A 57,671-nucleotide genomic window follows, 5' to 3' on the forward strand; every position below is an offset into this window, starting at 1 on the left:
CTACCTCTTCCCATTCCGAACAGAGCAGTCAAGCCCGCCAGAGCCGATGGTACTGCCGTAACAGGTGGGAGAGTAGGTCGGTGCCGATCTTTATACAGAGCCCCTGCAGCATATGCAGGGGCTTTTTGTTTTTTATAATAAGATTTTTACAAGTGAGTCCGGTAAAATAGAAGTACCTTGCGATAATATATCTCCTTTAATATGAAGTTTTAAGATAATTATGAGTAAGAAATCTGTGACCGTTTTTATTATTCTCCTATTAGTAATTGCAGGGTTGGTGGCCTATCGCTTGATGGCTAATAAAGAAAAGGCTGCTGAAAATGTGACTGGACGGCAGCGAGCAGAGTCAAAAGTATATGGTATCGTAGTTTCTGGGAAACCTTTTTCCGATTTTTTATCACTTTCTGGTTCTATCGAGCCCAACGAAGTTATTAACCTGCGTTCAGAGATTTCGGGAATTGCGGAGCAATTGAACTTTTCTGAGGGTGGAAGAGTGTCTAATGGACAGGTATTGATTAAAATAAACGACGCTGAGTTGAAAGCACAGCTTGCACAAGCTAAAACGAGAAATAGTTTAGCAGCAGAAAATGAACGCAGAGCCATGCTGCTTCTGGAAAAAGAGGCAATAAGTCAGGAGGAGTACGATATTGCCAGTGCAGACCATAGAACCGCCGAAGCACAAATACAACTTATAGAAGCACAATTAATCAAAACAGCTATTCGTGCACCATTTTCTGGAACAATAGGTCTGCGGCATATTTCTAAGGGAAGTTATATTACACCCACTACCGATATCGCACAGCTCGTGGACGTGAGTAAAGTGAAACTAGAGTTTTCTATTCCCGAGCGTTATGCAACGAAAGTTGAGATAGGGGCTACGGTGCGTTTTAGAGTACAGGGTACGAGTGAAGAATTTACAGCAAAGGTATATGCAATGGAACCTCTTGTAGAAACAGCAACGCGGACTTTGCGTGTTCGCGCCGTGGCAGATAATAAAGATAGTCGGCTTATTCCGGGAACTTTCGCGAATGTAATTTTTCCATTAGAAACATTGGAAAAAGGACTGTTGGTGCCGGCTGAGGCATTAATCCCCATTCAAAATGGAAAAAAAATATTCATTAAGAAAGATGGTCTTGCGAAGGAAATTTTAGTTGAAACCGGTGCGCGTACAGAGGTAGATGTGTTGATCGTAGAAGGTATTAATGAAGGAGATACTGTACTGACTTCCGGTGTGATGTCGTTGCGAGATGGCAACAGGGTTAATGTGACATTACGTTAAATAGAGTATAGTAATGAGTTTATCTACATTAAGTATCAAGCGCCCCGTCCTCGCTATTGTTATGAATTTGCTACTAGTCCTTTTTGGGATTATCGGCTATACATTTTTGGGGGTGAGGGAGTATCCTTCTATCGATCCTGCTCAGATTTCAGTCCGGACAAATTACGCGGGTGCAAACGCGGATATTATTGAGTCTCAAATTACGGAACCACTAGAAAAATCGATTAATTCGATTGACGGTATTCGTAATATCTCGTCATCTAGTAGTCAAGGAGCTAGTAATATTACCATCGAGTTCAATTTGGATAAGGATCTGGAGGCAGCCGCAAATGACGTACGTGATAAGGTGTCACAAGCTATGCGAAGTTTGCCACAAGATATTGATGCTCCGCCTGTCGTTTCCAAAGCAGATGCTGATTCGGAACCGATTATTACCATGACGGTTCAAAGTACTACGAGAAATGTGCTGGAGTTGTCAGACTTTGCAGATAATGTGATTGCACAAAGACTACAGACGATCCCGGGCGTCAGTTCGGTACGTATCTGGGGACAGCGTAAATACGCGATGCGATTATGGATAGATCCCATCCGTTTGGCATCGTATGGGCTAACGGTACTAGATGTTCGGACGGCTTTAAACAATCAAAATGTAGAATTACCGTCAGGTGTATTGACTGGCGCAAATACAGAACTAGCCGTCAAGACATTGGGGAATTTAGCTACCGAGGAGGAATTTAATAACATTATTATTCGAGCTGAAAATAACCGGGTAGTACGGATGGCGGATGTTGGGACCGCCGCATTGGAGGCTGAAAATTTCGAAACCAAGATGTCCGATTCCGGATATCCTATGGTTGCCCTTGCGATTATTCCCCAGCCAGGTACTAATTATATTGAGATTGCAGAGCAGTTTTACGAAGAATATGATAGACTGGAAGGTGACTTGCCACCGGGGTTTGAATTGAATATTGCTATGGACAATACCCAGTTTGTCCGAAAGTCCGTTTTTGAAGTGGCTGAGACTTTAATGATTGCGATCGTACTGGTTGTATTGATTATTTATATTTTCTTTCGCGATTGGTCGATAGCTTTTCGACCATTGATCGATATTCCGGTCTCCTTGATTGCGACTTTTTTCATTATGTACCTTTGTGGTTTTTCGATCAATGTATTAACGTTGTTAGCGATTGTGCTTGCTACCGGGCTGGTGGTAGATGACGGTATTGTGGTGACCGAGAATATATTTAAGAAAGTAGAAGAAGGTATGTCGCCTATCGAAGCGGCTATAAAAGGTTCCAATGAAATTTTCTTTGCGGTTATTTCGATCTCGATTACATTGGCCGCCGTATTTTTGCCTGTAATTTTTCTAGAAGGGTTTGTCGGACGTTTATTTCGAGAATTTGGTGTCGTTATTGGAGCAGCGGTCTTAATTTCCGCATTTGTGTCCCTATCATTGACGCCTATGCTTAATGCTTACTTAATGAAGGGTGGGGAGCAACGTAAATCGAAATTATACAACAGAACGGAGCATTACTTTCAGACGATGAACAGGGAGTACGAAAGTTCCTTGAGAGGATTCCTAAAAATGAAATGGTTGGGTTTTGTCGTTATTGCGGGATGCTTTGGACTTATTTACTTTTTTTACTCCGTACTTCCTAAAGAAACCGCACCGTATGATGATAGAAGTTATATTAGATTAAGCGCTACTGCACCCGAAGGGGTGTCATATGATTACATGGACCGCTTTATGACCGAGCTTACAGCGCTCATAAACGATTCTATTTCCGAGAAAAAAGTAAGTCTCGTAGTTACCTCTCCTGGATTTGGTACCGCATCTGCTAATAGTGGTTTTGTTAGGTTGGGATTGGTACAGCCCGAAGAGCGGACAAGGACACAACAGGAAATAGCGGCTGACCTTGCCCGAATGACTCGATCATATTCGGAAGCAAGAGTCGCTGTATCTCAAGAACCTACTATATCTGTTAATAGGCGCGGTGGCTTACCTGTTCAATATATCATTCAAGCACCTAATTTTGAAAAATTGGAAGAGAAGATTCCAGTATTTATGGAGGAATTGTCGAGAGATAGAACATTTTCTGTCGTTGACGTCAATTTGAAGTTTAATAAGCCGGAAGTGTATGTAACGATTGATCGGGATCGAGCACAATCGATGGGCGTTTCCGTCTTGGATGTAGCTCAGACCTTGCAAATGTCTTTGTCGGGACAACGTTTTGGCTATTTTATGATGAATGGGAAACAATATCAAGTGATGGGACAATTCGATAGAAAGGATAGAGCGACTCCGATGGATTTGGCAGCTATTTACGTGAAAAATAACGATGGCTTCCTTATTCAATTGGATAACATCGTGGAGATAGAGGAACGAAGCAGCCCACCTCAGTTATATCATAATAACCGATATATGTCGGCAACTGTATCGGCGGGTTTGGCTCCAGGGTATAGTATGGGAGACGGTATCGCTGCCATGGATGTTATAAAGGAGCGTGTGTTAGATGCCACTTTTACGACAGATTTGGGAGGAGAAGCTCGAGACTTTGTAGAAAGTAGTTCGAATACCATGTTCGCATTTGGACTAGCCGTTGTGCTTATCTTCCTTATTCTTGCTGCACAATTTGAGAGTTTTATCGACCCTATTATAATCTTACTTACGGTGCCTATGGCTGTTGGAGGTGCTTTATTTTCATTATGGTTATTTGGGCAAAGTTGGAATATCTTTAGTCAGATTGGAACGATTATGTTGATTGGTTTGGTAACTAAAAATGGAATATTGATCGTAGAGTTTGCCAATCAGCTTCGAGATCAAGGCTACGAAAAATATCAAGCTGTAGTTAAGGCGTCTGAAGCACGTTTACGGCCTATATTGATGACCTCTCTGGCAATCGCTTTAGGTGCTTTGCCAATCGCGCTTTCGCTCGGTGCAGCCTCAACAAGTCGTATAGGTATGGGAGTTGTGATTGTGGGGGGGACGATGTTTTCTTTGATTTTGACGCTATATGTTATTCCTGCTTTTTATTTAATGATGTCGAAATCTAGAAAAAAGCGAACAGATTTTGACAATATCGACGGATAGGCTTATGAAGAGAATATTGATTTCTTTGTATTTTGGGGTAAGCATCTTTGCCATAGCGGTTGGACAAGAATTATTGACTGTTCAACATGCTGTAGAAATTGCATTAGAAAATAATTATGATATACGATTATCTCAAAATTTGTTACTCGCGGCCAAGGAAAATAAAACCTATGGTAGTGCGGGAATGCTCCCTAACGCAACGGCAGATCTGACGCAGAATAATAGTATACAAAATGCAACTCAACTTCAGAATAGCGGTGTAGAACGTTCGTTGGATAATGCTAGAAATAATAATTTAACTTACGGCATAAATATAGGATGGACGATTTTTGATGGCTTAGGGATGTTTGCGCGTTTTGAAAAGCTACAAGAACTAGAGAAACAAGGTGAATTAGAATTAAAAAGAACTATTCTTGCCACGGTGGGAGATGTTATTACTGTATATTATACGATTGTAGAGCAACAAAATTTGCTCTCGGCGTTAGATTCTAGTATTCTTATCTCCAGAGAGCGGCTTCGGACGGCGGAAAATAGATTTTCTATCGGTAAAGCGGCAAAATTGGAAGTTTTGAACGTGCAGGTCAATTTAAACGAGGATATTTCCGCGCGACTTCGACAGATAGAAACGGTTAAGAATTTGAAGACTATGTTAAACGGAATATTGGTCAGGGATCTGGATATAGACTTCACTATCGATACGAAAGTAAGTATCGACAGGAGTTTGGTATATGGAGATCTGTTTGAAAGAGCAGATCGTTTTAATCCCGATTTGCAGATCATTATCCTTAATAGAAAACTTGCAGAATTGGATATGCAGGAAATCAAATCAGCACGTTATCCGACCGTTCGCTTAAATGGAGGATATAACTTCTCTCGGACGGAATCAAGCCTAGGATTTGTTGCGCAGTCCAATTCTAAAGGACTAACCTATGGCCTTACCGCTTCTGTTAATATCTTTGATGGCTTGAATCAACGCCGAAACGAGCGTGTCGCAAAACTTCAGATTGACAATGCTTCGTTACAAATTGAACAACAGCGATTAGCTGTGAAGACAGGTTTGAAAACAGCTTATGAGACTTATTTAACTAATATTGAGTTAGTTAAATTAGAGAGGAAGAATGAAGATATTGCGCGTCAAAATCTGGATATTACACTGGCTAAATATACGATTGGCTCCATAAGTGCCGTGGAATTTCGAGATGCACAAGAAAATTTTATCAATGCGATTTCCCGGTTTAACGCGGCCCAATTACAAGCTAAACTATCCGAAATACAATTAAAAGAACTTGTTGGACAGATTGACTTTTAACTTATATTGAGGAATGAATTATATAGGCACGAAAAATTGAGCAAACGTTTGCTTTCCGTTTTTGCTTTTTTTTAGTTGAGAATACTATTATACTTGTGTTAGGAAAGGTTATAGAAAACCTTTTTGGATAACCATTTGTATACTGTCTCATCACGATATAATGGTTATGGCAAGTAGACTGTTAGTTTGTTTTAAAATAGGTGATTTTAGAGGGGACGCATTGTTGTCCCCTTTAATATAAAACAGAAATTTATTAAATTTATGGATACTAATCGAAGAGATTTTATAAAGAAGGCATCGCTGTTGTCTGGTGCAGCAATTACATTGCCAGCATTAAGTACTGAAGCGTTTGCCGTTGCTCCAGCTTTCAATATGTGGGGATATGCTGCCCCCAAGATAGATACTGTGCGTATTGCAGTCATCGGTTTAGGTATGCGTGGTCCAGGTGCTGTGGACAGGCTGTCTTATATAGAAGGAACAGAAATTGTAGCATTGTGCGACCGTCATGCAGACAGAGTGGAAAAAGCACAGAAGATATTGACCAATAAAGGAATAAAAGAAGCTAAATCTTATTCCGGTGATGAGGGTTGGGAACAGTTGCTGAAAGAACAGGAGGTAGACTTGGTGTACATCTGTACCCCTTGGGAGTTTCACGCACCGATGTGTATTGCTGCAATGAAAGCAGGAGCACATGCCGCGTGCGAAGTGCCTATTGGTTTAACGGTGAAAGAATGTTGGGATGTTGTTAAAACTTCGGAAGAGACAAAAAAACATTGTATGATGTTGGAGAATTGCTGCTATGATTTTTTCGAAATGCTAACGTTAAACATGGTTCGTCAAGGAATGTTTGGCGAACTTGTACATGCAGAAGGCGCTTATATTCATGATTTGTTAGATTTAAACTTTAGTAAAAAAGGTTATGATAAAATGTGGCGTTTGCGAGAGAATATTAAAATGAATGGCAATCTTTATCCAACACATGGAATCGGTCCAATCGCACAGTGTATGAATATCAATAGTGGAGATCGGATGACCCATTTGGTCGCTATGCAGACTGCTGATTTTCAAATGGGAGAAAAAGCGAGCGAATTAGCAACTGAAGATTCTTTTTTCCAAGAATTTGTAGGTAAGAAATATCGTGGAAATATGGATACTACATTAATTAAAACGGAGAAAGGGAAGACATTAATGGTGCAACACGATGTTACCTCACCTCGGCCTTATTCTCGTCTTCATTTATTGAGCGGAACCAAAGGTTTTGCGCAGAAATATCCCAAAGAAGGAATTGCATTCGGGCATAGCTTTGTAAAGGAAGATGAATTAAAGAACCTTAAAGAAAAATATACACCGGAATTGGTGAAATTTATCGGTGAGCAAGCAAAGCAAGTCGGAGGACACGGCGGTATGGATTTTATGATGGATTGGCGATTAATCGATTGTTTGCGCAATGGATTGCCGATCGAACAGCCTGTATATGAGGGGGCGTCGTGGAGTGCCATCGTACCATTGAGTTGTGAATCGGTCGCTAAAAATAGTAAGACTGTGAATATCCCTGATTTTACAAAGGGGGCTTGGAAAACTAATAAACCACATGATCTAAGTTTGAAAGACGGGGGAAATACAGGGATTCGTCCGAAAGTAACTAGAAACTCGAATAATCAGTTGAATGTAGAATAAATGATGATACTTGCCACGTTATTAAGCATTTAGTTCCATAAAAGAGAGAAGATGCCCCGAAATCAAAAGTGGGCATCTTCTATTTTTAAGCTGATTATCTGTATATTAGAGTCTATGTTTTCAAGATCTTTTTTATTAGCTGTTTCTGCTTGCGTTATGGTAGCTTGTCAGTCAGGGACAAAAACCATGCAAAATGCGGTTATCGAAGATTCGGTAGCATTATGCCACGTGGGTGCAATTCCATCACGTTTTGTTCAAAGGACAGATTCTTTATCTCATGCACAGGGTAAGGACAATATTCGTATGGTATTGATTGAAGGAGGGGTATTTCAGATGGGATCTTCTAATTTTCCTGATGCGCAGCCGATACATGCGGTCGAAGTTTCTTCTTTCTATATGGATGAACATGAGGTTACCAATGCTCAGTTTAAGACCTTTGTAGATGCGACCGGATATCTAACGGTTGCCGAACGACCGTTAGACCCAAATGAGTTTCCGGGTGTGGATCCCAATATGCTTGTTCCTGGATCAGCAGTTTTTGCTGCACCAGAGGAGGTGAAAGGTTTAGATAATTATATGCAGTGGTGGCAATATGTGCCTGGCGCGAGTTGGAAACATCCGGAAGGTCCGAATAGTTCGATCGAAGGAAAAGAAAAATATCCTGTTACGCAATTGGCATATCAAGATGCAGAGGCCTATGCTAAATGGGTAGGTAAACGACTTCCTACCGAAGCAGAATGGGAGTATGCAGCTAAAGCAGGAAAACACACGGATGAAACTTATTACTGGGGAAGTGAGAAGAGGGAAAATGGAAAATGGTTGGCGAATATATATCAAGGTGATTTTCCATCCAACAATACCAAAGAAGATGGTTTCGAAACGACTGCTCCTGTAAAATCTTTTCCACCGAATACATATGGTTTATACGATATGGAAGGGAACGTTTGGGAATGGTGTGCGGATTTTTATCGACCAGATTATTATGCGCATAGCCCAAAATTGAATCCGACGGGGCCAGCAGACTCGCATGATCCACAAGAACCTGGCTTAATAAAACGCGTGCAACGTGGAGGATCATTTTTATGTAATGATCAATATTGCGAACGTTATAAAGCGGGTAGTCGCGGAAAAGGGGAGATAAACAGTCCGACGAATAATGTTGGTTTTCGTTGTGTGAAGGATATATAAAAAATAATCCCGTCCATTGGACGGGATTATTTTTTACTGTGCGTTCAAGAACATCGATTTTTTATTATTGAGCTCTCTAAAATATGGATCTTGCAGATCTTTAATAAACCGTATAGCCTCTCCAGTAGATTTCATTTCTGGCCCTAATTGCTTATCAACTTCAGGGAACTTGCTAAATGAAAATACAGGCTCCTTAATAGCATATCCTTTTAGTTTACGTTCGATTTGAAAGTCTTTCAGTTTATTAACACCTAACATAACTTTTGTGGCGATATTGATATAAGGAACATCATAAGCTTTAGCGATGAAAGGAACAGTGCGGGATGCGCGTGGATTTGCCTCGATTACGTATACGTCTTCGCCTTTTACTGCAAATTGAATATTTAACAAGCCCCGTACATTTAAGGCTTTCGCTAAACGAATGGAGTATTCTTCCATTTTTTTCTGCACACTTGCAGATAAACTAAATGGAGGGAGTACCGCTGAAGAGTCTCCCGAATGAATACCAGCAGGTTCAATATGCTCCATCATACCGATTATATGAACATCCTCACCATCACAGATTGAATCCGACTCTGATTCTTCAGCGCGGTCAAGGAAATGGTCAATTAAGATTTGATTGCCGGGTAAGTTTTTCAATAAATTCACCACCGCTTTTTCCAGATCCTCGTCATTGATGACAATGCTCATCCCTTGTCCTCCCAATACATAAGAAGGGCGTACTAATACGGGATATCCTACTTCACTTGCCACCTTTAATGCTTCCTCTGCGGACGTAGCAACGCCATATTTTGGATAAGGAATATCTAATTCTTTCAAAAGATCTGAAAAACGACCGCGATCTTCTGCCAAGTCCATGTCGGCAAATGAAGTGCCGATAATTTTCACTCCAAGTGCCTCTAAGCGCTCGGCCATCTTTAGTGCCGTTTGCCCGCCTAATTGTACAATGACACCTTCTGGTTTCTCCAACTCGATAATTTCCCGGACATGCTCCCAAAATACGGGTTCGAAATATAGTTTATCTGCCATGTTAAAGTCCGTCGATACCGTTTCCGGGTTGCAGTTTATCATGATTGATTCATATCCCGCTTCTTTAGCGGCAATTAAACCATGTACGCAAGAGTAATCGAATTCGATTCCCTGTCCGATACGGTTCGGACCAGAACCTAACACAATGATTTTCTTTTTATTGGATGAAATTGATTCATTTTCGTCCTCAAAAGTAGAATAATAATAAGGCGTGTGCGCTGGAAACTCCGCCGCACAAGTATCTACCATTTTGTACACACGATTAATTCCTAATTCTTTTCGGCGGGTATAAACATCATCTTCATTAACATTCCCCAATAACCAGGAAATTTGTAGGTCAGAATAACCTTTTTGTTTTAATGTAAGGAAGAAATCACGAGGAATATTGTTCAGCTGATATCTGCGTAGTTCTGTTTCGAGCTGTACCAGTTCTTGAATTTGTATTAAAAACCATTTGTCAATGCGCGTTGCTTTCCGAATGGATTCTAGAGGAACCCCAAGTTCAAAAGCGTCTTTGATATGGAATACTCGATCGGAGCTCGGATGTTCTAAGCTATCCATGATTTCTTCTAAATTGCGTAACTGACGGCCGTCGGCTCCCAGCCCCCCGCGATTTGTTTCCAAGGATTGACATGCTTTTTGTAACGCTTCTATAAAAGTGCGTCCAATCGCCATGACTTCACCTACGGCTTTCATTTGCAAGCCCAACTCTTTATTAGCCCCTTTAAACTTATCAAAGTTAAAACGCGGAATTTTAACAATAACATAATCTAATGTAGGTTCAAAGTAAGCGGATGTTGTTTTTGTGATTTGGTTTTGTAGTTCATCCAAATTATATCCAATTGCAAGCTTGGCTGCAATTTTTGCGATCGGATAACCAGTCGCTTTCGATGCTAATGCAGAAGATCGTGATACACGAGGATTAATTTCGATGGCGATAATATCTTCATTTTCTGGGTTTACGGAGAATTGTACATTACATCCGCCAGCAAAATTTCCAATGGAACGCATCATACGGATGGCTTGATTACGCATGTCTTGGTAACACTTATCGCTTAATGTCATACCTGGAGCTACGGTAATAGAGTCGCCTGTATGAATACCCATTGGGTCAAAGTTTTCAATCGTACAAATAATGATCACATTATCATTACTGTCACGCAATAACTCTAACTCAAATTCTTTCCAGCCTAGTACAGCCTGTTCTACCAGTACCTCGTGTGTAGGAGAGGCATGCAATCCTCTATTTAATGCAGCATCAAATTCTTCTTTTTTGTGGACAAACCCTCCTCCAGTACCTGCTAATGTATAGGATGGACGGATAACAAGTGGATAACCTATTTCCTGGGCGGCTTCTTTTCCTTCCAGAAAAGAATTCGCAATTTTAGATTTTGCAACGCCTACACCGATATCTACCATCAGTTGACGAAATTCTTCACGGTTTTCTGTTTTTTCGATAGCAGCTACGTCAACTCCGATGACTTCAACGTTATACTTGTCCCATAGACCGATATTGGAAGCTTCTATGCACAGGTTGAGCGCTGTTTGTCCGCCCATAGTAGGGAGGACCGCATCGATCTGTTGTTCCTGAAGAATCTTTTCGATGCTTTCACAGGTAAGCGGTAATAAGTAAACGTGATCTGCAATAACCTTGTCGGTCATGATTGTAGCAGGATTGGAATTGATAATGGACACTTCGATACCTTCTTCCTTCAAAGAAAGAGCAGCTTGTGATCCAGAGTAATCAAATTCACAGGCTTGACCGATAACGATAGGACCCGAACCAATAATTAAAACGGAGTTAATGGAGGTGTTTCTAGGCATTATTTCTCTTGTTCAAAAAATTAATTATCAATTTGTTGTGTTGACAAAGGGGTTCGAAAATGCCTTTCAGAGGGGAGTATTCCGACTGCTTTGTCGGAGTGCAAAGTTACATTTTTTTTGATAAAAAAATGTTTTTTTACTAATGTTTTTCTTTTTAATGTGTTACGATATTCTTTGCCACTGTAAAATTACCTGTTTACCGGTATTTTTTTTTACTTCATCGTTTTCTAGCTTTGGCGATCATTAATATTGATCTAAAAATTATTAATGGAACGGTTTTTGATATTGGGAATCGATAAAAGAATTAGTATTTAAATTAAAAAAAAGATTATGAAGAAAATTACGTTAGCTTTTTTAGCGGTACTATTTGCTGCCAGTGCTTTTGCACAAGATTACAAAAATTCAATTGGTATCCGTTTAGGGAGCGGGTATTATGACGTGGCTGCTGTGGCATTCAAAACGTTTTTAAACGGTGGGCCAGGAGCATTGGAATTTGATTTAGGTTTTGATACCGACAAATTTGGTGGTGATAATTTTACAAACCTTTCTTTTTCTGGAGCATACCAACACCATTTTCCAATTGGGGATATTCAAGGTTTCAAATGGTTTGTAGGTGGTGGCGCAGTGTTGTCCAATACTTTTGCTGACTATGACGAAGTAAAGGGGTTTAATGTGGGTATTTTCCCGACAGGCGGCGTTGATTACAAATTAAAAAATGCACCTTTTGCTTTTTCGGCAGATATTCGACCAACGATTCATATCGTAAATGGAGCTGGATATTATAACGGTTTTTACGCTAACGGAGGCTTAACAGCGCGTTATACGTTCTAAAAAAATAGAACTCGAACATAAAAAAAGAGACCGAATAAGGTCTCTTTTTTTATGTTTACTTTTTTAAAAAGAATATTTATTTTAAAGGTTGTTGTTACATTTTATCCCACCGCAATCGTTTGTGTCTTTTATGCAATCGTTTTCGTTGTGTTTGTTGTTGTCTTTTATTTTGTTTAGTTTAAATTGCAACCGTTGTATTGTCTTAATCTGACGTTACATACTGAACACATAAACAAAACATTGAAGAATATTTTATGGTAAAGAGATTTAGACATCCCCTTTTTTGGGGTAAAATCTTACGTTTAGCATCAGTCCTGATAATAGGCGTGTTTGTGCCAACGGAGATCGTTTTAGCAAATGAATCTGCCCTCCGTGTGCACACTTCGTATCAACAGACAGTGACAGGGAGTGTTACTTCGGCAAGTGGTCCAGTTGTGGCTGTTACGGTATCCTTATCGGGGAAACCAGCAGTTTCGACACAGACAGACGAAAATGGTAATTTTTCTCTGCCTGCAAAAAATGGTGATGTACTGGTGTTTACCGCAGTAGGGTTTGAACCCTACACGGCAGTCGTTGAGGGGAGTACGTTGCACGCGGTATTACAGGAAAGTGACCAAGCGCTCGAAGAAGTCGTTGTGACAGGATATTCTGTACAAAAAAGAGAAAGTCTTACGGGATCCCTGCAAGTAGTAACTGGTGACGAGTTGCGCGACATTACTACGCCTTCAGTCGAAAATATGTTGAGTGCGAAAGCACCAGGTGTGCAGGTAACTCCAGGTTCAGCACAACCCGGACAAAGAGGAGCTGTCGTTATTCGTGGACAAGCCACCTTAAGTGGAACTACAGAGCCCTTGTGGGTTATCGATGGTGTAATTGTTGGATCGGAACCTGGGGATATAAACCCCGATGATATTGAATCGATGACCGTATTGAAAGATGCTGCCTCTACAGCGATCTATGGTTCGCAGGGAGCAAATGGTGTTATCGTGATAACCACCAAAAGCCCGAAAGTTGGAAAAACGACGGTAAACTATGCTACACGTATGGGATTCAATAAGCTGAATAACGGCAACTTGAGAATGATGAACGGAGCGGAACTATATGATTATTACAGTTCTTTTGAGAATGCAAGCGACATATCTTTTCCTCGCTGGAATAACGAATTGCGCAATAGTAATTTTGATTGGTGGAATTTGGCAACAAAAACCGGATTTACCCAAAATCATAATCTAACCTTGCAAGGCGGAACCGAAACATTGCAATCTTTTTTATCCTTGGGATATTATGATGAACAAGGTTCTGTGAAAGGATATGATTTCGATCGGTATAATGTTCGTTTCAGGCAGGTATACAAGCCAGTCGAATGGCTCACCATTAAACCTTCGATTGTCGGTGCTCGTCGTGGTGTAGAAAACCGTCAATATTCGGTGGGTGCTATGTATAGCCGTTTCCCTTGGGATAGTCCCTTTGACGAGAACGGCAATTTAGTTCCTCATCGTTACAGCGGTTGGGTCAACAACTCGGAGACCAACTATTTGTATGATCTGCAATGGAACCACTCCGCAAACACAAACTATGAATTCATGGGAAACTTTGATTTTGACATCAAACTAACCGATTGGTTGACGTTCTCCTCTGTAAATAACTATCGTTATAATACATACGCTAATGCAGGTTATGAGGATCCACGTTCAAATGCCGGTATGGGGGTAGTCGGGCGTTTAACTGATTTTAGATTCGAGTATGCGCGACGTTATACAAACCAAATCCTCCGTGTCAATAAAACCTGGAACAAACATACCATAAATGGTTTAATAGCTTATGAGTTTAATGATTATAGTTCTAAAACATTAGATGTTTACGGAATCGGTATTATTCCCGGTTTTGAAGTGATGGATGCTGTTACTTCCCCAGAACGGACACGTGGTGTGCGCAATGAATGGGCGGTTCAATCGTTTTTGTCAGACGTACATTATTCTTATGATAACAAATATATGGCCCAGCTTTCTTTCCGCCGGGATGGTGCTTCCAATTTTGGTGATAATGCGAAGTATGGAAACTTTTTCTCGATTAGTGGAGCTTGGAATATACACTACGAAGACTGGTTCGAAGCAGATTGGGTAAATGCTTTGAAAGTTAGAGCCGCTTATGGTTCTGTAGGAAATCGTCCTAGTGACCTATATCCACAATATGATCTTTACTCTGTAGAACAAGGCTCGGGATATAACGGCAAACCTGGAGCGTTGATTAGTCAAAAAGGAAATAGAGACCTAACTTGGGAGAAAACCTATACGACAGGTGGAGGGGTAGATGCAACTTTTTTGAATAACCGGTTACGGACATCTCTTGATTTTTATATCAAAGACACCGATAATGTACTGTATGAGGTTCCGGTTACCGGTACAGTGGGGATTACCAGCATGTGGCGGAATATTGGAGCAATGCGTAACACTGGTTTTGAGCTAGCTATTGGCGGCGATATTATTCAGCGCGATGATTGGAACTGGGGGATAGATTTGAACGTAGGGTATAATAAGAATAAACTAACGCAGCTTTTTGAAACTAGAGGGTCTGACGGGATTTTTGCGGTAAGACCGGTTTTTGTTGGTGACGGATCAAATATAGCCGGATCTGCTCAACGCGTTTTGGATCCCGGTCTTCCTGTTGATACTTACTACATGCGGGAGTGGGCTGGTGTGAATCCAGAAAACGGAGCTCCGATGTGGTATAAAACTGAGACGGATAATGAAGGTAATGAGGTGCGCACGACAACCTCTGATTATGCCCAGGCGACACCGACAGCATTGGAAAAAGCCGCACCGGATTTATATGGAGGGCTCTCTACCGCGTTAAAGTACAAACAGTTTGATTTAGGTGCAGTTTTCGGTTATTCTATCGGTGGTAAAATCTATAATTACTCTCGTCAGGAATATGATTCTGACGGAGCATATACGGACCGTAATCAAATGAAACTGATGCCGGGATGGAGCCGCTGGGAAAAACCGGGAGACAATGCAACCCATCCCGTTGTGAAATATGGTAATCGAGACAATGGAAATAAAGTTTCATCACGTTATCTAGAGGACAGCGATTTCCTTCGCTTACGGTCTCTGACATTAGGATACAATATTAATCTAGCGCAATATAACATGCGCAACTTACGGATATTCTTTACTGGAGAAAACTTGTTCACGATAACGAGCTATTCAGGTGTAGACCCGGAGGTGCCGTTAACACCTGTAGATGGCAGACGTGAAGGAGGAAGGGTAACACAATCGGCAGGGCCGTCCGTTTATCCCGCAGTTCGTAGATTTATGTTCGGTCTCAATGTCTCATTTTAAAAACTCACAATTAACATGAAAAAGAAGATATTTATAGCCTTGCTGACAGTAGCTAGCTTTGCATCTTGTGATATTGATCGCGCACCCTATGGCTCCATGGATGCGGACGATATTATGAATGATCCAGATACCTATTTGGAATCCATGATGAACGGCGCTTACGCGCAATTAAAAGCCTGGTCTGACCCGATGCATCGTGCGGGCGAATATGCTGGTGATAACATCGCAATCCGAGGTACGTCTACCGATGCATTTTTTGAATTTATCAGCTACAATCGTACGCCAAATAACGGACGCTTGAACCAGTTTTGGAATGCAGGTTATAAGGCAATCGCACAAACATCTAACGTGATTAATATGTTTGCTGAGGGGGAGAACGAAGAACGTAATAGCCGTTTGGGCGAATGTTATTATATACGTGGACTAATGTATTTTTACTTTGTAAGAGCTTATGGACGTCCTTATTACGATAATCCGACAATCAATTTGGGGATGCCTATCGTAAATGGTACCCCGGAAGATATCCCCGGTCTAGAACTGAACGACCGTGTAAGTGTCGCGGATACCTACGAACATATTATCGCTGACTTAGAGAAAGCAGAAGAATTGCTGGCTGTCAATAATGGCCCTGTCTATGCGTCCAGAGGAGCTGTGCATGCCTTGTTATCTCGTGTTTATTTGTACATGAGCGGAACTTATGATGCACCGAATGCGCAATACGCGCAGTTGGCCGTAGATTACGCGGATAAGGTTATCAATTCGGGCGAATATTCGTTGTTGCCTCGAGAGCGATTTATGCAATACAATACCTATACGCCAGAAAATAACCCGGAAACTATTTTTGCAATCAAACGGGTGGCATCAGAGTTTTCCGGTGATGATTACGCTTACGGAGTAGGTGGTATGTATGCCAATATCGGTGGTCTAGGGTGGGGAGAAATGTATGTAAGCGCTAAATATATAGATCTGCTGAATGAAACCGGGCGAAACGACTGGCGGGAAGAAAAGTATAATATAGTGGATGCGCGCGCGGCATTCATCGAACCAACCTACTCGCAAGACGCCAGTACAGACGCCTATACAGAGGTATTCCGTTTTATCCGGAAAGGAAATACCTTGACTTATGCGCAGGCAACAGTAACGCGAAGTGGAGCGGCAATTACATGTAGAGACGGTGATAATACATATACGTTAACACCTGTGAATACTGAGCAAGAAATTTATAGTATCAAGCATGCGGATGGGAACACCTATACTGGAATGATAGACAACTTTATTACCGTAAACAACGGACTGCCACAGTTCTATATTACAAAAGCATCTCGAGAAGGAGAAGAATCGCACCTGCACTCTCCGGTAATCAGTAGATTGGGAGAAGTCTATCTGAACCGTGCGGAAGCATACGCTAAATTAGGTAATTATAGCGCAGCTTTGGCTGATCTGAACGAAATCCGTACGAGATCTATCCTGGATGGGGCATACCACTCATTGAGTGCTGCTAATGCGGGTACTTTGATAGATAAGGAGCGTCAGCTGGAACTAGCCTTTCAAGCGGAGCGTAGTTACGATGTATATCGTAATGGAGGTACGCTAACGCGTCATTATCCTGGTGCTCACGATCAACGCTTGGAAGTGGAACCAACAGATTATCGTGTAGTTTATTATATTCCTGAAGATGCAGTCAATGCATATCCAGGTAAATTAACACAGAACCCGAGTTCAAACTAGCGAAGGAAGGTGTGAGGTGATATCGATAGATATGATGAAATAGGCTTTGCAAAATTGTAAAGCCTGTTTTAATTTTCGGAAAATCTGACTTTAAAAGCAAAAACATGGGAAAAGACTGACAATCCACTCCTCCCTTTTTTAGGAGAATAATGTGTAACTTTGTGACATGATTGAACTACCTGTAATTTCGGCGGCTGAAACACAACGTAAACCAGATTGGTTGCGTGTGAAGTTACCTGTGGGTAAAGAATACCGTCATGTACGAAGCCTTGTAGATGAACACCGATTGCACACCATATGTGAGAGTGGTAATTGCCCAAATATGGGAGAATGTTGGGGTGCGGGTACAGCTACCTTCATGATATTAGGTAATATTTGTACACGTTCTTGTTCGTTCTGTGCGGTGGCAACCGGCCGTCCTCTGGTGGTAGATACAGACGAGCCGAATCGCGTTGCAAACTCCGTAAAGCTGATGCAGGTAAAACATTGTGTAATTACATCGGTGGATCGTGATGATTTAAAAGATGGAGGTTCGACAATATGGGCAGAAACGGTTAATGCCATTCGTAGGGAAAGTCCTGAAACTACCTTGGAGACGTTGATTCCGGATTTTAAGGGACAATGGGATAATCTTGATCGTGTTTTAGCCGTACGTCCGGAGGTTGTTTCCCATAATTTGGAAACCGTACGGAGATTAACACGTGAAGTACGTATCCAGGCAAAATATGATCGTTCGTTGGAATGTCTACGCCGTATATCCGAAGCAGGTTTGCGTACAAAGTCTGGGATCATGTTAGGTTTTGGAGAAACAGAGGAAGATGTTATCGAAGCGATGCAAGATTTGTACAACGTAGGGGTACATATTCTTACATTGGGTCAATATCTACAACCCACAAAAGCGCATCATCCAGTAGTAGAATGGATTACACCCGCCCAATTTGAAAAATATAAACAGGTAGGCTTGGATATGGGCTTTAAATATGTCGAGTCAGGGCCTTTAGTGCGTTCTTCCTATCATGCTGAAAAGCATTTATTTGACATGCAGTAGTCTTCGTGGTGATTATTGTCTTAAAAAAACGGTTTCTCCCGCAATGACTGTACGAAGCGTTTTTATATCACGTAACTGATTGTCGGGAGCCGTCATGATGTCTTCGTCTAATATAACAAAATCCGCATCTTTTCCACGTTCAATACTACCGCGTTTTTTTTCTTGAAAACAGGAAAAGGCTGCCCATATAGTCATCCCCCGAAGCGCTTGTTCTCTTGTTATGGCGTTTTCCATTTGAAAGCCACCTGCTGGAAGTCCGTTTTTGTCGACCCGGGCTACAGCGGCGTGAAAGCCAAATAGTGGGTTGAAATGCTCTACAGGAAAATCACTACCTAACGCCAGTTTACCATATTGTTCCAGCAATGAATTATAGGCATAAGCGCTTTTTACGCGGTCAGTTCCTAGACGGCTTTCTGCCCAATACATGTCGGAAGTCGCGTGTGTGGGTTGAATAGATGGGATAATATGAAATTGGGCAAATTTCGAAAAATCTGCAGGAGAGACGACTTGGGCATGCTCTATTCTCCATCGTCTTTTTTTTCCATCCTTTATGTATTTACCATACGTGTTAAGTACGAGTCTATTTGCAGAATCTCCGATAGCGTGTATGCTGATTTGGAAAGACGTTCTAGCGATTTTTCTAACAATGTCATCCAACTCTTTCTGACTTTGCAAAAGAAATCCTTGTGAAAGAGAATCATCGCTATATGGTTCTAGCAGACACGCACCACGTGAACCCAATGCACCATCAGCCATTAGCTTCACAGAACGAATGGTTAAACGTTCGGACTCATAAATACCCTCGCGGGTATACCGTTCAATATCGCGGGCGCTTCCTGCGATCATCGCGTAGTTTCTTATTTTCAAAGAATCTTGTTGGTAGAATTTTTTAAGGTGTTCTAACTCTTCCATGGAAAGTCCCGCTTCCACGATAGAAGTAAGCCCGACAGAAAACAACGAGTCTTGTGCTTTGCGTAGCCCCCATAATAAATGGTGTTCATCCAATACTGGGATGTGACGGGAAACTAGCTCCATGGCATTATCTATTAATATGCCTGTAAAATTGCCCAAGCTGTCCACAGCCATGAGTCCTCCAGGAACGGGTCGGGTAGTATCCAATTGCGCGATATGCAATGCTTGGCTATTCACCAGTGCAGTATGATAGTCGACACGTGAAAGAAAAACAGGTGTTTCTGGAAAATACCGATCTAGACTGTCTTTTGTAGGAAAGCTTTTGTCTTCCCATAGATTCTGATCCCATCCACTTCCAATAATCCATCTTTTATCTGGGTTTTGTTGCTGGTAGGCGATGAGTTTTTTGATGACTTCGTCATAAGATTTTGTGCCGTTAAGATTGACCTGTTCCAACATATCTGCCAACATTAAAAAATGTGCGTGGGCATCGTAAAAGCCAGGATATATCGCTTTGCCTTCCGCATCAATAACTTTCTTGGCCAGATATTTACTTTGAATTTCTTCCGAAGTACCCATATCTACAAATATTCCTCCTTTTACCGCAAATGCTTCTTTTTTAGAAAATAGAGAATCTACTGTATACACTTTTGCGTTATAAACAATAAGATCAACTTCTTTATTAGTCGTACATTGAACTGTAAAGAAAGCTAACGAAAGCAATATGATGACATGAAACAGTTTCATTGGGGCGATTTTCGGGTTTATTTATGTTGGGAAAGAAAAAGCCCTCCGATAGAATATAGGAGAGCCTTTTCATTCAAAAATCAAAATGTAATGACTAGCAATACTCGTCGAAAGCTGCTATTAGATTGTCTGCAATCATCTGGGCAGGTCGACCTTCGATCATGTGCCTTTCGATCATGTGTACCAATTTACCGTCTTTGAACAATGCCATAGCAGGCGAAGAAGGGGGGTATGGAAGCATATACTCCCGTGCTTTATCTACAGCATCTTTTTCCATTCCAGCAAAAACAGTGACTAATTTGCTCGGTTTCTTACCGTTTTCTACAGCGTAGCGAGCGGCAGGACGTGCATTTGCTGCGGCGCACCCACAGACGGAGTTAACGACTACAAATACGGTTCCTTCTGCCGGAATGGCCGTATCTACTTCTTCCCTTGTTTTTAATTCTTGAAATCCCGCGTCTACCAACTCTTGGCGCATCGGAGCTACTAAATATTCCGGATACATTCTCTCTTATGTAAAAGTTATCAAAGATGAGCTCATTAAGAGCTCGGTTAAAAAATACAGAGCAAAAGATAAAAATATAATCTTTTGCGGTTTAACAAAGATAGTGGATTCTCCATCGCCAATCAAGATCTTATCCTCAAGATAATGTCAGATTTAAGATAATAATATGCCGATGTTTTTGATTTGAGTTGGGTATCAGTTATTTTTGTATTTCCTTAAAAATTAGAATAATATGTCAACAACTGAAACAGTGTATGTTCCTTACAAAGTAAAAGATATTTCTTTGGCGGAGTGGGGAAGAAAAGAAATAGAATTGGCGGAAGCAGAAATGCCGGGATTAATGAGCTTGCGTCGAGAGTACGGGGCTTCTAAGCCATTAAAAGGTGCTCGAATTGCCGGTTGTTTGCACATGACGATACAGACAGCTGTGTTAATAGAGACTTTAGTAGAATTAGGTGCGGACGTGAGTTGGTCGTCATGCAATATCTTTTCTACGCAGGATCATGCTGCCGCTGCTATTGCTGCTGCGGGCATCCCAGTATATGCATGGAAAGGATTGACAGAAGACGAATTTAATTGGTGTATAGAACAAACGTTATTCTTCGGAGAAGAGCGTAGACCATTGAATATGATCTTAGACGATGGTGGAGATTTGACGAATATGGTATTCGATAAATTCCCCGAACTTATCGACGAAATCAAAGGGCTATCTGAAGAGACAACTACTGGCGTTCACCGACTTTATGAGCGATATAAAAAAGGTACGTTACATTTACCTGCTATTAATGTAAACGACTCTGTGACAAAATCTAAGTTTGATAATAAATACGGCTGTCGTGAATCATTGGTGGATGCTATCCGTCGCGCGACTGACCTTATGTTGGCCGGGAAAGTTGCGGTTGTAGCGGGCTATGGAGACGTGGGGAAAGGATCAGCGGAATCGTTGCGTTCAGCAGGAGTGCGTGTTATCGTGACGGAAATTGATCCGATTTGTGCATTACAAGCAGCAATGGAAGGTTATGAAGTGAAGAAAATGGCGGATGCGGTGAAAGAAGCTAATATTGTTGTGACAACAACTGGTAATAAAGACATCATCCGTTCCGAACATTTCAAAGCGATGAAAGACAAAATAGTTGTTTGTAATATCGGACACTTTGATAATGAAATTGATGTCGCTTGGTTAAATGATAACTATGGCAATACAAAAGTAGAGATAAAGCCACAAGTGGACAAGTATACAGTGGATGGAAAAGATATTATCTTGCTGGCGGAAGGTCGTTTGGTGAATTTGGGATGTGCAACCGGCCATCCGTCTTTCGTGATGTCAAATTCATTTACCAACCAGACATTAGCACAAATTGAGCTGTGGACGAATACCGGTCAGTACGAAAATAAAGTATATACGCTTCCGAAACATTTGGATGAAAAAGTAGCGCGCTTGCACTTGGCACATATCGGCGTGGAGCTTGATACATTAACAGAAGAACAAGCCGATTATATAGGCGTGACGGTGGAAGGGCCGTATAAACCTGAAGCATACCGCTATTAATAAAGGGGCTGAAATAAAAACCTGTCGAACATCCGACAGGTTTTTTTATTTCTCGACAGCATCTATACCGTTTTTTAACCGTTCATCACCGATTCCCGAAATAATTCTATACGAAGCATCCAATGCTTCCAATTCTTTTTTCCAAACATGCATAAAATGTTTCCGTTGACTTGGGAAATCCCGTAACGGGTCATCTTCCCATGGCAGATCGATATCCATGAGTAAATAAAAATCGTATTTTCTAGATTTGATTTCGTCGGTTACCTCTTTGGGGGTATCTCCAAAAAGGTGGTCACACCAAATTTTTACGGTCAGTATCGTGGTGTCGCAGACCAACACATTATTTTGGGCTAACGGAATCAATGTTTCTTCCAACGCGACCTGCCCATAGAATATATTTACTTCGTCCTGTAGCGTATATTGTCTATTGAGGTTCTTGCAATAATACCGAGCGTACTCTGGCACACATATGGTATTAAGTGTTTGTGCAAGATGCTGCGCCATTGTTGATTTTCCGGTAGATTCTGGACCGACAATTGCAATTTTCTTAATATCAACCAAAGTATAATCGTTTTTACAATTATACTAAAACCTACCGAAACAATACCATTCGATTATAAAAATCGATTATTGTACCATTTTATTGGCACAATTTGTACTGGCGAATGACTCTGGTTTGGCACGGAATTGAAACCCCATGCCCATGATATATCCCATTGCTTCTTTTAACGCGATATTGGACTCGAAACTGGGGTTGGTATTAATGTCTGCGTGCACTTCAAGATCGATATGATATTGGTCAAGAAGAGGGCATAATTGGTAAGCGATATCGATAGATTTCTGGACTTCGGTAAGCATCCGCTCTTTAATGCTTAATCGACGGACGATTTTGTCGCGGTTAATGAACATAAACCCACCTTTGTGTTCTCGCAGGAAAACGATGACTGTGGCAAATTCAACTATTCCTCGCTTCACTTGCGAATCTGTACCTATGTATACCTTTAGTTTATTTCCGAGGTAGGTTTCTCTTTGGATGATGTCTTCAACAGCATCGTTGATGCACGTGCGGATTTTCTCCCCGTTGTATTTTTGCCAAACCATAGTTGATGATATTTTTGAATAAATCTAATGTTATGTTGTTCATTGTGCGTTAATTGCGTTTTACTTTTTTGTTATCAATTTTATTCTTTATTTCCATAGGCTAAATCGCCTGCGTCACCTAGTCCCGGAACAATGTAGGATTTGGACGTTAGTTCGTTATCCACATCACCTATCCAAAGACGTGCTTCCGGAAGAAAAGCACGTACATGTTGAATTCCCTCTTCTGAGGCGATGGCAACCGCAATATGGAGTTCTTTGATGCTGTACTCAGCGAGTAAGTCTTTACAACAAAGCACCAAACTTTGCCCCGTAGCAAGCATAGGATCTGCCATAATTAGGATCCTATCATCGAGATTGGGCGTGTTAACATATTTTTTGTGTACCTCCATTTCGCCACTTTTTTTAGTATGTCGATAGGCAGCAAAAAATGCACTATCAGCATGATCAAACACATTTAGCATGCCTTGATGAAGAGGTAAGCCGGCCCTTATAATGGTAGCCAATACGGGTTGTTCTTGCAAAACTTGGTGGGATGCCGTTCCCAACGGTGTTTGTACAGCTATCGGTTCAAAATCCAACGTCTTGCTTATTTCATAGGCAATGATTTCTCCTAAACGCTCTAGGTTTCTTCTAAAGCGCATTCTGTCTTGCTGTATACTGATATCCCGCAATTCCGCTAGATAGTGGTTAGCAATGCTATTTTCTTTGGTTAAGATTGTTACCATAGCGCTATATTTGATAGCAGCAATTTAGTAAATTAAGTCCCTTTTTCCTAACTTTATACTCCATAAATGGAAGATCTTTAATGAAATTCAAATTAACATCGGAATATAGTCCTACAGGAGACCAGCCAGAAGCCATCAAGGAATTAGTCTTAGGGCTAATGCAACACGATCAATATCAGACCTTACTGGGAGTGACGGGCTCAGGGAAGACCTTTACGGTTGCTAACGTTATACAGGAGACACAGCGCCCTACACTTATTTTAAGTCATAATAAAACGTTGGCGGCGCAACTTTATGGAGAGTTTAAGCAGTTTTTTCCGGAAAATTCGGTTAACTATTTTGTGTCGTATTATGATTACTATCAACCGGAAGCTTTTATTGCCTCTTCGAATACTTATATTGAGAAAGACTTAGCGATTAATGAGGAAATCGAAAAATTACGGCTAGCAACGACTTCCGCACTGATGTCTGGGCGTCGAGATATCATTGTCGTATCTTCAGTGTCATGTATATATGGTATGGGAAACCCGGATGATTTTTCGCGTTCTATATTTCGTTTTTCGGTAGGAGTTACCATTAGTAGAAACGCATTTCTACATCGATTGGTGGAAATACTTTATGCTCGGACGACAAGCGATTTTAAACGTGGAACTTTTCGAGTGAAGGGAGATATCGTTGATGTTTATCCAGCTTACCTAGATCATGCTTTCCGAATATCGTTTTTTGGTGACGAAATTGACGAGCTAAGTGAAATTGATCCCGTTTCGGGGCAAACTATTTCTCGAATGGAAGATATCGCCTTGTTTCCGGCAAACCTATTTGTAACTCCGAAAGAGAAATTTACGCAGTCTATCTGGGCTATACAAGAAGAGCTCGAACAACGTAAGACACAATTAGAGGAAGATGGAAAATTACTGGAGGCCAAGCGATTGGAAGAGCGCGTGAATTATGATCTTGAGATGATGCGGGAATTAGGATACTGTTCGGGGATTGAAAACTATTCCCGTTTTTTTGACGGACGTCAAGCCGGCATGCGACCATTCTGTTTGTTAGATTATTTTCCCGACGATTATCTTTTGGTTATCGATGAAAGCCATGTTACCTTGCCTCAATTACGGGCGATGTATGGGGGAGACCGTTCGCGTAAAATTTCGTTGGTCGAGCATGGGTTTCGATTACCTGCGGCGCTTGATAATCGTCCGCTTAACTTTCCAGAGTTTGAGTCAATGACGAATCAAACGATTTATGTTTCAGCAACTCCAGGTGATTACGAATTACAACAGACGGAGGGTGTGGTCGTAGAACAAGTCATTCGCCCTACCGGTTTGTTAGATCCAATTATTGAAGTGCATCCCGCCATTAATCAGGTCGACGATTTTTTGGAAGAGGTGGATAAGGCTATCAAGGAGGGGGGACGTGTGTTAGCGACCACGTTGACAAAGCGCATGGCAGAGGAATTGACGAAGTATATGAGCCGGCTAAATATTAAAGTACGTTATATCCACTCGGAAATAAAAACGCTAGAACGTGTAGAAATATTGCGTGGCTTACGACTAGGGGAATTTGACGTATTGGTGGGAGTGAATCTTCTGCGTGAAGGACTGGATTTGCCAGAGGTCACCTTAGTAGCGATTTTAGATGCGGATAAGGAAGGATTTCTACGGTCGGAACGGTCATTGATCCAAACGATCGGCCGTGCAGCCCGTAACGATAAGGGGCGCGTTATCATGTACGCCGATCAAATGACAGAGAGCATGCGCGTAACTATTGAAGAAACGAATAGACGAAGGGAAAAGCAAATTGCTTATAACGAGGAACACGGGATAGTGCCGCGGACAGTGGGTAAGACTAGAGAGGAAATTTTGGAACAAACGTCGGTAGCGGACTTTAAACCAGGTGAGGCTAAAGCGTATGTAGAGCCAGACCCAGCAACACTCCTAGCGGCAGACCCCGTAATGGAATATTTAGGGGTTAAAGAGATGAAAAAAGCGATTGACAACGTACGGAAAAAAATGGAAAAAGCGGCAAAAGATCTCGATTTTCTGGAAGCAGCAAAGCTACGGGACGAAATGTTCGCTATGGAGAAACTTTATGAAAAACGTTTTGGAAAAGAATAATGTAAAAAGCCTGTTTTATTTCTTTTCTTCATATAGAATGTCTTCTTCATGAATTAGCGACCAACAATGATCTTTTTCAATTAATTGATAATCTTTGTTAGCGTATAAATGGGGAGCGAGGCTGTCCAATAATACGCTTTCATCTTCTTCTTTTATGAAAAGTTCGGCCTTTTGCTTAATGGAATCTATCAAAACAAAAGCAGCGGTTTCAAAATTGGTAGACGTGTCTGTGATGTTCATCGTAATGGTACCTTCCCAAGGACGGACACATTCCTCTTTCAATTTTGACCAAGTGTAACCAGCCGAGACTAAACAGCCGTGTTTATCTTTCGATCCACCGATCGGGGGGAGGGAGGAGGAATTGTCTTTAGACGTGTCTTTCTGCCCCGCAGGCTGGCAAGAAAAAAGCAAAAATGAAATTAATGTTATCGCGACGTACTTCATTATATCTGTTTTAAAAATAGATGTTCATAAACCATACCAAAGTCTGTTTTAAATAAATGGATATTTACTACATTTACATTTCATTAAACAAGTTATTTTGTTTTTCAAATTGCTAAAATAGATGAAGAAGCCTGTATTGGTTATAAAATTTGGATCCGCTGCGATTACAACTAAAGAGGGAGATGTAGATGAGCGCATTGTATTGGAGATTGCGAGGCAAACCGCCCAGTTGCAGTCGAAATATAACATCGTTTTGGTGTCATCTGGAGCTGTCGCAGCAGGGAAAAAATACCTAAAAAATTACGATGGCAGTTTATCCGCCAGAAAGGCCGCGGCTGCTATAGGAAATCCGTTACTCGTTCGCACATATAGTACCTACTTTAAACCGTTTAATATTGCGTTAGCACAAAGTTTATGTGAACGGCAACATTTTGCAAATAGGGCACAGTTTCTTCAGTTAAAAGATACATATCGGGAACTTTGGAAGAATAACATTATTCCTATCGCCAACGAAAACGATGTGGTGAGTAATAAAGAACTCAAATTCTCAGATAATGATGAATTGGCAACCTTAATAGCTGTGGGGTTTGGTGCAGAACAATTGTTGTTTAGCACATCTGTCCCCGGAGTGTTAGATAGCAAAGGAAAGGTTATATCACAAATATCGATGATTGATAAAGACGTGTTTTCCGTGGTGAAGAAAGAGAAATCAGCAGTTGGTTTAGGAGGGATGACATCTAAACTCAATTTCGCTCGGCTAGCGAATCAAATGGGGATACAGACCGTTATTTTTAGTATGCAAACCACCGATGGAATCTTAAAAGCGATAACAGGAGAGACAGGAACCGTTTGTTTACCCCAGAAAAAAAAAGTATCTTCGAGAAACAAATGGCTCGCGACTGGCAGTCTTATCAAAGCCTTGGTGTATGTGGATGAAGGTGCAGCGAACGCCATTCAAAGACGTAAAAGCCTGTTGGCTGTCGGTGTAGTAACCATAAATCAAGCCCTGGAAACGGGCGAGGTTTTCCAAATAGCCAATGAAAGCGGAGAAGTATTCGCCGTGGCAAAATCAAAAATTGATGTCACGGACGTAGAATCGATCCGTAAAAAAAAGAACGTTGCAATAGCACACGCTGATGATATTGTGTTATTGTGACTCGTATTTGTTTATAATATAAAAAAGGAAAGGGATTTTTAGATGATGAAGGAAAGTATACAGGAAGAATTAAAGGCAGCTCATGAAGCTACCTCGGCAGTCAAACGGTTGACCGATAACGCCAAACAAGAATTGTTAAGAGATATTGCCAGTGCACTTGAACAACGGGTAGATGACATTATTCGGGAAAACAAGAAGGATTTAGAGCGTATGGATAGTGAAGACCCTCGGTATGATAGATTGCTGTTGGATGAAGATAGGATACTAGCGTTGTCAACTAGTCTAATCGATGTTGCAGGCCTACCTGATCCAACTGGGACGTTGATTTCGCGTAAAGAATTAGAAAATGGCTTACTAGTCGAGAAGAAAACTGTTCCTCTCGGCGTGGTTGGTGTTATTTACGAATCTAGGCCTAACGTTACGGTAGATGTGGCGGCATTATGTATACGGTCTGGGAATGTTTGTGTATTACGTGGAGGGTCGGATGCTTGGTATACAAATAGCATCTTGGTAGAGATTATTCAGGAAGTGTTGCAACATCATCAATTAAACGTACATATCGTACAGCTATTGCCAACGGATAGGGCGTTTGTGAGCGAACTTCTTTCAGCCACACAATATGTGGATATCATTATCCCAAGAGGCTCACAGGCGCTTATCGATTTAGTGCGTGAACAGGCAAAAGTTCCCATTATTGAAACGGGAGCAGGGGTATGTCATACCTATGTAGAACAGACAGGCGACTTGGATAAGGCTGCAAAAATTATAGCGAATGCTAAAATACAGCGACCATCAGTATGTAATGCGTTGGATACAGTTTTGGTTGACCGGAAAGTGGCGAAAGATCTCCTAGCTAAGGTTGTACCTTATTTTCAAGAAAGTAGTGTGAAAATTTATGCAGATGAAGCCGCTTTTTCTATTTTAAAAGCACTCGGTTATCCGTTGTTGGAATTAGCACAGGAAGAAGACTTTGGACGAGAGTTCCTGTCGTTGCAGTGTTCGATTAAGGTTGTTGAGGGTTTTGAGGAAGCCTTAACGCACATCGCGGAACATTCTTCTAAACACTCGGAATGCATTGTTTCAACAAATGCTGATCGCATCGATACCTATATGGATATGGTGGATGCCGCTGCCGTTTACACAAATGCCTCTACGCGCTTTACGGATGGTGGCGCTTTCGGGCTGGGAGCTGAGATAGGTATTTCTACCCAAAAACTTCATGCCAGAGGGCCTTTCGCCTTAGAGAAATTGGTGACAGAGAAATGGTATATTACCGGTGATGGACAAACAAGGTAATGGCAATTAGATACGAGAAGGATACGATTCTGAATTGGATCAATGAGATGGGTAAGTTTTTACGATTGCTTGTCAACAAATATGAGGCTTTTGATGAACCTGCTGAGCCGGCGGTTGTAGAGGAAGGCTATCGTAACTTTTTTGGAAAAGATAGAGACTGGTTATTAGGGCTTCCCCAGAATGAACTTTTGACTTATGTGGAGCAGGAGTTGCAGACGGAGCAAATTCGTCCATTAGCGCTACTTTTCTTGCGCGATGCTTTGTTGTCTCCTGCGGATGAAACACAACAGCAACTCCTACGAAATTCGAAATTTCTCTTGGAGCATGTGTCGCAGAAGTTGGGGAGTTTCTCCTTTGAAGATTACGGAAATCTGACACTTATTGAGCAAAGATTGCAGAAATGAGATGGCATCGGTTTTGAAAACTTAAATAATCTACTAAATTTGTAGAGAATAAAAATGTTTATTAAAATTTTAAAGATATGAGTTTACGATTAGGCGATGTTGCTCCAAACTTCCAGGCGGAGACATCCATAGGAAAAATTGACTTTTACGAATATATAGATGGCCAATGGGCAGTTTTGTATTCGCATCCTTCAGATTACACACCAGTATGTACAACAGAGCTTGGACGTACCGCGCAGTTGAAATCAGAGTTTGAAAAAAGAAATACAAAAGTGTTAGCACTAAGTGTGGATTCCGTAGAAGATCATTTAGGTTGGATTAAGGATATTAATGAGACGCAGAACTGCGATGTCGATTTCCCGATTATTGCAGATAAGGATCGGAAGGTTTCCGAATTGTATGATATGATTCATCCCAATGCTTCGGCTACAGCAACAGTACGTTCCGTATTTGTTATTGGTCCGGATAAGAAGGTTAAATTGACGTTAACTTATCCAGCTTCTACTGGCCGAAATTTCTTTGAGATTTTGCGGGTGATCGACTCGCTTCAATTGACAGATGAATATTCCGTTGCGACACCTGCCGACTGGAAAGATGGTGAAGACGTAATTGTCGTTCCGGCGATAAAGACAGAAGATATTCCAGCTAAATTTCCAAAAGGCTATACAGAAGTAAAATCGTACTTGCGTACCACCCCCCAACCAAATAAGTAAAAAAAGAAACGGGTAAATAATTATTTACCCGTTTCTTTTTTTAGTAAACTTTCACGATGTAAATATAATCCTGTAGTTTTTTTATCTGATCTGTGCGGGATAGATTATGTAATAAGTTCTTGTTGTTTAGGACTACATTTTTACCATTTAACGAGTCAGCCGGGATGCTGTTCAATGTTTCCATTAACGCTTTGGTCTTGATTGCAAATGCTGCACCATCTAATCCCTTTTGCTTTCCGCTGATAATCCCTATAACATTTCCTTCTTTGTCCAATAACGGTCCTCCGCTGTTACCGGGATTTACTGGAATTGATATTTGATAGGCAAGTGTATCGCCGGCATAGCCGGTGGAGGAACTCAGGTAACCTTGTCCATAAACTGCTTCATCTCTAGGGAAACCAATAGTATAAACATCTTCACCCATGTCAGAATCTTGTTTTTTAAAGGTATACGGTATACTCTTTATAGATTTAAAAGTAGAGTCATTGATATGTAAGATAGCCAGATCTTTTTCTGGATTCGTAAAGACGATATTTGCTTTAAAGGACTCACCTTTATGGTTCTGTAAATGTACTGAATCAGCCCCAGTAATCACATGATAGTTCGTGACGACATAGCCGTTTTTTGTAATCATAAACCCTGTTGCACCGTAATGCATAGTCTCCTTGGCGTTATCTTTCGTATTGTGGATATTTTGGATAGCCGCATTTTGTGCATTGACATTACGTTTTACCGTATTCATATCTCGGCGCAGCGCACTGTAATCCGATGTAGTTTTTTTGAGGTTTTTATAATATCCAGTCAACCATAAAGTGGAGAACACAGACACAATAGCAATAGCAGCAGCTACTGCTGCATTCAATTTCAATCTATCCCATAAGCTGATGACTTTTGTCGTCGATTTTGGTTGGTAACTTTTACCGTAACCTTGTGCGATACGTATTAAGTCACGTTGGAAGTTTACCCGTGCGTCTGCCTTTTTTAAGTCCCCGACAAAAGTTTGATGCCATTCCAATAATTCTTTTTGCACGGGGTTTGCCTCACAATATGCCTCAAACTGTCGTTTCTCCTCTTCGGAAAGTTCTTCGCGAAGATAAGCATCTGCCCACTCTAAAAAATCCTGCTCGTTTAAGTCTTTCATCACTATTTAATAACTATTGACTACTTTAAAAAATACCTTTTTAAGGCGCTGAAGACATTTGTATTTTTGGGTTTTCGCGTTATCGGCATTTGTATAACCAAACTTCTCGCAAATATCGGTCATGGATTTTCCTTGTATATAGAAATCATATAAAATGGTTCTACAGGGCTCTCCCAGTCCGTTTAATGAACTTTCCATTAACAAAAGCCGTTCTTCGATAACCTCATGCTCTACTATAGCTTCCTCAGCAGCTAGCGACTCACCGTAATCATCTATTGAATCCTTATGATATCTCGCTTCGCCACGAGTAAGATGCTTAAGCCACAAACGTTTGGAAACCGCGTACAAAAATGTTTGTAACTTGCTGCTCAGAACAAAATCGCCTTCATTGATTTTAGTATAAAGCACCATCACAGTTTCTTGGAAAATATCCTGCGCTTCCTCTCTGCTGCCACGATTGTTGACAATCATTTGGGCAATAGGAGGAAAATGTATTTGATATAATTGCTCAATAGCAAGGTTGTTTCCCTCTCTGATGCCGTCAATGATTTTGGAATCAATCTGTATGTCGCTTTTTCCCTTACTCACTTATTAATACCTTTTTAGTCAAATAGTAACCTATTTATATCGCATTAATTTTTATTTTTTTCATCAAGTAGATGACAAACCAAAAGTAGCAAATAAATTTTTGTATGTTCGCGTTGTTATGAAGATAAAAGTAGGTTTTGGTTTCGATGTCCATCAAATAACAGAAGGACATCCATTTGTAATAGGGGGGGTGCAACTAGAACATCATGCAGGTGCATTTGGACATTCGGATGCGGATGTTCTCGTTCATGCCATTTGTGATGCTATTTTAGGAGCAGCAAATTTAGAAGATATTGGGTATCACTTCCCAAATACAGATCCTAAATGGAAGGGAATAAGCAGTCTTCTTTTGCTAGAAGAATGTGTGAAACTGTTAAAGGCGAGCGGATTTTCTTTAGGGAATATCGACGGTATGCTGTGTTTAGAAGCTCCGAAGATTAAACCATATATTCCCAGCATGAAAGAGAATATTGCGAAAGCCGCGGGGATTGATATTGCCGATATTTCTATTAAAGCGACGACTAATGAAACCATGGGGTTTATAGGTAGGGAAGAAGGTGTGGTCGCCTATGCGGTATGCCTTATAGAGAAGTTCTAGGTTTTCGTTGAAAATAAATATAAGCGGTAAAGAATGCCCCGAGCGTCAATAAACCTCCCATAATAAAAGGCGCTCCGGGAAAATAAACAGATGTGTTTTCTTGCGTGAAAAAAGAGAATAAGTTAGTCATCATTAAAGGTCCAAATATAGCGGTCAAGCTGATAACGGATGCGATTCCGCCTTGAATCTGCCCTTGCTCGTTATGAGGCGTCAGGTTCGAAATAAGACTTTGAAGGGCGGGGCCACCAATCCCTCCACACACATAGAGCACACTTGCTGCAAAAAGCATTCCGCTCGAAGATACTAAACCGATTAATGGCAGTGCCAATGTTAAAAATAATAATCCGGTCAAAATGGATCTAGATAAGCCAAGTTTAGGAATAACGATACGCAATAACCCTGCCTGTACGACGGTGAGTAAGATTCCTATGAAGCCAAGCGATATACCGACCATTTTTTCATCCCAAGAGAATTTTTCCATGGTGTAGTAAGACCAAGTACTTTGAACGGCGTGAGCGGCGAGGTTAATTAAGAAGATACAGATAATAAGTGCATATACCTGGGGATATTTTTTCATGTGCTCGAATGCACCGATCGGATTCGCCTTTCGCCAAGAGAAAGGACGTCTGTTCTCTCTTGTCAATGACTCCGGCACAATAAAGTAACCGTATACAAAATTAAAGAAGCTTAGTGCTCCTGCAGCAAAAAAAGGAATGCGTGGGCCGTAATGACCTAAAAGCCCGCCGATAACAGGGCCGATAATAAAACCCAGTCCAAACGCCGCTCCTAACAATCCAAAATTTTGCGCTTTCTTTTCGGGAGAGCTGATATCAGCAATATAAGCTGCTGCAACAGTGTGACTAGCTCCCGTAACGCCGGCGATGAGACGCCCCATAAATAACCACAGAATACTCGGAGCAAAGCCCATTAATATATAATTGATGCAAAACCCCAATAAGGAGGACAACAATATAGGCCGTCTTCCATAGCAGTCACTTAAATTCCCCAGTATAGATGCAAATATAAACTGTGTGAACGCATAACAGAACATGAGCCATCCTCCATAATGGGAAGCTTCGCTGAGATTGCCATGTATTAATTCCTTGATGAGAGAGGGTATTACAGGTATGATGATACCTAGGCCGATGGTATCGATAACGACGGTAAGAAAGATAAAAAATAACCCTGCATTGTTTTTTTTAGGCATCAAATGTCATTCTAACGGATCAAATAATTTGTCTAAAGTAGAATTTTAATACGGGATCGTTCTAAACTTTTTAAAACTTATTACAGCGAGAATGTTAACTTTGTACTAAAATCGTATCATAGATGCTATGAAGAGAGAATCAAAGCAGAAATTGACAGACATCGATATCAAGCGATATACCCGAAATTTTTGGACTATATTGTGTAGTATCATTATTCTTGGTGTACTTTTCCTTGCCAGTGTCCGTTTGGGGGTATTTGGTAAATTGCCATCTTTCGAAGAGCTGGAGAACCCGAAGAGTAATTTAGCTTCCGAGATATTAACAGATGACCTTCAGGTGTTGGGGAGGTATTACAAACATAATCGTTCCAATGTGAAATACAGCGAATTATCGCCGCATTTGGTGCATGCCTTAGTTTCAACAGAAGATAAGCGCTTCTATGATCATGCAGGCATCGATTATTCTCGGACGATAACTTCCGCTATCTACACCACGTTACTGAATAGAAAACAAGGGGGAAGTACGATCACGCAGCAATTGGCATTAAACCTCTTCTCCGAGCGTAGGGAGCGTAATACATTTAAGCGTATGATGCAGAAATTCCAGGAATGGATTACAGCGGTTCGTTTGGAAAGAAGTTATACCAAGGAAGAAATCATCATGATGTATTTCAATACAGTTGATTTTGGAGCCTATAATACTTTCGGCATTAAATCGGCTGCCCGAACTTATTTTGATACAACCCCTGATCAGCTGACTCCTGCGCAAGCAGCTATGCTTGTAGGTATGTTGAAAGGTACCTATATCTATTCGCCGGTGAGATTTCCCGAAAATTCAATGAAACGTCGAAACACGGTATTAAATAACATGATCGATCAGAATTTTCTGACGAAGGAAGAAGGACAGAAAGCTAAAGAACAGGAACTGGGTCTGAAGTTACGAATAGCGAATTATGGAGAAGGTATGGCGCCTTATTTTCGAGCGGTATTGAAAGAGGAATTAAAAAAGGAGTTTAAACGCTTATCCATTACAAAGTCCGACGGTACGCCTTATGATTTGGATCGTGATGGGCTGAAAGTATATACGCCTATCAACTTTTCCATGCAGCAATATGCGGAAGAGGCGCAGCGAGAATGGATGGAAAAACTACAACGAGATTTTGATAGGCAGTACCGGAATGCAGACCCATTTAAAGGTGCCAATGCTAATTTGTTGGTAACGGGGATGCGTCGCTCTGACCGTTATCGGGTATTGAAAGACGCTGGTATGTCAGAAGAGGAAATAAAGCAAGCGTTTAATAAGAAAGCACCGATGACACTATTTACATATAAAGGGAATGTAGATACCGTCATGACACCAATGGACTCTATTCGTTATAATAAGCTTTTTCTTCAAAATGCGGTAATGTCCATGGAACCCAAAACAGGCCATATCAAGGCTTGGGTCGGGGGGATTAGTTTTGAGCATTTTAAATTCGATCACGTCAAGTTGGCTGAAAGACAGGTAGGCTCGACAGCGAAGCCCTTTACATATGCTGCAGCAATTGATAATGGGTATTCGCCCTGTTTTCCTGTACCCAACCATTCTCGTACGTATGGCAACTGGACGCCTCGTGGAACAATTCAAGGGGGGGATCCTATTACATTGAAAAATGCGGTAAAATATTCCCAAAACTTTGCTTCTGCCTATGTTATCAACGAGATAGGAGCAGCAACGGTTGCTTCATTGACCAAGCGTATGGGGATTACCTCTAATGTGCCAAACTATCCATCTATAGCATTGGGCGCGTATGAGGCTTCTGTATACGATATGGTAGGCGCCTACTCGGCGTTTGTCAACCACGGTACATGGATTGAGCCGACATTGATTCTGCGCGTCGAGGATAAAAACGGAACACCAATTTATGAGAAAACTCCGACGGTCGTCAAAGCCTTAAACAGCGAGTCTGCCTATATTATGGTTGACATGTTAAAAGGGGTTGTAGACGGTGGTACGGGTTCTCGTTTGCGGCGTGCACAGTATGGTGGGTTTAAAAATCCAATGGGAGGTAAAACTGGTACGACGAATGATAACTCCGATGCTTGGTTTATTGGTATTACCCCAGAGTTGGTCACGGGTGTGTGGACCGGAGCGGAGGACCGTGGTATTCGTTTCCATAGTATGGCATCTGGTCAGGGGGCACAAGCCGCTCTTCCCATCTTTGGACTGTATATGAAAAAGGTGTATGCCGATAAAGAACTACATTATACACAGGAAGATTTCCCACTCCCGCCGGGTGGATTAACGCGTGAAATAGATTGTAGTCAATATCAGGAATTTTTAGGTGCACCATCGAGTGAAGGTTCGTTAAACGATGATCGGTTAGGGTTCTAATTTTCTTATATACTTAATTTAGATAGAATTTATCAACGCCGAACAGCAGATTTTAACGAAATTCGCTGTTCGGCACTGTTATGATATGAACTTATTTGATTACAGAGAGGAATTAAAAAAGATTCCCCGTAAACCGGGAGTTTATCAATATTTTGATAAAAATAATGAACTCATTTATGTGGGTAAAGCGAAGGATTTGCGCAATCGTGTAAGCTCGTATTTCGTGAATGAGTATCAGCTCAACAGTAAGACCCGTGTACTGGTGCGAAAAATAAATCGTATAGCATTCACGATCGTTGATACAGAAATAGATGCCTGGTTGCTAGAAAACAATTTGATTAAGAAACATAAGCCTCGGTATAATGTCATGTTGAAAGATGACAAAACCTACCCTTGGATTGTGATTAAGAACGAATATTTTCCACGTGTTTTCTGGACAAGGAAATACATCCGGGATGGATCTCGCTATTATGGACCTTATGCATCTGTCGGCATGATGCACATTATTTTGGATATGATTCGAGAACTTTTCCCCTTACGTACTTGTAACCTGAATCTGTCTCCTGAAAATATAGCGAAAGGCAAATATAGAATTTGTTTGGAATATCAGATTGGCAATTGCAAAGGCCCGTGTGAGGGGTATCAATCTGAAGAAGATTACAACCAGAATCTCGTAGATATAAAAGATATACTGAACGGAAAGATATCCGTCGTCACCAGCCGTCTAAAAAATCAAATGAACGATGCTGTGACGGCTTTAGATTTCGAAGGTGCACATAAAGTAAAAGCAAAACTAGAAAAGCTTGCCAATTATCAAAGTAAATCTACTGTTGTCAGTTCGTCTATTACGAATGTGGATGTATTTAATATAGCATCAGAGGATAACTATGCTTTTGTAAACTACTTAAAAGTCGCCCATGGCGTTGTTATCCAGACGCAAACGCTTGAAATGAAAAAGCGTTTAGACGAGTCCGAGGAAGAACTGTTGACTTTGGCGATTCCGGAGTTTAGAGAACGTTTCAAAAGCACATCTAAAGAAATCATTGTTCCCTTCGATATACATATCCAAGGAGATACAACTATAAAATTTACTGTACCCAAAGCAGGAGAGAAGAAAAACCTATTGGAATTATCTAGAAAAAATGTTGCTTACTTTAAGAAGGAGCGAATGTTGCAGTATGAGAGATTAAATCCCGAGGTGAAAACAGAACGTGTTCTGAAGCAGATGCAAAAAGATTTACGTTTGAATGTGCTTCCACGACATATAGAATGCTTTGATAACTCCAATATACAGGGGAACTATCCGGTTTCGGCGATTGTTGTTTTCAAGGATGCAAAGCCCTCAAAAAAGGATTATAGACATTTCAATGTAAAGACAGTAGTTGGGCCAAATGATTTTGCTACAATGGAGGAAGCCGTTTTTCGGCGTTATCGAAGATTATTGGACGAAGACCAACAGCTCCCACAGCTAATCGTCATCGATGGTGGTAAGGGACAGTTGGGGGCCGCTATGAAAAGTCTCAAGTTATTGGGAATAGAAAAGAAAGTGACCGTCATCGGTATTGCAAAACGTTTAGAAGAATTATATTACCCCGGCGACCAATATCCACTGTATCTTGATAAGAAATCAGAGACATTAAAAATTATACAGCATCTACGTGACGAAGCACACCGTTTTGGAATTACTTTTCACCGTAATCAGCGTAGTAAAAAAACATTCGTTTCTGAACTAGAAAATATTCCCGGGATCGGAAAAGTATCCGTAGAAAAATTATTGAAAACCTTTAAATCAGCTAAAAAAGTAAAAGAAGCATCCGATGAAGAATTGAGTAAAGTGCTTACCCAAAAACAAATTAAAGCATTAAAGGAATATTTTCACACTTAATCATCATACCCGAACTTTTTAAGGTAATTCTTTTTGCGTCGCCAATCAGGAATTACCTTGACAAAAAGTTCCAAAAACACTTTTCCTCCAATAAATTCTTCCATATCCTGTCGAGCATATGTGCCCACTTTTTTAATCATTGCTCCTGCTTTGCCGATCAAAATATTTTTTTGGGAATCACGCTCGACTATAATTTCTGCGGCTATCCGTGTAATGGCTTCTTCCTCTTTATAAGATGTAACGATCACTTCCGTACTGTATGGAATTTCTTTGTCATACAGTTTAAAGATTTTCTCCCGAATCATTTCTGACACAAAGAAGCGCATACTTTTGTCCGTTAATTCGTCTTTTTCGTAGTAAGGTGGATGGATGGGGAGTTTCTCTTTAATATATCCCATAATCCCCGCCACACCATGATTCAGCAATGCTGAAATAGCAAAAACAACATCAGGGTTCAGTTTCTCCTCCCAGAATGCTATTTTGTTCTTCACTTCTTCTTCTGACGATTTATCTATCTTATTAATAAGAACAGCTACCTGAGAATCGGTCTTGCGTAGTCTTTCGATAACGTCACTCTCATCAAACTTCTCGTGGATATCTGTCACAAATAAAATGAGATCAGCATCAATCAGCGACCCCTGTACAAAATTCATCATGGATTCTTGTAAAGAATAGTTCGGTTTTATGACACCTGGTGTATCCGAGAATATGATCTGATGATCATCATCGTTTACAATCCCCATGATTCGATGTCGGGTTGTCTGGGCTTTCGGTGTAATGATGGACATTTTCTCACCTACCAATGCGTTCATTAAGGTAGATTTTCCTGCATTAGGTTTTCCGATGATACTGACGAATCCTGCTTTATGCGACATGAAATGTTGTTTTTATTTGATCGGTAAAGATACGAAATTTAGAAAGATACGCACTACGGGAGTCTCCGAAGTGAAACTTCTTTTGTATTGGGAATGTTTAATGGCACACGTTCAAGTGTAACAAAGCTACTGTCCAAGCCGAAACCTTTCTCCTCCGATAGACTGAATTTTTTCAAAGTCTTATATATTTCCAAGATTATTTTTTCATGCCATTTCAGCGCATGCGTTTTGGATATTATTTTCTCCAAGACTACAAAATTGAAATCCCCGGCTATACCATGTTTCCTTAAAGTATTATAGTTACTTGTTATGTCAATCTCGCCTTTCTCTACCATATCTTCGACGACTTTTCGGAATAATAAGCTAATGCGCTGTTCTTCTCTAAACCCTAGTTTAAAGTCGATACGAATCAATTTTTGCGGTATGAGCTGCTCCACGATGTATTCCTTTGTGTGCGGATTATCCATGACATCCACATGAACAAGCCAATATACGTCTGCCCGTTTTGGTTTTTTGTTCAGGATAGAGTACATGATTTTGGACTCGATTTCATTTTTATTGTTCGCACTCGTTAAATACACAAGATGGGATGCGAATACGGGAACCGATTTATCTTCGCTTAGTTCAGCAATAATAGGAAAATACGGCCGAATGTCGGCGAAACGAACGAAGCTGTTCTTAATTTTGCGTGCCCCATACCACGTAAACATCACTACAAACAGACTACTTGCCAGTAACAGCGTTAACCATCCGCCGTGTGTTAGCTTCACGAGATTTCCTGTTAGAAATACCATTTCTATGGTAAAATAGAATACAGCAAAAATCACGATCCAGCCTTTTGGGACATGCACTCTTGAGAGAAAAACACACATTAAAATTGTCGTAGCAATGAACGTTAAGTTAATGGCCAACCCATAGGCAGCCTCCATCTGAGAGGAATGTTGAAATATAGCTATTATCAACATACAGCCGATATACAGAATCAAATTTATGGAGGGTACATATAGCTGGCCTTTATGTTCACTGGGATAACGGATAGAAACTTTTGGCCAGATATTTAAACGTACCGCTTCAGAGATTAAGGTGAACGATCCGGATATCATGGCTTGACTAGCGATGATGGCGGCTACCGTGGCGATAACGACACCATAAGCGACGAACGCACTGGGCATGATCGCATAAAAGGGGTTCGTATCTCCAATTTGCTTACCCGCATGCTCCATCAGCCATCCGCCCTGTCCGAAATAATTGAAGATGAGCATGAGCTTAACAAATATCCAGCTTATGCGAATGTTAGACTTCCCACAGTGTCCCATATCAGAATATAAAGCTTCTGCTCCTGTTGTACACAGAAATATAGCGCCGATCAAGAAAAGAGAGTTGGGATGGTTAATAATCGTTGTTATAGCGTAGTAAGGATTTAAAGCATAAAATACTTCTGGAGTCTGTACAATATATAGTAATCCTAAAATGCCGATCATGCTAAACCAGATGAACATCAAGGGGCCGAAAATACGCCCTACGATCGAAGTTCCGAATCGCTGTATAAAAAATAATAAACTTATAATGGTGATGACGATGGGTACGGTCGGTATATCCGGGTTTCGTATCGCAAGGCCCTCGATGGCGGATGAAATAGTGATAGCTGGGGTAATCATACCATCCGCTAACAACGCGCTGGCACCGATAATAGCAGGGATAATGAGCCATTTGGCTTTTTTGCGGACTAAAGAATAAAGCGATAAAATCCCTCCCTCGCCTTTATTGTCTGCTTGTAGCGTAATCCAGACATATTTTATGGTAGTCTGTAAGGTCAGCGTCCAAAAAACACAGGATAGGCTACCTAAGATAAGGCTTTCTTGTATTATACCTTGGTTGAAAATCGCCTTCATTACGTATAGGGGAGAGGTGCCAATATCCCCGAAAATGATGCCTAAACTAATTAGTAAGCCTGCCAGGCTAAGCTTATTCGTGTCAGAACGCTTATGGAGTTTCATTCTTTAAAAATTATGTATGCAAACTTACATTAAAAACATCTGTATTTTTAGAACAATGAAAAAGACAACGAATAATCTTGTTAAAAATTGTTAAAGACCAAAAAAAAAATAAATAAAGTATCCAATCATGAATCAAAACAAGTAACTTTGTTTTAGTATCAATTACGATAATCTACTTTTGCTGAGTAACTTTTAAGATGATAGGATTAAGGAAAAAAATAGCACTATTTACGCTCGCAAGCATAGCGATGCTAAGCGTAGGGAAAGCTATGCATGTCCGCGCCGTCTCTGAGAAAGTGTACTTAGTGCCTCATACTTTTTATAAAGCTATTACCGATCAGGAAAGCGAAAAGTTGATTAATAATGTAAAGGTATTTTATAATCCCGTCGCGGAGCAGATTACCTTAAATTTTACCTTAGGTCAACAAAATACAGTAGTCATCAAAGTAATGGATGCTTTGGGAAATGAAGTTTTAAACTTAATGAACGGGCGTTTGGATGCTGGTCTACAAAGCCTATCTTTTGATACAGACGGAAAGCTGTCCACCGGTTTCTATTTTGTACGCGTGTCATCTGGTACTGAAACGGTTGTAAAGCGTATTTCCGTAAGATAACGCTAGAGATTCTCGCTCGGATCTATCCATAAACCGTCCTGTTTTATAATTTCGATCAACTCATCTAATGCATTGGCAGAGCTCACATTCCTTTTTACAATTTCTTTACCCCTATAGAGTGTTATTTTGTCGGGTCCGGCGCCCACATACCCATAATCTGCATCGGCCATTTCACCGGGCCCGTTTACTATACATCCCATTATGCCGATCTTTAACCCCTTTAAATGGTTGGTACGACTTCTGATCATTTGCGTGGTTTCCTGTAAATCAAAGAGTGTTCTACCGCAGCTGGGGCAGGATATATATTCTGTTTTCGAGATACGAGATCGTGTTGCCTGTAAGATTCCAAAGGATAATGAGGCTAGCTTATCTATAGGTGTAGCAGGCGAGTCTATCCATATTCCAGAGCCCAATCCGTCAACCAATAGCGCTCCCATGTCCGTAGCAGCGTACAGCTGGATTTTTGAAATTGGTTCTTCGGGATGCATAATATTGCCAACAGGGCCTGAAAATTCTGTTACAGGATAACTTCGTTTAATAATCGCCGGACTATTCACGCCTATGGCCTGCAAGTTGTTGAAAAACTGCCGTTGGTCTGCCATACCGTGTGCTCGATTGGTCTCCAAAATAAAAACAACTGTATTGTTGAGTTGTAGATTTGCAAAGTATTCCTCGTTAAGCTCATCGTTTGAAATGGTTATCAAATTTAATGAAGGATCGTGTGTCACGGCCTCCTGAAAGCTCGTCAATGAGTAAACCGGGTGTTTGTTAGCCTTATCTTCTAAGTTTTTCCAAGTATAATAATCATACAGAACTTTAAGGTTACCCGGCAATGTGAAAGAGGGTAATTGCGAGCCGAGATAAACAAAATCTACCGACTGGTCGCCCATATGATATTTATCGTTGAGCAAATCATATCGATAGCCTACAGCGGCCAGTACAAAGGGGTCTTTTAGATTTTCACGTGAGATATCTGCAACCACACGCGGAACCAAAGAACCTCCAACAAATGCATTAACTTCCGCCGCTTCATAAGGAACGGTATTTGTCTGTCCCGAGATGTTGATAATTTCTGGTTCAGAAACATATTTCTGTTGTTTCTTTCGGTCTGAGTAACGATTAACTAAAGCTCGGGCGACAGGAATTTCATATTCAGGTTCTTCCGTTAGCGAAACCCGAATAGTATCACCCAGTCCGTCTTCTAATAAGGTACCAATACCTACAGCAGATTTTATCCGTCCATCCTCACCGTCTCCAGCTTCCGTAACGCCTAAGTGAAGCGGGTAGTTCATGTTTTCCGTAACCATTTTTTCGACTAACAAACGATAGGCACGTACCATTACCTGCGGATTCGAAGATTTCATGGATACAACAAGGTTATAGTATCGCAAATCCTCACAAATCCGAATAAATTCAAGTGCAGATTCTACCATACCCTCGGGGGTATCACCGTATCGACTCATAATACGATCGGAAAGAGAACCGTGATTCGTACCAATTCGCATGGCCGTACCGTACTCTTGGCATATTTTCACTAAAGGAGCAAATTTTTTATAGATGCGCTCCAATTCACCTTGATAAGCGCTATCTGTATATTCTATTTCGTCAAATTTCTTTTTGTCGGCATAGTTACCAGGGTTAATACGTACTTTTTCTACAATGCGGGCTGCCACTTCAGCCGCGTTAGGTGTAAAATGTATATCGGCTACTAAAGGAACATTATAGCCGCGTATTTTCAGTTCTTTCTTAATATTGGCTAAGTTTTCAGCCTCTTTGATACTAGGGGCGGTAATCCGTACATATTCACACCCAGCATCTACCATCCGGATGGTTTGTTCAACAGACCCTAATGTATCCATGGTGTCGACGGTCGTCATACTTTGGATGCGAATAGGGAAATTCCCGCCCATAGGAACATCGCCTACGGTTACTTCCCGCGTCAAAAACCGACTATAAGATGTTTTGGAATTACAATATCCTCCGGGTAAAATGATTGTGTTCTTTGTGTCCATGACTAGGTACAAAGTTAACGTTTTTTATGTTCTTTTTCCCCGTGAAAAAGAACCAAAAACCTCGTCGCTGAAAAGCTTTGGCATCGGAGGTAATGCAAGCCTTGGCTTTTTTGTTTCCTTTTTTGCTAAGAAAAAAAGAAAGGAGTTAATATCTAGATATGGTGAAATTATTGGCAGCTCCTTCCAACTCGATATCAAACTTGTTCTCCGCTTCGTCATAATGAGCTGTTTTTGCAACGCCGCTTTCGTTCGTCTCAAAACCTTCAAATGAATTTTTTGATAATATAGATGTATATTCCACTTTGATAGCTGCATCTTTTGGAACGCGTAGATGAATTTTTGACGCGGCGGTAGCAATTTCAATTTTGGAATGACGTATCTGCGGGAGTCCCAACGTTAAGCTCATGTTGCTTGCCCCTGTGTTGATTTCCAGTTTATCGAATTTTAACATGGACAAATCGCCGCTAATATTAGCTGCACCATAGTTTAAATTTAGGTTCCAAAGTACATCGGGATGAAGATCTATTAGAACTGCGTCTGACTTTTTACTTTTTGAGGTTGGTTGCGCATTGATAACGACTTTTTGCCTACCTTCCTCGTGTACTGTTTTCATGTTCATGCCCATATCGTCCGTCTTAGACCGAGCAGATACGAGATTGATATTTTCATTAACCCTCATTTCAAATTTTCCAGCTCCACCGTTAAACTCCAAAGTAGATGCTTTCATGGTCGAATCAAACGGGATCTGCACAGCATCAGATAACGGGGCGCCGTTGTCAGTGTGTTCCACATGGATATATTTGCTGTTATAAAGCTGTTCAGTCCAATCGGTATTGGAAGCTGTTGTCCCTACATACAATATCCACCCTAAAAATAGAACATTACAGCCAATCTTGATATAACTACCATAGGCTTTGTTTTGGACAATTAAATTAACTCCCGCAATTATAATAAGTAACGGCCAGTATTTAATTACGGCCCAAAAATTAAAATGTATAATGTCCAAGTTGTGCAATAAAAGAATCAGTCCTATAAAGACAAACCAAATGCCGGATGTTATCTTATTCTCCATACTCGCTATTTCCTCGTAAACCTAAATAAAATGCTTCACAAAACTACAAGTTAAGATTTTTTTATAAAATCCTTTTTAGGTTATAGAAAGAATACTTTCGGTGAAATAATCCATTCTATCGGTGAAATATCTTCCACGCAAATGTGTATATTGCAATTGTATTTAACGAAAGGTCGATAATTCTATGATATTTCATCATTTTGGTTCCTATATTTTATTGTTGAAGAAAGTCTTCAAAAAACCGGAAAAATGGAAAATATATTTAAAAGAAATTTTTCATGAGATGAATGAAATAGGAATAGGCTCCCTGAGCTTAATTTTGATAATTTCTACATTCATTGGAGCAGTTATGACATTGCAGATCGCCTTTCAGTTAGTGTCAGATCTTATTCCAACAGCAGTTATCGGACAAATCAATCGTGATTCTAATATATTAGAACTCGGGCCTACCATCTCAGGTTTGGTGTTGATGGGTAAGGTAGGATCTGCTATTTCCTCTCAGATCGGTTCGATGCGTGTGACAGAGCAAATTGATGCCTTGGAGATCATGGGGATCAATGCGCCGGGTTTCTTAATCTTGCCCAAGATTATTGCGGGGGTTATTATGGTGCCTGTATTAGTTATTATTGCGATTTTCTGTGCGATTACGGGTGGCTTAATAGGCGGTAGTTTGTCAGGTGCAGTTGCCCCATCGGATTATATACAGGGCATACAAGAAGGTTTCAATGGCTTTACGGTGACGGTTGCTATCGTGAAAGCCATTATTTACGGGTTTATTATAACGTCGGTTCCAGCATATAAAGGATTTTATGTCCGAGGTGGCGCATTGGAAGTGGGACAGGCGGGTACCCAAGCAGTCGTCATTGGTTGTATTTCGATCTTAGCCTGTGATTATATCATTACCGCATTAATGTTGTAGTAAAAATTTATGATTGAAGTTCAAAATATATACAAATCATTTGGAGATAATGAGGTTTTGAAAGGGATCGATGCCATTTTTGAACCCGGCAAAGTGAATTTGATTATCGGCGGGTCCGGCTCAGGCAAAAGTACATTGTTAAAGTGCATTGTCGGACTTCACGATCCCGACCAAGGGAAGGTCTTTTTCGACCAGCAGGAGTTTACGGGAATGGACTTTGAAGAGCGTATACCCATTCGACGGAATCTAGGGATGTTATTTCAGAACTCTGCCCTGTTTGACTCCATGACCGTGGAACAGAATATTATTTTCGCATTAAGTATGTTTACCGATATGAGCCAGGCCGAGAAAATAGAGCGCGCCAATTTTTGCTTAGATCGCGTGAATTTGAAAAACGTTAATAAATTATATCCATCCGAGCTGTCGGGAGGGATGAAAAAACGGGTCGGTATTGCGCGTGCTATCAGTATGAGTCCGAAATATCTATTTTGTGACGAACCGAATTCCGGTCTTGATCCTGCCACTTCCATATTAATTGACGAGTTGATTCAAGAATTGACAGAAGAATATCAATGTACGACTCTAGTCGTAACCCACGATATGAATTCTGTAATGGGTATAGGCGATTATATCTTGTTTTTATATAACGGACAGAAGTTTTGGGAAGGATCGAATGAGGAGATGCTGCGCTCGGATGTACAGGAATTGAATGATTTTGTCTTCGCAAGTCCGTTAATGAAGGCCGCGAGAGATTCCATAAAATAGTATAACATCTCCAAGCTAATGTCTATCTTTGCCGCGTCTAATAATTGACATCTAAATAGCTGAAAGTGACTTCTACGACAAATATACAACTGCTTACACCACAATATTGGAAAGACTATGAACTGATTGATTGCGGTGATTTTGAAAAGCTGGAACGTTTCGGTGATGTAGTATTGGTCCGTCCTGAACCACAGGCGGTTTGGCCGAAAACACTACCCGAGACGGAATGGACGAAAAGGCATCATATCCGATTTAAGGGGCGCTCTGCTACGTCGGGAGATTGGCTAAAGAAGAACCCTAACATCCGGGATCGTTGGCATATCGAATACAAAAATAACGATTTCGCCATTAAATTTCGACTCGGGTTGACTTCCTTTAAACATGTAGGTATATTTCCTGAGCAAGCGGTGAACTGGGACTATATTTCTGAATCTGTAAAATCCTTTCATACCCCTCGACCTAAGATACTTAACTTATTTGCATATACCGGTGGAGCATCCTTAATAGCAAAAGCTGCAGGAGCAGACACGACACACGTGGACTCTATTAAGCAAGTTGTTACTTGGGCGAACGAAAATCAGGAATTATCTGGATTGGATAATATTCGTTGGGTGGTGGAGGATGCGCTTAAATTTGTAAAAAGAGAATTGAAGCGGGGCAATAAATACCAAGGTATTATCTTGGATCCACCGGCATACGGACACGGGCCTAAAGGAGAGAAGTGGAAGCTCGAAGATCATATTACCGAGATGATGCGAGACGTTGTGCAACTTTTAGATCCTCAGGAACATTTCCTTATTTTGAACACCTATTCCTTAGGATTTTCTTCTGTTATCGTAGAAAATCTAATACGCATGGCTTTCCCACAGGTAGAAAACCTCGAGATAGGAGAACTTTATTTGCAAGCAACTGCAGGTTCCAAACTCCCGTTAGGAGTTTTTGGAAAATTTAGAAAGATAAAATAGAAGGTTTTTCTTATGCCTGCCCTTTCAATTCTTCCTCGTGATTGCTTAGAATCGATAAAAAACTTTGTGTTTCTTTAAAACCAAAATTCTCCATTTCCTTGGTGATTGTACGATAGTAGGTTATACCCTGCAGTAGCTGCTCCTTAAATCTCGAGGTAACTTTTTGTCTCTTTACATCGCCAACACCATTTTTTATCAAGCTTTTTAGGTAATCTATATAGAGCTGCAATTCGTTTAGAAAAATATGCGGTCTATTTTTTAATGCTAATACACGGCGGCCATATATATGATCCACCATTTCCTTTAACGTGTACGAGCCTTTAAAATAAGCTGTATTTGGACCCGGGCAGATAGATACCGCGGCGCTTTCCTTTGGTCTTTTTATGTTATATTTTAAATAGGCAGATATGGCAAGCCCCTCACATAAGCAGGTTTTTGCCGTAATCTGGTCAAACTGTTTCTGAAACGCTGCTTTCGGCAGTTCCAGCCTTTTCAATTCTTTGATCTTAGCATGTTGATAAACACGAGAAGCCAAACATATGGGCTCTTTTGAAAATTCCGTATTGTTAACCAAGTACCTCTTTGTACAAGGGCTTCCCGGGATGCCCTTTATGATACGTTCTATCCGTCTTTGCTCTGCCGTGCTGCCTCTAAAATTATGGAAAGGAACGCCCAACGGAGAAGAATCACTGAGATAAAAATCTGTTTTGTCCGCTTGTGCCAATAGTGCCAAAGTATCGTCGTCTACTGTTGTAGCTTCTGGGACTAATAAAAAGGGAGAACCCCATCCTGCGCTATCAAAACCATAGTAAGTTAAGAGAAATACTTGTTCCTGTGCTGTTCCTATACCACCTTGTACTGCGAATTTAGTCGGCAGAATGTGTACGTTTGATATCCCTTTTTCAAGAAGCGTAGTTTTATAAATACTGGAGAGCTCACGAAGAAGCTCCTCTCTTTTTTGTTTAAACTCTTCCAGAATAGGACCAAGTAAGTACCCTTCTGTTGCGAATGCATGTCCTCCACAATTTAAACCGGACTCGATACGGAACTCCGAGACCCATAATCCTTTTTTTGCAAGATATTTTGCCTGAATGTAGGCCGAGCGATAATCTGACACCTTCAAGATAATTTTCTTTTCCAATACCCCATAACGATTTGGAAGGAAAGAACGTAGTTCGGCGAGGTAATTATACAGACGGGGATTCATCCCGGCCGATAGCACAACAGACGAACGCAAATTAGATTGCGCAAACCCTCGTAACGCCGCTAGCGCATCCGAATATTTTTCGCTTAATATATTTCCTTGCGCGTCCGTATTTAGTTTGTCAACTTTTGCCATAATATTGATATCGATATCGCCGGGAATAACCATAGCCTTTAATTCTTTCTGCAAAGTGGTTTTTTTAGCCCCATCTTCCATCTCTAACATCTTCTTATAGTGTTGTTTGCTCCTATCCGTATCGGGCAACAGTTCAAAATACTTTGTTAGATCAGAAGTGAGCGAAAAATCTTCTTGTTTCATCTGGAAGATTTGCGTATCAACAACTTGTTGTACGAGGTTAAGGTATGCGGTAATCCGTTTTGCTCGATAATCATCTTCCGTTTTTTTTATGGGGTCATAATAAAGCTGGTTTTGTTGGGTATAAAACGCGCGCATGCGCTCGATAAGCTCGTCGTCTACGATAGACATAACAGAAGAAATTCCGAATTTCGCTACTTTTAGCGGAGAATCTATAGAAAAAGCTAATCCTAATACGGGGATGTGGAACGCGTGTTTCATATTTATTGTATATTCCTACAAAATACGCGAATTCGAGACGGGGATAAAATAACAGGTGTGTTATATAAAAATGATTTAGGTCATTTTTAAAAAAGATAACATTTGAATCCTTTTCTCAGGAGATAAATTTTCAAATGTTATCTTTTGCGGCTTTATAGCGAAGCCGAATCTAAGGTAATCGTACCGATGTCCTTGGCAACACCAGTTTCTACGACAACGTTTTCCATTATGTCGTTTGCGAACGCTTCGTTTTCCGGTTCGATGACAATGGTGTACGTTCCGTCTTCAATACCCGGAAAATAGAACTTACCTTCGGCATTTGTTACGGCGCCGATACGTTCGTCACCTATTTCAATATAAATTTTTGGTGCAGCGTCCAGTGGTACCACCACCCCATAGATAACACCAGAGACAGCTTCTGGTATGGCGCGAATAACAGGTTTTAAACTGTACCCACCGTTGCCTTGCTGTACAATTGAACTGGCGACGTCAAAGTCCAATAAAAGAGTATATGCTACATTTGGAATCAACTCATCATGTACTTTAATTTTAACACCAGAACTCTGTCCACTTGGCGTAGCGAGTGGGTGGCGTTCACCATCAACAATGATCTCGTTGCCTTCATCATCTAATATCAACCGCACTTCTTGTAAGCGTCCTGAAGCCACCGTTTCCGTAGCCAACAAGGTGTCTTTACCCATAGAAAATTCCAGGATATCGAAAGGTTCATTATCATCCACGTCAAGTATAGTGCGACCATTACTTGTCAATATTTCAATCTCATCGATATTGAGCAGTACGGCATCATATCGTCCCGGCGCATCCGTTATCTTGATAGATATCGGTGTTTTGTTTTGTGTAGAATCGTTGTCGCTTTCGCAGGCGTTTAAAAAAAGTAGCGCCGCTAACCCGATACAGAATATTGCTTTCATATTCAATTAACTTATTATGTAGACAGGAAACAAAACAAATGCCAAACTAAAATATAGTTACTCAAAAACAATCGTCTTATTTCCTTGTAACATAACCCGGTCTTCTGTTAGCAGTTGAATAGCTTGGCTTAATACCGCTTTTTCAATTTCCTTTCCCGCGGTCACTAGGTCAGGAACATCGTGGCTATGGTTGATCGATTTGGTTCGTTGTACAATAATCGGTCCTTCATCCAGGTCGTTGGTGACGTAATGTGCCGTTGCACCGATAATTTTTACGCCACGTTTATAGGCCTGCCGATAGGGGTTTGCACCGATAAATGCAGGAAGAAAAGAGTGATGAATATTAATAAGTTTATTCTCAAACTTTGCGACGAAAGCAGGAGAGAGGATACGCATAAACTTCGCTAGCACGATATAATCCGGTTGATAAGATGTAATGGTTTCGGCTAGTTCCTTCTCAAAAGCTTCCCTGCTTTTGTTTTCATGAGATACGCAGTGATAAGGAATGTCAAATTTTTCGGTAAATTCTTTCAGTGTGTCGTAGTTCCCAACTACTGCTTTTATCGATGCGTTCAACGTTTTGAAGAAATGACGAACGAGTATATCCGCTAGACAATGATGTTCTTTTGTAACCAAAATGACGATTTTTTTTTCCCGGGCAGGGTTGATAGCTACCTGTGCTTTGGCGGGTAGGTTATTTTCCAGATCCTGTTGTAAAAGCGAAGTTGTGGCCGGCACACCACTGCATACCACGCGGACAAAGAATTTGTGATTTTCCTCGTCTACAAATTCCCGCATGGTGACGATGTTTAAATGATGCCTCGCGATGACATGGGCTACACTAGCAACGAGGCCCACTGCATCTTGGCATTGGATTAGTATTAAGGTTTGGTTATTCATTACTTTTTTTGTGATAAAAGCTGTTACTTTTTTAAGAAGCAACGGCGGCTTTAGCAAGTTCTTCTTCCAGATCGATTTCAATACGTAGGTTTTCCACAATATGTTTTTGTCTGTCTGGCGTATTTTTACCCATATAGTATTCCAATAGTTGCGGTAGTTTGTTCTCTTTGGATAGAATAACGGGGTCTAACCGCATATCTTTTCCGATGAAGAGCCCAAACTCAGAAGGCGAGATTTCACCCAGACCTTTAAAGCGGGTGATTTCCGGTTTTGCGCCTAATTTCGTGATAGCACGTTGGCGTTCCTCATCTGAATAGCAGTAAATAGTTTCCTTTTTATTCCGCACACGGAACAGTGGTGTTTGCAAAATGGATACGTGTCCGGCTTTCACCAAATCGGGAAAGAATTGTAAAAAGAACGTAAGCAATAGCAAACGGATGTGCATACCATCCACATCTGCGTCCGTCGCGATGACGATATTGTTATAGCGCAGGCCGTCAAGCCCATCTTCAATATTCAAGGCATGTTGCAGTAAATTAAACTCCTCGTTCTCGTAGACGATCTTCTTTGACATGCCATAGGAGTTCAGGGGCTTACCTTTCAAGCTGAATACGGCTTGGGTCTGCACATCTCGCGATTTTGTGATCGAGCCACTCGCTGAGTCTCCCTCTGTGATAAATAGTGTCGTTTCGAGGTTACGCTCATTTTTATCGTTGAAATGAATTTTACAGTCACGCAGTTTCCGGTTGTGTAAAGAAGCTTTCTTAGCGCGTTCATTCGCCAATTTCTTAATGCCCGCAATATCTTTACGTTCCCGTTCCGATTGCAGGATGCGTTTGAGTAAAGCATCTGCAGCGGCCGGATTTTTATGTAAATAATCATCTAACGCCTTTTTGACGAAATCGTTGATAAAAGTACGTACGGTAGGTCCATCAGGACCGATGCTCTGCGAACCAAGTTTTGTTTTTGTTTGTGACTCAAATACCGGTTCTTGTACCTTGATTGCGATTGCCGCGATGATGGACGAGCGTATGTCTGCCGCATCAAACTCCTTTTTATAGAACTCCCGAATGGTTTTTACAACCGCCTCGCGGAATGCAGCCTGATGTGTACCACCTTGTGTCGTATGTTGCCCATTTACAAATGAATAGTATTCCTCTCCATATTGCTGACCATGGGTCAGCGCTATTTCGATATCATCCCCCCTTAAATGGATAATCGGGTAACGCATGGATTCGGCATCGATATTACGCTCAAGTAAGTCTTTCAGGCCATGTTCGGAAATAAATTTTTGTCCATTGAAACTGATGGTCAGCCCGGCGTTAAGGAACACATAGTTCCAAATCATGTTTTCAACAAACTCCATGCGGAATTTATAATTCCGGAAAATTGTTTCGTCTGGATAAAAACTCGTCGCAGTACCGTTACGCTGTGTGGTTTCTTTTTGCTCATCATTCACTAATTCGCCTCGTTGGAACTGGGCGATACGGGTTACCCCTTGACGATACGATTGTACGGTAAATTGATCGGATAGCGCATTGACAGCTTTCGTACCCACACCGTTTAGACCAACAGACTTTTGAAACGCCTTACTGTCATATTTCCCACCCGTGTTGATTTTAGAAACTACATCTACGACAGAACCTATAGGGATCCCACGACCGTAATCACGTACGGCTACTTTATTGTCGTGTACAGTGATGTCAATTGTTTTTCCAGCGCCCATCACGAATTCGTCTATGGAGTTGTCGACAATCTCCTTTAACAACACGTAGATCCCATCATCATAAGCAGAGCCGTCTCCGAGTTTCCCGATATACATGCCGGGGCGCAGACGGATGTGCTCTTTCCAATCCAAGGAACGTATACTGTCTTCATTATATGTCGTCATACGGTTTGTTTAAGTTTTCTTTGCTAACAAAAATAGGGAAAAGATTAGACAATTTCGGCAGGCTCTTTGCCTAATCCTATTTAGAACAAGCTATGAAAGGAAAAGTTGTTATAAGTAAATTTTGGACAAATGTTTTTTCGGGAAGAAAAGCAATTGCGATTGTTATTTTTCCTTTTATCTTTTTGTTGGACCGACGTTACGAGCAAGATAAATATTTGCTAAACCATGAAAATATACACATCAAACAGGCAGCGGAAATGTTGGTTATTCCTTTCTATGTATGGTATGGTGTAGAATTTTTGATACGCTACTTGCGATATAAAAAATTTCGGAAGGCTTACCTTAATGTCTCCTTTGAGCGGGAAGCGTACCGAAATGAACAAAATCTACACTACCTAAACAGTCGTAAATTGTGGGCTTTTAGAAAATATATTTAGCTGTACGTTATTTTACTAACCGTAAATAGCTTGCTACTTTATTTTTAAGGTTCCTTCTGTCCACAATAAAATCCAAGAAACCATGTTCCAAAACAAATTCTGATGTTTGGAAGCCTTTTGGTAAATCTTTCTTGATCGTTTCTTTAATTACGCGGGGGCCTGCGAATCCGATCAATGCACCAGGTTCGGCAATATTAATGTCTCCCAACATGGCATAAGAAGCGGTCACACCGCCTGTCGTTGGATCAGTCAGTAAACAAATATATGGTATTTTAGCTTGCGCCAGAAGCGCCAGTTTCGCGGATGTTTTCGCCATTTGCATCAACGAAAAGGCAGCTTCCATCATTCGTGCTCCACCAGACTTGGAAATTAACATGAAAGGAATTTTGTTCGCAATAGCATAATCGATAGAGCGGGCAATTTTTTCGCCGACAACAGATCCCATGGAGCCTCCGATAAAAGTAAAGTCCATGCAGGCAATCACGATATCTTCCCCTTCCATTTTTCCATGCGCACAGCGAATAGCATCTTTTAGTCCAGTTTTTGCTTGGCTGTCCGCTAATCGAACAGGATAAGGTTTGGTGTCGGAAAATTGAAGCGGATCACCCGATGTTAGGTTTTCAAATAGTTCTGTGTAATTGTTGTCATCAAAAAGAATGGAAAAATAAGCAGCAGAACCGATGCGGATGTGATAATCGCAGTATTGGCAAACATATTGATTTTCAATTTGTTCACTATTTAATAGCGGCTTTTTGCAATTTGGGCATTTATTCCACATGCCGTCAGGGGCTTCCTTTTTATTCTCGGTTGCAGTATTAATACCTGCCTTGTTTCTTTTAAACCAACTCATAAGTTCACGATAATTCGGACTACAAACTTAGATAAATTCATCTTTATATGCAATATAACTATATCAGGCAGATAAAATGAATTTATTCTACCTTGGGTGAGCTCACAGGTTCGGTTCTCCTCGACCATCAAGCGCTATTTAATAGAGGAAATAAACGAACCCCCATGAGATGTATGCAAACGCTATAGCGGGAAGAATAAACCGAATGTATGAGCTTATCTATACAATAGGGATTTCACACCAAGATATAATCTGTGTTAATGAAAACTATGGTAAAAAGGGAGAAAGTAATATCGAGTAAAGGAAAATAAAAATAGGCAAGCTACTCCTATCGCACCGCTCAACCTAATACCCTTGCTTTGTTCCCAACCTGGGGGAGTCAAAGGGAGCTGGTCGTAGGAGACTTGCCTGCCACAAAAGTAGCAAAAAAATAGTTCTTTGGAAAATTTTTTGTACTACTTTGTTTAGCGGCTTGATTGTCAGTTGAAAATAATCCTGTTTGGTCGTCAGGGGCTTCCCAACATCTTGTAGACTTTACCCGGTAAAGAGAGTAGTAGGCCGTTCATTTCCATTTCTAAAAGTATCATCGCTAATTTGCTTGTGGGCCATCCGAAGTGGAGAGCAATTTCATCAACTCCGGCTTGCTCCCGTTCAAGTAAAAAATTGCACACCTGTTGTTCATCTTTACCTAGGCTATCTGTTAATAACCGAAGTTGCGATCCCTCTTGCTTAGGTTTGGGACGCTCCCATCCCATCAAATAGACCAAGTCGTCCGCATGACGAATGAGATGCGCCCGGTGTGTTTTAATCAAATAGTTGCAGCCAGCAGAATATTCTTGATCTATCCCTCCCGGATAAGCACATACATCCCTGTTATAACTGTTTGCAATTTCCGCGGTGATGAGTGCTCCGCCTTTTTTCGCTGCCTCTATAACAATGGTCACGTCCGCTAGACCGGCGATAATGCGGTTTCTTGCTGGAAAGTTGTTCCGGTCAGGGATAGTTTCTGAGGGGTATTCGGTCAGTAAACCCCCATTTTCGAGCATACGAGAGGCAACATCCCGATGCGCGGACGGATACATCCTATCTAGTCCATGACCTAAAACGCCGATAGTAGGAATCCGGTGCCGAAGAGCTAAGCGATGCGCCTGTACATCGATACCATAAGCAAGCCCACTTACAATCTGTATATCGTACTCCTGTAAGCTTGAGATTAGCTCTTCACAAAGACGTTTTCCGTATGACGTTGCGTTTCTGGTCCCCACGATACTGACACAGCGCTGTGGGCTTATATCCGCAGCTCCCTTATAATAAAGTAGTACTGGAGCATCTTCGCATTGCTTTAAACGGTGTGGGTAATTGCTGTCTTCGATCCAAAGTGTTTGGATGCGGTGCTTTTCGACAAAGGCTGTTTCTCGTTCTGCATCATCCAGATATTTTTTGGAAAGGATCGATTCTACCAGCGTATTCCCAATACGCGGAATAGATAATAACTATTGTTTACTGGCGTCGAAAATATTATTAACGGAGCCAAAATGAGCGAGTAAAGTACGTGCCGTCTTGGAGCCAACACCTTTTATCTTTGTAAGTGCAATTTGTTTGAGCATGTTTATAAGTTGGAAACTTAAAGATAAGAACTTTATATAAAAATCCTAACTTTGACTGAAATTAAAAACCCTAATGAATCCTCGTGGAGCAATAGAAACAACTCCGGAAGATTCTTGCTGATAACTTAAAACATATAAAATTCAGAAAAAAGCCATGGAATTACAAGGTGCCCAAGAGCCATTTGATATTGAGATCGGAAACATAGTCTATTCCGTTTTTCCAGAAGAGAAAGACGTTTTTCTTGTTTTTAAGGATGGTCAGGAATACGTTAAGATCATAAAAGATACTGATACCGCCTGGCTAAAATTGAATCCGGAGACAGAATTACCCATGTTTGGAATGGATGAGGAAGTACATTTTATAGGGCAAAAGATAGATGAAGAATTACGTCGATAATCGTAGAAAGCGATCACATCGGCACATACACCAGGTATTTTGTGTCAAAGAAATCTTCTCTAAAATAAGAGGATAATGGATGCAATTCCGCTTTGAGGCGTGATTCTTTAATTTCCTGGCGAAGATCGCCCCCCTTCAGATAGAGGATTCCGTTGGGAATACCGTTTCGATCCTGTTTCTCAAATTTGTTTCGGACCCAAGACGTAAATTCGGCCAAACGCGTTACCGCGCGTGATACCACAAAATCATATTTGTAATCCAATTGTTCTGCACGGATATGGTCAGCTTCTACATTTTCTAAACCAAGTGCCTTGGCCACTTCTCGCACTACCTTGATTTTCTTTCCGATAGAATCAACCAAGTGGAATTGGACCTCTGGAAAGAGAATCGCCAACGGTATACCTGGGAATCCGCCCCCTGTCCCCACGTCCAAGATTCGTGTGCCAGGTGTAAATGCTGTAATAAACTTGGCGATACCGAGTGCGTGTAATACATGACGCAAATAGAGACTATCAATGTCTTTTCTAGAAATCACATTAATCTGATTATTCCAGAAGGGATATACCTCCGCTAGTTGCGCAAATTGTTGTCTTTGTTTTTCCGTTAACGTTGGAAAATATTTATAGATGATATCAACAGTTGGATCCATATTATTCATCACCATGATGTTTGTTTTTTGCGGCGGTTAAACAGGCCATTGAAGCAAATGTAAAAATAATACAAAATATCCAGTAACGGAAACCAAATAAGCAGGTCGCGGACAACCAGTTTTGTATAAATACGATTGAAAACCAAGAACTGACTGAGCAAACGAACACTATACATACTCAATGGAATGTACCATAAGTTAGGATATAGCACGAAGCACGCCGCCAGCATAAAATAAAACAATAACGCCGATATCAATTGTATCGCGAGCATGCGCTTGTGGCTTCCTTTGTATAGGGTAGACGCGCCCGAATGACGTGCTTTTTGTTTATAGTAGCTTCTCCAGGTTTCTTTTGGAACGGAGTGGACATGGGCATCCGGATGTATGGCGATGTTTACGTTTGTGCGCGTTGCATTGTGATTGACAAACAAATCATCATCGCCAGATTTGATATGCATGTGCTTGTTAAAACCTTTGCCCTTGTAAAAAAGAGACTTGGTATATGCTAAATTACGGCCGACTCCCATGTAGGCATTCCGTTTTAACGCGTAAGACAAATAGCTCATTGCGGTATGCGTTGTTTCAAAGCGAATCAATTTATTTAGTAGTCCTCTTTGTTTGAAATAAGGGGAATAGCCCAAGACAATTTCTTTTTGGGACGAGAAAGCTCCTGCCGTTTCCGCAAGCCAGAAAGGACTCGCTGGCTGGCAGTCGGCATCCGTGAAAACAAGATGCTCATGCTTGGCGGCCTTGACGCCCATAGTGAGCGCAAACTTTTTGCTGTGTTTGAGACGGATATGCTCTTTGATTTCCACCACCTTTAACCGGTCCGGATATTGAGTAGAAAACTCTTTGAGTATCCATTTGCTCTCATCGTCCGAACAATCATCGACCAACACCACTTCAAATAAAGGATATTCCTGTTCCAATATATGGGGGAGGAACGCTTTCAGATTCTCTTCTTCATTATGTGCACAGATGACAACGCTAATCGGGGGAAGGTGAGCGGATTCTCGGAACGATTTCACGGGATAGAACGCTAATTTTCCGTAGACAAAGTAGATGTAGTAAAGCTGGATAAGCAACAAAATACCCAGCACGCCTATGGGTGTATACGAAATATAAGCTAAGAGTTGTTCTAAAAGTGTCATACCGTGCAGCAAAGATACGTTGTCCACCAAGATAAATGGCGAAAAAGTTAA

47 protein-coding genes, 1 rRNA gene and 1 other RNA gene are annotated in these 57,671 nt (G+C 41.0%); 25 read left to right on the top strand and 24 right to left on the bottom strand.

Annotated elements, in window-relative coordinates:
- The 6 genes from rrf to H8B17_RS15815 all read left to right on the top strand — a co-directional run.
- Nucleotides 1–89 (top strand): 5S ribosomal RNA (gene rrf / locus H8B17_RS15790); the annotation flags it as partial.
- A 131-nt stretch (nt 90–220) separates the two neighbouring features.
- Entirely contained in the window at nt 221–1,279 is a 1,059-nt protein-coding gene (locus tag H8B17_RS15795; RefSeq protein ID WP_190310205.1) for an efflux RND transporter periplasmic adaptor subunit, read from the top strand.
- 13 nt (nt 1,280–1,292) lie between these two features.
- On the top strand, nt 1,293–4,370 hold the full coding sequence (locus H8B17_RS15800) for an efflux RND transporter permease subunit (RefSeq protein ID WP_190310206.1): 3,078 nt from the start codon (nt 1,293–1,295) through the stop codon (nt 4,368–4,370).
- 4 nt (nt 4,371–4,374) lie between these two features.
- Nucleotides 4,375–5,679: a TolC family protein gene (locus H8B17_RS15805; RefSeq protein ID WP_190310207.1), complete on the top strand. Its 1,305-nt coding sequence runs from the start codon at nt 4,375–4,377 to the stop codon at nt 5,677–5,679.
- A gap of 261 nt (nt 5,680–5,940) precedes the next feature.
- Complete coding sequence (locus H8B17_RS15810; RefSeq protein ID WP_190310208.1) at nt 5,941–7,356, top strand: Gfo/Idh/MocA family protein; 1,416 nt, start codon at nt 5,941–5,943, stop codon at nt 7,354–7,356.
- A 51-nt stretch (nt 7,357–7,407) separates the two neighbouring features.
- Nucleotides 7,408–8,544, top strand: coding sequence for a formylglycine-generating enzyme family protein (locus H8B17_RS15815; protein ID WP_223816628.1), 1,137 nt, complete (start codon nt 7,408–7,410; stop codon nt 8,542–8,544).
- Nucleotides 8,545–8,577: 33 nt separating this feature from the next.
- On the opposite strand, the gene carB is transcribed toward H8B17_RS15815, so the two are convergent.
- Nucleotides 8,578–11,397: a carbamoyl-phosphate synthase large subunit gene (carB, locus tag H8B17_RS15820; protein WP_190310209.1), complete on the bottom strand. Its 2,820-nt coding sequence runs from the start codon at nt 11,395–11,397 to the stop codon at nt 8,578–8,580.
- Between the two features lie 330 nt (nt 11,398–11,727).
- Between carB and H8B17_RS15825 the strand changes: the two genes are divergently transcribed.
- The 4 genes from H8B17_RS15825 to lipA all read left to right on the top strand — a co-directional run bounded on the left by H8B17_RS15825 (nt 11,728) and on the right by lipA (nt 18,345).
- Entirely contained in the window at nt 11,728–12,228 is a 501-nt protein-coding gene (locus H8B17_RS15825; protein ID WP_190310210.1) for a hypothetical protein, read from the top strand.
- 254 nt (nt 12,229–12,482) lie between these two features.
- Nucleotides 12,483–15,569, top strand: coding sequence for a SusC/RagA family TonB-linked outer membrane protein (locus H8B17_RS15830; protein WP_190310211.1), 3,087 nt, complete (start codon nt 12,483–12,485; stop codon nt 15,567–15,569).
- Nucleotides 15,570–15,584: 15 nt separating this feature from the next.
- Nucleotides 15,585–17,297, top strand: a complete 1,713-nt coding sequence (locus H8B17_RS15835) for a RagB/SusD family nutrient uptake outer membrane protein (protein WP_190310212.1) — start codon at nt 15,585–15,587, stop codon at nt 17,295–17,297.
- A 166-nt stretch (nt 17,298–17,463) separates the two neighbouring features.
- The gene (lipA, locus tag H8B17_RS15840; protein WP_190310213.1) at nt 17,464–18,345 is read left to right on the top strand and encodes a lipoyl synthase; all 882 of its coding nucleotides are present in this window, start codon (nt 17,464–17,466) and stop codon (nt 18,343–18,345) included.
- Nucleotides 18,346–18,357: 12 nt separating this feature from the next.
- On the opposite strand, the gene H8B17_RS15845 is transcribed toward lipA, so the two are convergent.
- Entirely contained in the window at nt 18,358–20,004 is a 1,647-nt protein-coding gene (locus tag H8B17_RS15845) for an amidohydrolase (protein ID WP_190310214.1), read from the bottom strand.
- A gap of 94 nt (nt 20,005–20,098) precedes the next feature.
- On the bottom strand, nt 20,099–20,509 hold the full coding sequence (locus tag H8B17_RS15850; protein ID WP_190310215.1) for a BrxA/BrxB family bacilliredoxin: 411 nt from the start codon (nt 20,507–20,509) through the stop codon (nt 20,099–20,101).
- A gap of 232 nt (nt 20,510–20,741) precedes the next feature.
- Here H8B17_RS15850 and ahcY point away from each other — a divergent pair, with 232 nt between their 5' ends.
- Nucleotides 20,742–22,058, top strand: a complete 1,317-nt coding sequence (ahcY, locus tag H8B17_RS15855; RefSeq protein ID WP_190310216.1) for an adenosylhomocysteinase — start codon at nt 20,742–20,744, stop codon at nt 22,056–22,058.
- Nucleotides 22,059–22,103: 45 nt separating this feature from the next.
- Here ahcY and H8B17_RS15860 read toward each other — a convergent pair whose 3' ends face one another.
- The 3 genes from H8B17_RS15860 to upp all read right to left on the bottom strand — a co-directional run bounded on the left by H8B17_RS15860 (nt 22,104) and on the right by upp (nt 23,884).
- A complete protein-coding gene (locus tag H8B17_RS15860) occupies nt 22,104–22,619 on the bottom strand; it encodes an AAA family ATPase (protein WP_223816629.1) in 516 nt (171 codons plus the stop codon).
- Between the two features lie 66 nt (nt 22,620–22,685).
- Nucleotides 22,686–23,159, bottom strand: a complete 474-nt coding sequence (locus H8B17_RS15865) for a ribonuclease H-like YkuK family protein (protein WP_190310217.1) — start codon at nt 23,157–23,159, stop codon at nt 22,686–22,688.
- Between the two features lie 80 nt (nt 23,160–23,239).
- On the bottom strand, nt 23,240–23,884 hold the full coding sequence (upp, locus tag H8B17_RS15870) for a uracil phosphoribosyltransferase (protein WP_190310218.1): 645 nt from the start codon (nt 23,882–23,884) through the stop codon (nt 23,240–23,242).
- 80 nt (nt 23,885–23,964) lie between these two features.
- Here upp and uvrB point away from each other — a divergent pair, with 80 nt between their 5' ends.
- Complete coding sequence (uvrB, locus tag H8B17_RS15875) at nt 23,965–26,001, top strand: excinuclease ABC subunit UvrB (RefSeq protein ID WP_190310219.1); 2,037 nt, start codon at nt 23,965–23,967, stop codon at nt 25,999–26,001.
- Nucleotides 26,002–26,016: 15 nt separating this feature from the next.
- Here the strand turns inward: uvrB and H8B17_RS15880 are convergent, their stop codons facing one another.
- The gene (locus tag H8B17_RS15880) at nt 26,017–26,445 is read right to left on the bottom strand and encodes a hypothetical protein (protein WP_190310220.1); all 429 of its coding nucleotides are present in this window, start codon (nt 26,443–26,445) and stop codon (nt 26,017–26,019) included.
- Nucleotides 26,446–26,566: 121 nt separating this feature from the next.
- On the opposite strand from H8B17_RS15880, the gene proB reads away from it, so the two are divergent.
- The 4 genes from proB to H8B17_RS15900 all read left to right on the top strand — a co-directional run bounded on the left by proB (nt 26,567) and on the right by H8B17_RS15900 (nt 30,014).
- Nucleotides 26,567–27,601, top strand: coding sequence for a glutamate 5-kinase (proB, locus tag H8B17_RS15885; RefSeq protein ID WP_190310221.1), 1,035 nt, complete (start codon nt 26,567–26,569; stop codon nt 27,599–27,601).
- A 42-nt stretch (nt 27,602–27,643) separates the two neighbouring features.
- Nucleotides 27,644–28,897: a glutamate-5-semialdehyde dehydrogenase gene (locus H8B17_RS15890; protein WP_223816630.1), complete on the top strand. Its 1,254-nt coding sequence runs from the start codon at nt 27,644–27,646 to the stop codon at nt 28,895–28,897.
- A complete protein-coding gene (locus H8B17_RS15895; RefSeq protein ID WP_190310222.1) occupies nt 28,897–29,301 on the top strand; it encodes a hypothetical protein in 405 nt (134 codons plus the stop codon). The genes H8B17_RS15890 and H8B17_RS15895 overlap by 1 nt, the downstream gene beginning before the upstream one ends.
- Nucleotides 29,302–29,378: 77 nt before the next feature.
- Entirely contained in the window at nt 29,379–30,014 is a 636-nt protein-coding gene (locus H8B17_RS15900; protein ID WP_190310223.1) for a peroxiredoxin, read from the top strand.
- 40 nt (nt 30,015–30,054) lie between these two features.
- Here the strand turns inward: H8B17_RS15900 and H8B17_RS15905 are convergent, their stop codons facing one another.
- A complete protein-coding gene (locus tag H8B17_RS15905; protein ID WP_190310224.1) occupies nt 30,055–31,155 on the bottom strand; it encodes a trypsin-like peptidase domain-containing protein in 1,101 nt (366 codons plus the stop codon).
- 6 nt (nt 31,156–31,161) lie between these two features.
- Complete coding sequence (locus H8B17_RS15910; protein WP_190310225.1) at nt 31,162–31,743, bottom strand: RNA polymerase sigma factor; 582 nt, start codon at nt 31,741–31,743, stop codon at nt 31,162–31,164.
- Between the two features lie 118 nt (nt 31,744–31,861).
- Between H8B17_RS15910 and ispF the strand changes: the two genes are divergently transcribed.
- Complete coding sequence (gene ispF / locus H8B17_RS15915; RefSeq protein ID WP_190310226.1) at nt 31,862–32,341, top strand: 2-C-methyl-D-erythritol 2,4-cyclodiphosphate synthase; 480 nt, start codon at nt 31,862–31,864, stop codon at nt 32,339–32,341.
- Here the strand turns inward: ispF and H8B17_RS15920 are convergent.
- Nucleotides 32,325–33,548, bottom strand: coding sequence for a TCR/Tet family MFS transporter (locus H8B17_RS15920; protein WP_190310227.1), 1,224 nt, complete (start codon nt 33,546–33,548; stop codon nt 32,325–32,327). The two genes, ispF and H8B17_RS15920, sit on opposite strands and share 17 nt — an antisense overlap.
- Nucleotides 33,549–33,675: 127 nt before the next feature.
- Here H8B17_RS15920 and H8B17_RS15925 point away from each other — a divergent pair, with 127 nt between their 5' ends.
- Together H8B17_RS15925 and uvrC are read left to right on the top strand one after the other, a co-directional pair.
- The gene (locus tag H8B17_RS15925) at nt 33,676–35,922 is read left to right on the top strand and encodes a penicillin-binding protein 1A (protein WP_190310228.1); all 2,247 of its coding nucleotides are present in this window, start codon (nt 33,676–33,678) and stop codon (nt 35,920–35,922) included.
- Between the two features lie 85 nt (nt 35,923–36,007).
- Nucleotides 36,008–37,807: an excinuclease ABC subunit UvrC gene (uvrC, locus tag H8B17_RS15930; protein ID WP_190310229.1), complete on the top strand. Its 1,800-nt coding sequence runs from the start codon at nt 36,008–36,010 to the stop codon at nt 37,805–37,807.
- On the opposite strand, the gene era is transcribed toward uvrC, so the two are convergent.
- Both era and H8B17_RS15940 read right to left on the bottom strand, forming a co-directional pair.
- Nucleotides 37,804–38,682: a GTPase Era gene (gene era, locus H8B17_RS15935; protein ID WP_190310230.1), complete on the bottom strand. Its 879-nt coding sequence runs from the start codon at nt 38,680–38,682 to the stop codon at nt 37,804–37,806. The two genes, uvrC and era, sit on opposite strands and share 4 nt — an antisense overlap.
- 53 nt (nt 38,683–38,735) lie before the next feature.
- Nucleotides 38,736–40,679, bottom strand: a complete 1,944-nt coding sequence (locus tag H8B17_RS15940) for a KUP/HAK/KT family potassium transporter (protein ID WP_190310231.1) — start codon at nt 40,677–40,679, stop codon at nt 38,736–38,738.
- A 197-nt stretch (nt 40,680–40,876) separates the two neighbouring features.
- Here H8B17_RS15940 and H8B17_RS15945 point away from each other — a divergent pair, with 197 nt between their 5' ends.
- Nucleotides 40,877–41,293 carry a T9SS type A sorting domain-containing protein gene (locus H8B17_RS15945; RefSeq protein ID WP_190310232.1) on the top strand — a complete coding sequence of 139 codons (417 nt, stop codon included), beginning with the start codon at nt 40,877–40,879 and terminating at the stop codon, nt 41,291–41,293.
- Nucleotides 41,294–41,295: 2 nt separating this feature from the next.
- Here the strand turns inward: H8B17_RS15945 and ispG are convergent, their stop codons facing one another.
- Both ispG and H8B17_RS15955 read right to left on the bottom strand, forming a co-directional pair.
- On the bottom strand, nt 41,296–43,305 hold the full coding sequence (gene ispG, locus H8B17_RS15950; protein WP_190310233.1) for a (E)-4-hydroxy-3-methylbut-2-enyl-diphosphate synthase: 2,010 nt from the start codon (nt 43,303–43,305) through the stop codon (nt 41,296–41,298).
- A 145-nt stretch (nt 43,306–43,450) separates the two neighbouring features.
- A complete protein-coding gene (locus H8B17_RS15955) occupies nt 43,451–44,377 on the bottom strand; it encodes a LiaI-LiaF-like domain-containing protein (protein WP_190310234.1) in 927 nt (308 codons plus the stop codon).
- A gap of 184 nt (nt 44,378–44,561) precedes the next feature.
- Here H8B17_RS15955 and H8B17_RS15960 point away from each other — a divergent pair, with 184 nt between their 5' ends.
- From H8B17_RS15960 to H8B17_RS15970, 3 genes are all read left to right on the top strand, one after another.
- Nucleotides 44,562–45,296, top strand: coding sequence for an MlaE family ABC transporter permease (locus H8B17_RS15960; protein ID WP_190310235.1), 735 nt, complete (start codon nt 44,562–44,564; stop codon nt 45,294–45,296).
- A 9-nt stretch (nt 45,297–45,305) separates the two neighbouring features.
- A complete protein-coding gene (locus H8B17_RS15965; RefSeq protein WP_190310236.1) occupies nt 45,306–46,061 on the top strand; it encodes an ABC transporter ATP-binding protein in 756 nt (251 codons plus the stop codon).
- Nucleotides 46,062–46,126: 65 nt separating this feature from the next.
- Complete coding sequence (locus tag H8B17_RS15970; protein WP_190310237.1) at nt 46,127–47,026, top strand: class I SAM-dependent methyltransferase; 900 nt, start codon at nt 46,127–46,129, stop codon at nt 47,024–47,026.
- 10 nt (nt 47,027–47,036) lie between these two features.
- On the opposite strand, the gene H8B17_RS15975 is transcribed toward H8B17_RS15970, so the two are convergent.
- The 4 genes from H8B17_RS15975 to H8B17_RS15990 all read right to left on the bottom strand — a co-directional run bounded on the left by H8B17_RS15975 (nt 47,037) and on the right by H8B17_RS15990 (nt 52,529).
- Nucleotides 47,037–48,806 carry a hypothetical protein gene (locus H8B17_RS15975; RefSeq protein WP_190310238.1) on the bottom strand — a complete coding sequence of 590 codons (1,770 nt, stop codon included), beginning with the start codon at nt 48,804–48,806 and terminating at the stop codon, nt 47,037–47,039.
- A 152-nt stretch (nt 48,807–48,958) separates the two neighbouring features.
- The gene (locus H8B17_RS15980) at nt 48,959–49,738 is read right to left on the bottom strand and encodes a DUF4382 domain-containing protein (RefSeq protein WP_190310239.1); all 780 of its coding nucleotides are present in this window, start codon (nt 49,736–49,738) and stop codon (nt 48,959–48,961) included.
- Nucleotides 49,739–49,795: 57 nt separating this feature from the next.
- A complete protein-coding gene (gene purU / locus H8B17_RS15985) occupies nt 49,796–50,638 on the bottom strand; it encodes a formyltetrahydrofolate deformylase (protein ID WP_190310240.1) in 843 nt (280 codons plus the stop codon).
- Nucleotides 50,639–50,669: 31 nt separating this feature from the next.
- A complete protein-coding gene (locus H8B17_RS15990) occupies nt 50,670–52,529 on the bottom strand; it encodes a DNA topoisomerase IV subunit B (RefSeq protein WP_190310241.1) in 1,860 nt (619 codons plus the stop codon).
- Between the two features lie 92 nt (nt 52,530–52,621).
- Here H8B17_RS15990 and H8B17_RS15995 point away from each other — a divergent pair, with 92 nt between their 5' ends.
- Entirely contained in the window at nt 52,622–52,966 is a 345-nt protein-coding gene (locus H8B17_RS15995; protein ID WP_223816631.1) for a hypothetical protein, read from the top strand.
- 7 nt (nt 52,967–52,973) lie between these two features.
- On the opposite strand, the gene accD is transcribed toward H8B17_RS15995, so the two are convergent.
- The 4 genes from accD to H8B17_RS20915 form a co-directional block, all read right to left on the bottom strand.
- Nucleotides 52,974–53,816 carry an acetyl-CoA carboxylase, carboxyltransferase subunit beta gene (gene accD / locus H8B17_RS16000; RefSeq protein WP_190310242.1) on the bottom strand — a complete coding sequence of 281 codons (843 nt, stop codon included), beginning with the start codon at nt 53,814–53,816 and terminating at the stop codon, nt 52,974–52,976.
- 312 nt (nt 53,817–54,128) lie between these two features.
- Nucleotides 54,129–54,226, bottom strand: an RNA gene (ffs, locus tag H8B17_RS16005) — signal recognition particle sRNA small type.
- Nucleotides 54,227–54,322: 96 nt separating this feature from the next.
- Nucleotides 54,323–55,300 carry a DNA-processing protein DprA gene (dprA, locus tag H8B17_RS16010; protein WP_317171058.1) on the bottom strand — a complete coding sequence of 326 codons (978 nt, stop codon included), beginning with the start codon at nt 55,298–55,300 and terminating at the stop codon, nt 54,323–54,325.
- A gap of 9 nt (nt 55,301–55,309) precedes the next feature.
- Nucleotides 55,310–55,423: a helix-hairpin-helix domain-containing protein gene (locus H8B17_RS20915; RefSeq protein WP_380933878.1), complete on the bottom strand. Its 114-nt coding sequence runs from the start codon at nt 55,421–55,423 to the stop codon at nt 55,310–55,312.
- A gap of 154 nt (nt 55,424–55,577) precedes the next feature.
- Between H8B17_RS20915 and H8B17_RS16015 the strand changes: the two genes are divergently transcribed.
- On the top strand, nt 55,578–55,820 hold the full coding sequence (locus tag H8B17_RS16015) for a hypothetical protein (RefSeq protein ID WP_190310243.1): 243 nt from the start codon (nt 55,578–55,580) through the stop codon (nt 55,818–55,820).
- Nucleotides 55,821–55,833: 13 nt separating this feature from the next.
- Here H8B17_RS16015 and rsmG read toward each other — a convergent pair whose 3' ends face one another.
- Both rsmG and H8B17_RS16025 read right to left on the bottom strand, forming a co-directional pair.
- Nucleotides 55,834–56,469: a 16S rRNA (guanine(527)-N(7))-methyltransferase RsmG gene (rsmG, locus tag H8B17_RS16020; RefSeq protein WP_190310427.1), complete on the bottom strand. Its 636-nt coding sequence runs from the start codon at nt 56,467–56,469 to the stop codon at nt 55,834–55,836.
- An 8-nt stretch (nt 56,470–56,477) separates the two neighbouring features.
- Nucleotides 56,478–57,620: a glycosyltransferase gene (locus H8B17_RS16025; protein ID WP_190310244.1), complete on the bottom strand. Its 1,143-nt coding sequence runs from the start codon at nt 57,618–57,620 to the stop codon at nt 56,478–56,480.
- Nucleotides 57,621–57,671 lie beyond the last annotated feature (51 nt).

The sequence above is a fragment of the Sphingobacterium arenae genome (genome assembly GCF_014692505.1).
Taxonomy (GTDB): Bacteria; Bacteroidota; Bacteroidia; order Sphingobacteriales; family Sphingobacteriaceae; genus Sphingobacterium; species Sphingobacterium arenae.

Excerpts from the sequence above, each read along its gene's own strand:
- H8B17_RS15795 (WP_190310205.1), top strand. The coding sequence starts at position 221 with ATGAGTAAGAAATCTGTGACCGTTTTTATTATTCTCCTATTAGTAATT.
- H8B17_RS15800 (WP_190310206.1), top strand. The coding sequence starts at position 1,293 with ATGAGTTTATCTACATTAAGTATCAAGCGCCCCGTCCTCGCTATTGTT.
- H8B17_RS15805 (WP_190310207.1), top strand. The coding sequence starts at position 4,375 with ATGAAGAGAATATTGATTTCTTTGTATTTTGGGGTAAGCATCTTTGCC.
- H8B17_RS15810 (WP_190310208.1), top strand. The coding sequence starts at position 5,941 with ATGGATACTAATCGAAGAGATTTTATAAAGAAGGCATCGCTGTTGTCT.
- H8B17_RS15815 (WP_223816628.1), top strand. The coding sequence starts at position 7,408 with ATGCCCCGAAATCAAAAGTGGGCATCTTCTATTTTTAAGCTGATTATC.
- carB (WP_190310209.1), bottom strand. The coding sequence starts at position 11,397 with ATGCCTAGAAACACCTCCATTAACTCCGTTTTAATTATTGGTTCGGGT.
- H8B17_RS15825 (WP_190310210.1), top strand. The coding sequence starts at position 11,728 with ATGAAGAAAATTACGTTAGCTTTTTTAGCGGTACTATTTGCTGCCAGT.
- H8B17_RS15830 (WP_190310211.1), top strand. The coding sequence starts at position 12,483 with ATGGTAAAGAGATTTAGACATCCCCTTTTTTGGGGTAAAATCTTACGT.
- H8B17_RS15835 (WP_190310212.1), top strand. The coding sequence starts at position 15,585 with ATGAAAAAGAAGATATTTATAGCCTTGCTGACAGTAGCTAGCTTTGCA.
- lipA (WP_190310213.1), top strand. The coding sequence starts at position 17,464 with ATGATTGAACTACCTGTAATTTCGGCGGCTGAAACACAACGTAAACCA.
- H8B17_RS15845 (WP_190310214.1), bottom strand. The coding sequence starts at position 20,004 with ATGAAACTGTTTCATGTCATCATATTGCTTTCGTTAGCTTTCTTTACA.
- H8B17_RS15850 (WP_190310215.1), bottom strand. The coding sequence starts at position 20,509 with ATGTATCCGGAATATTTAGTAGCTCCGATGCGCCAAGAGTTGGTAGAC.
- ahcY (WP_190310216.1), top strand. The coding sequence starts at position 20,742 with ATGTCAACAACTGAAACAGTGTATGTTCCTTACAAAGTAAAAGATATT.
- H8B17_RS15865 (WP_190310217.1), bottom strand. The coding sequence starts at position 23,159 with ATGGTTTGGCAAAAATACAACGGGGAGAAAATCCGCACGTGCATCAAC.
- upp (WP_190310218.1), bottom strand. The coding sequence starts at position 23,884 with ATGGTAACAATCTTAACCAAAGAAAATAGCATTGCTAACCACTATCTA.
- uvrB (WP_190310219.1), top strand. The coding sequence starts at position 23,965 with ATGAAATTCAAATTAACATCGGAATATAGTCCTACAGGAGACCAGCCA.
- H8B17_RS15880 (WP_190310220.1), bottom strand. The coding sequence starts at position 26,445 with ATGAAGTACGTCGCGATAACATTAATTTCATTTTTGCTTTTTTCTTGC.
- proB (WP_190310221.1), top strand. The coding sequence starts at position 26,567 with ATGAAGAAGCCTGTATTGGTTATAAAATTTGGATCCGCTGCGATTACA.
- H8B17_RS15890 (WP_223816630.1), top strand. The coding sequence starts at position 27,644 with ATGATGAAGGAAAGTATACAGGAAGAATTAAAGGCAGCTCATGAAGCT.
- H8B17_RS15895 (WP_190310222.1), top strand. The coding sequence starts at position 28,897 with ATGGCAATTAGATACGAGAAGGATACGATTCTGAATTGGATCAATGAG.
- H8B17_RS15900 (WP_190310223.1), top strand. The coding sequence starts at position 29,379 with ATGAGTTTACGATTAGGCGATGTTGCTCCAAACTTCCAGGCGGAGACA.
- H8B17_RS15905 (WP_190310224.1), bottom strand. The coding sequence starts at position 31,155 with ATGAAAGACTTAAACGAGCAGGATTTTTTAGAGTGGGCAGATGCTTAT.
- ispF (WP_190310226.1), top strand. The coding sequence starts at position 31,862 with ATGAAGATAAAAGTAGGTTTTGGTTTCGATGTCCATCAAATAACAGAA.
- H8B17_RS15920 (WP_190310227.1), bottom strand. The coding sequence starts at position 33,548 with ATGCCTAAAAAAAACAATGCAGGGTTATTTTTTATCTTTCTTACCGTC.
- H8B17_RS15925 (WP_190310228.1), top strand. The coding sequence starts at position 33,676 with ATGAAGAGAGAATCAAAGCAGAAATTGACAGACATCGATATCAAGCGA.
- uvrC (WP_190310229.1), top strand. The coding sequence starts at position 36,008 with ATGAACTTATTTGATTACAGAGAGGAATTAAAAAAGATTCCCCGTAAA.
- era (WP_190310230.1), bottom strand. The coding sequence starts at position 38,682 with ATGTCGCATAAAGCAGGATTCGTCAGTATCATCGGAAAACCTAATGCA.
- H8B17_RS15940 (WP_190310231.1), bottom strand. The coding sequence starts at position 40,679 with ATGAAACTCCATAAGCGTTCTGACACGAATAAGCTTAGCCTGGCAGGC.
- H8B17_RS15945 (WP_190310232.1), top strand. The coding sequence starts at position 40,877 with ATGATAGGATTAAGGAAAAAAATAGCACTATTTACGCTCGCAAGCATA.
- ispG (WP_190310233.1), bottom strand. The coding sequence starts at position 43,305 with ATGGACACAAAGAACACAATCATTTTACCCGGAGGATATTGTAATTCC.
- H8B17_RS15955 (WP_190310234.1), bottom strand. The coding sequence starts at position 44,377 with ATGGAGAATAAGATAACATCCGGCATTTGGTTTGTCTTTATAGGACTG.
- H8B17_RS15960 (WP_190310235.1), top strand. The coding sequence starts at position 44,562 with ATGATATTTCATCATTTTGGTTCCTATATTTTATTGTTGAAGAAAGTC.
- H8B17_RS15965 (WP_190310236.1), top strand. The coding sequence starts at position 45,306 with ATGATTGAAGTTCAAAATATATACAAATCATTTGGAGATAATGAGGTT.
- H8B17_RS15975 (WP_190310238.1), bottom strand. The coding sequence starts at position 48,806 with ATGAAACACGCGTTCCACATCCCCGTATTAGGATTAGCTTTTTCTATA.
- H8B17_RS15980 (WP_190310239.1), bottom strand. The coding sequence starts at position 49,738 with ATGAAAGCAATATTCTGTATCGGGTTAGCGGCGCTACTTTTTTTAAAC.
- purU (WP_190310240.1), bottom strand. The coding sequence starts at position 50,638 with ATGAATAACCAAACCTTAATACTAATCCAATGCCAAGATGCAGTGGGC.
- H8B17_RS15990 (WP_190310241.1), bottom strand. The coding sequence starts at position 52,529 with ATGACGACATATAATGAAGACAGTATACGTTCCTTGGATTGGAAAGAG.
- H8B17_RS15995 (WP_223816631.1), top strand. The coding sequence starts at position 52,622 with ATGAAAGGAAAAGTTGTTATAAGTAAATTTTGGACAAATGTTTTTTCG.
- accD (WP_190310242.1), bottom strand. The coding sequence starts at position 53,816 with ATGAGTTGGTTTAAAAGAAACAAGGCAGGTATTAATACTGCAACCGAG.
- H8B17_RS20915 (WP_380933878.1), bottom strand. The coding sequence starts at position 55,423 with ATGCTCAAACAAATTGCACTTACAAAGATAAAAGGTGTTGGCTCCAAG.
- H8B17_RS16015 (WP_190310243.1), top strand. The coding sequence starts at position 55,578 with ATGGAATTACAAGGTGCCCAAGAGCCATTTGATATTGAGATCGGAAAC.
- rsmG (WP_190310427.1), bottom strand. The coding sequence starts at position 56,469 with ATGGATCCAACTGTTGATATCATCTATAAATATTTTCCAACGTTAACG.
- H8B17_RS16025 (WP_190310244.1), bottom strand. The coding sequence starts at position 57,620 with ATGACACTTTTAGAACAACTCTTAGCTTATATTTCGTATACACCCATA.